The 40,539-nt window shown below is 38.5% G+C and carries 37 protein-coding genes and 4 pseudogenes; 6 read left to right on the plus strand and 35 right to left on the minus strand.

What is annotated here, in order from left to right:
* A partial coding sequence (locus BHC51_RS10275; RefSeq protein ID WP_143558834.1) for an IS3 family transposase occupies positions 1–626 on the plus strand: 626 nt, incomplete at its 5' end.
* A gap of 507 nt (positions 627–1,133) precedes the next feature.
* Here the strand turns inward: BHC51_RS10275 and BHC51_RS10285 are convergent.
* The 5 genes from BHC51_RS10285 to BHC51_RS10305 form a co-directional block, all read right to left on the minus strand.
* Positions 1,134–1,352, minus strand: coding sequence for a serine kinase (locus tag BHC51_RS10285; RefSeq protein WP_100123498.1), 219 nt, complete (start codon positions 1,350–1,352; stop codon positions 1,134–1,136).
* A gap of 32 nt (positions 1,353–1,384) precedes the next feature.
* Complete coding sequence (locus tag BHC51_RS10290) at positions 1,385–1,642, minus strand: hypothetical protein (RefSeq protein ID WP_100123499.1); 258 nt, start codon at positions 1,640–1,642, stop codon at positions 1,385–1,387.
* A 740-nt stretch (positions 1,643–2,382) separates the two neighbouring features.
* Entirely contained in the window at positions 2,383–2,907 is a 525-nt protein-coding gene (locus BHC51_RS10295) for a hypothetical protein (RefSeq protein ID WP_100123500.1), read from the minus strand.
* Between the two features lie 100 nt (positions 2,908–3,007).
* The gene (locus BHC51_RS10300) at positions 3,008–3,523 is read right to left on the minus strand and encodes a hypothetical protein (RefSeq protein ID WP_100123501.1); all 516 of its coding nucleotides are present in this window, start codon (positions 3,521–3,523) and stop codon (positions 3,008–3,010) included.
* 191 nt (positions 3,524–3,714) lie between these two features.
* Positions 3,715–4,101 carry a hypothetical protein gene (locus BHC51_RS10305; RefSeq protein ID WP_100123502.1) on the minus strand — a complete coding sequence of 129 codons (387 nt, stop codon included), beginning with the start codon at positions 4,099–4,101 and terminating at the stop codon, positions 3,715–3,717.
* A 388-nt stretch (positions 4,102–4,489) separates the two neighbouring features.
* Between BHC51_RS10305 and BHC51_RS12500 the strand changes: the two genes are divergently transcribed.
* Positions 4,490–4,597, plus strand: coding sequence for a transposase (locus BHC51_RS12500; protein ID WP_143558835.1), 108 nt, complete (start codon positions 4,490–4,492; stop codon positions 4,595–4,597).
* Between the two features lie 353 nt (positions 4,598–4,950).
* Positions 4,951–5,535, plus strand: coding sequence for an integrase core domain-containing protein (locus BHC51_RS10310; protein WP_100123503.1), 585 nt, complete (start codon positions 4,951–4,953; stop codon positions 5,533–5,535).
* Between the two features lie 164 nt (positions 5,536–5,699).
* Here the strand turns inward: BHC51_RS10310 and BHC51_RS10315 are convergent, their stop codons facing one another.
* Complete coding sequence (locus BHC51_RS10315; protein WP_100123504.1) at positions 5,700–6,035, minus strand: zinc ABC transporter substrate-binding protein; 336 nt, start codon at positions 6,033–6,035, stop codon at positions 5,700–5,702.
* Positions 6,036–6,091: 56 nt separating this feature from the next.
* Positions 6,092–6,304 carry a hypothetical protein gene (locus BHC51_RS10320; protein WP_100123505.1) on the minus strand — a complete coding sequence of 71 codons (213 nt, stop codon included), beginning with the start codon at positions 6,302–6,304 and terminating at the stop codon, positions 6,092–6,094.
* A 298-nt stretch (positions 6,305–6,602) separates the two neighbouring features.
* Here BHC51_RS10320 and BHC51_RS10325 point away from each other — a divergent pair, with 298 nt between their 5' ends.
* Positions 6,603–6,887: a hypothetical protein gene (locus BHC51_RS10325; protein ID WP_100123506.1), complete on the plus strand. Its 285-nt coding sequence runs from the start codon at positions 6,603–6,605 to the stop codon at positions 6,885–6,887.
* 471 nt (positions 6,888–7,358) lie between these two features.
* Here the strand turns inward: BHC51_RS10325 and BHC51_RS10330 are convergent, their stop codons facing one another.
* The 14 genes and pseudogenes from BHC51_RS10330 to BHC51_RS10400 all read right to left on the minus strand — a co-directional run bounded on the left by BHC51_RS10330 (position 7,359) and on the right by BHC51_RS10400 (position 16,288).
* Positions 7,359–7,991, minus strand: coding sequence for a hypothetical protein (locus BHC51_RS10330; protein WP_100123507.1), 633 nt, complete (start codon positions 7,989–7,991; stop codon positions 7,359–7,361).
* Between the two features lie 123 nt (positions 7,992–8,114).
* The gene (locus tag BHC51_RS10335; protein ID WP_100123508.1) at positions 8,115–8,336 is read right to left on the minus strand and encodes a hypothetical protein; all 222 of its coding nucleotides are present in this window, start codon (positions 8,334–8,336) and stop codon (positions 8,115–8,117) included.
* Entirely contained in the window at positions 8,302–9,141 is an 840-nt protein-coding gene (locus tag BHC51_RS10340) for an RHS repeat domain-containing protein (protein ID WP_100153967.1), read from the minus strand. The genes BHC51_RS10335 and BHC51_RS10340 overlap by 35 nt, the downstream gene beginning before the upstream one ends.
* A 368-nt stretch (positions 9,142–9,509) precedes the next feature.
* A complete protein-coding gene (locus tag BHC51_RS10345; RefSeq protein ID WP_100150721.1) occupies positions 9,510–9,929 on the minus strand; it encodes a DUF4279 domain-containing protein in 420 nt (139 codons plus the stop codon).
* Positions 9,930–9,938: 9 nt separating this feature from the next.
* On the minus strand, positions 9,939–10,256 hold the full coding sequence (locus tag BHC51_RS13390) for a polymorphic toxin type 33 domain-containing protein (protein ID WP_218966102.1): 318 nt from the start codon (positions 10,254–10,256) through the stop codon (positions 9,939–9,941).
* Positions 10,257–10,318: 62 nt separating this feature from the next.
* Positions 10,319–10,714 carry a DUF4279 domain-containing protein gene (locus BHC51_RS10355; RefSeq protein WP_100123510.1) on the minus strand — a complete coding sequence of 132 codons (396 nt, stop codon included), beginning with the start codon at positions 10,712–10,714 and terminating at the stop codon, positions 10,319–10,321.
* 12 nt (positions 10,715–10,726) lie between these two features.
* Positions 10,727–10,915: pseudogene (locus BHC51_RS10360) on the minus strand (polymorphic toxin type 33 domain-containing protein); the annotation flags it as partial.
* Between the two features lie 174 nt (positions 10,916–11,089).
* A pseudogene (locus BHC51_RS13395) lies at positions 11,090–11,487 on the minus strand (DUF4279 domain-containing protein).
* 12 nt (positions 11,488–11,499) lie between these two features.
* Positions 11,500–11,688 (minus strand): annotated as a pseudogene (locus BHC51_RS12835) (polymorphic toxin type 33 domain-containing protein); the annotation flags it as partial.
* A gap of 163 nt (positions 11,689–11,851) precedes the next feature.
* Positions 11,852–12,334: an RHS repeat-associated core domain-containing protein gene (locus BHC51_RS10380; RefSeq protein WP_306807451.1), complete on the minus strand. Its 483-nt coding sequence runs from the start codon at positions 12,332–12,334 to the stop codon at positions 11,852–11,854.
* Between the two features lie 517 nt (positions 12,335–12,851).
* A complete protein-coding gene (locus tag BHC51_RS10385) occupies positions 12,852–13,481 on the minus strand; it encodes a hypothetical protein (protein WP_037408478.1) in 630 nt (209 codons plus the stop codon).
* Between the two features lie 31 nt (positions 13,482–13,512).
* Entirely contained in the window at positions 13,513–14,121 is a 609-nt protein-coding gene (locus tag BHC51_RS10390; protein WP_100153969.1) for a hypothetical protein, read from the minus strand.
* 584 nt (positions 14,122–14,705) lie between these two features.
* Positions 14,706–15,299: a hypothetical protein gene (locus BHC51_RS10395; protein ID WP_100153970.1), complete on the minus strand. Its 594-nt coding sequence runs from the start codon at positions 15,297–15,299 to the stop codon at positions 14,706–14,708.
* Positions 15,300–15,346: 47 nt separating this feature from the next.
* On the minus strand, positions 15,347–16,288 hold the full coding sequence (locus tag BHC51_RS10400) for an RHS repeat domain-containing protein (RefSeq protein ID WP_100153971.1): 942 nt from the start codon (positions 16,286–16,288) through the stop codon (positions 15,347–15,349).
* Positions 16,289–16,711: 423 nt separating this feature from the next.
* Here BHC51_RS10400 and BHC51_RS13450 point away from each other — a divergent pair, with 423 nt between their 5' ends.
* Positions 16,712–17,035: a hypothetical protein gene (locus tag BHC51_RS13450; RefSeq protein WP_100153972.1), complete on the plus strand. Its 324-nt coding sequence runs from the start codon at positions 16,712–16,714 to the stop codon at positions 17,033–17,035.
* Positions 17,036–17,065: 30 nt separating this feature from the next.
* Here BHC51_RS13450 and BHC51_RS10410 read toward each other — a convergent pair whose 3' ends face one another.
* The 5 genes from BHC51_RS10410 to BHC51_RS10430 form a co-directional block, all read right to left on the minus strand.
* Positions 17,066–17,512: a hypothetical protein gene (locus tag BHC51_RS10410; RefSeq protein ID WP_100153973.1), complete on the minus strand. Its 447-nt coding sequence runs from the start codon at positions 17,510–17,512 to the stop codon at positions 17,066–17,068.
* On the minus strand, positions 17,512–21,660 hold the full coding sequence (locus tag BHC51_RS10415) for an RHS repeat-associated core domain-containing protein (RefSeq protein WP_100153974.1): 4,149 nt from the start codon (positions 21,658–21,660) through the stop codon (positions 17,512–17,514). The genes BHC51_RS10410 and BHC51_RS10415 overlap by 1 nt, the downstream gene beginning before the upstream one ends.
* Positions 21,661–21,698: 38 nt before the next feature.
* Positions 21,699–25,496 (minus strand): Ig-like domain-containing protein, encoded by a 3,798-nt coding sequence (locus BHC51_RS10420; protein WP_100153975.1) that lies wholly within the window; start codon positions 25,494–25,496, stop codon positions 21,699–21,701.
* 38 nt (positions 25,497–25,534) lie between these two features.
* On the minus strand, positions 25,535–26,395 hold the full coding sequence (locus BHC51_RS10425; RefSeq protein ID WP_100153976.1) for a rhodanese-like domain-containing protein: 861 nt from the start codon (positions 26,393–26,395) through the stop codon (positions 25,535–25,537).
* Between the two features lie 1,126 nt (positions 26,396–27,521).
* On the minus strand, positions 27,522–29,876 hold the full coding sequence (locus tag BHC51_RS10430; RefSeq protein ID WP_180296488.1) for an SdrD B-like domain-containing protein: 2,355 nt from the start codon (positions 29,874–29,876) through the stop codon (positions 27,522–27,524).
* A 1,746-nt stretch (positions 29,877–31,622) separates the two neighbouring features.
* Here BHC51_RS10430 and BHC51_RS13150 point away from each other — a divergent pair.
* A pseudogene (locus BHC51_RS13150) lies at positions 31,623–32,194 on the plus strand (site-specific integrase).
* Between the two features lie 445 nt (positions 32,195–32,639).
* On the opposite strand, the gene BHC51_RS10450 reads toward BHC51_RS13150, so the two are convergent.
* The 9 genes from BHC51_RS10450 to BHC51_RS12845 all read right to left on the minus strand — a co-directional run.
* Positions 32,640–32,975, minus strand: coding sequence for a hypothetical protein (locus BHC51_RS10450; protein WP_100153981.1), 336 nt, complete (start codon positions 32,973–32,975; stop codon positions 32,640–32,642).
* 2 nt (positions 32,976–32,977) lie between these two features.
* The gene (locus BHC51_RS10455; protein ID WP_100153982.1) at positions 32,978–33,409 is read right to left on the minus strand and encodes a M15 family metallopeptidase; all 432 of its coding nucleotides are present in this window, start codon (positions 33,407–33,409) and stop codon (positions 32,978–32,980) included.
* A gap of 63 nt (positions 33,410–33,472) precedes the next feature.
* Complete coding sequence (locus tag BHC51_RS12840) at positions 33,473–33,643, minus strand: hypothetical protein (RefSeq protein ID WP_180296487.1); 171 nt, start codon at positions 33,641–33,643, stop codon at positions 33,473–33,475.
* A gap of 179 nt (positions 33,644–33,822) precedes the next feature.
* On the minus strand, positions 33,823–34,158 hold the full coding sequence (locus BHC51_RS10460) for a hypothetical protein (protein ID WP_143558090.1): 336 nt from the start codon (positions 34,156–34,158) through the stop codon (positions 33,823–33,825).
* On the minus strand, positions 34,155–34,631 hold the full coding sequence (locus tag BHC51_RS10465) for a hypothetical protein (RefSeq protein WP_100100485.1): 477 nt from the start codon (positions 34,629–34,631) through the stop codon (positions 34,155–34,157). Before BHC51_RS10465 ends, BHC51_RS10460 begins: the two co-directional genes overlap by 4 nt.
* 44 nt (positions 34,632–34,675) lie before the next feature.
* Positions 34,676–38,176, minus strand: a complete 3,501-nt coding sequence (locus BHC51_RS10470) for a tape measure protein (protein ID WP_143558838.1) — start codon at positions 38,174–38,176, stop codon at positions 34,676–34,678.
* A 136-nt stretch (positions 38,177–38,312) separates the two neighbouring features.
* On the minus strand, positions 38,313–39,134 hold the full coding sequence (locus BHC51_RS10475) for a hypothetical protein (RefSeq protein ID WP_100153984.1): 822 nt from the start codon (positions 39,132–39,134) through the stop codon (positions 38,313–38,315).
* A gap of 139 nt (positions 39,135–39,273) precedes the next feature.
* A complete protein-coding gene (locus tag BHC51_RS10480; RefSeq protein WP_143558839.1) occupies positions 39,274–39,855 on the minus strand; it encodes a hypothetical protein in 582 nt (193 codons plus the stop codon).
* Positions 39,856–39,872: 17 nt separating this feature from the next.
* On the minus strand, positions 39,873–40,539 hold a 667-nt coding region (locus BHC51_RS12845), incomplete at its 5' end, for a hypothetical protein (protein ID WP_180296489.1).

Here is a 40,539-nt window from a genome sequence, read left to right on the forward strand (position 1 = left end):
TTAATCGCATCAGAAAGCTCGGCTATAAATGGAATCATAAACGTGTGTATCGGGTGTATTGTGAATTAAAGCTTAATCTCAGGGTAAAGCGTAAACAACGCATTCCTCCACGAAGCCCAGAAAGGCTATCAGCACCCAATAAACAAGGTGAATGCTGGTCAATGGATTTTATGAGTGACAGCAGTCGCAATCAACAGCGTTTTAGAACCTTCAATGTGATAGATGACTTTAATCGTGAGGCGTTAGGCATTGATATTGCGGTTAGTTTACCTGCTGGCAGGATTACCCGTTACCTAGATAAACTGGCCGAATATCATGGCTATCCACTCAAAATACGAGTGGATAATGGACCGGAATTTACCGGAAAAACATTCATCGACTGGGCAAAGTCACATGGTATAACCATAGATTATATTCAACCAGGTAGCCCATATCAAAACGGATATATTGAACGATTTAATCGCACCTATCGCACAGAGGTACTAGATTTATATCTATTTAATAATCTGGAACAAGCAAGAAAGGTAACCGAAGAATGGCTAACCATTTATAACACGGAAAGGCCTCATGAAGCATTAAATAATATGACGCCGATTGAATATAAAACCCTAAAACAAGCAGCATAATTTTCTACTTGAATCTTGTACTAAGTTTGGGGTATTTACATCTTTTTCTTTACATTCCCTTCTTTTTTTGTTTTATTGTCACTAAGCGCTCAGATTGGCCTGCCATAAAGGGCTGGTACCCCAGACGCTGTCCGGCTTCCTGCCATACGCTACGCGTATTCTGCCATTCTGATCCAGTTCGGCTAGCAGACCTGCGCTGCTGTAGATATAGTAGGTGGCCTCGCCGTTTGCAGTTTTGCTGATACGCCGGCCAAATGGGCCGTATTGGTAGCAGGCTATTAGTAGTATAGGTCAGGCTGGTCTGTTCTTGTCCTACTCCCCATTTCATCAGTTGATTCTGCTGATTATATTGCCATTTTCCTGCCTGTCAGGCACTGCCGGTTCGGTTATCAATGACATCATAGCTTTAAGATTTGGCACGCTGCTCCGAGGTTTCCTGTTCTGGTTTTACCAGAGTTAAGCAATCCGGTTGGTCAACCTGCTAAACTTTTTAACATCAGCTTTTGCCTATAGATAAATGATTTCTTGACAAAAATCTTTATCGATTATAAACACCTCTATTCTGAAACCTTTAGGATAATCTTTAAAACCTGAGACATTTTCCCGTTTCTTTTTTTCCTCAACTGCTCTTTCCAAAGAAGAAAAAGTACCAATTCCAAATTCTTGTACACCACCCTGTTTGGTTTCCTTAGCATGAATTAAGCAATATACTTTTTTTCCTATCATATTCAACACCCTTTTAACTTTCTAATATACGTTTATAAAGTGACAAATCCATCACGCCACGAATCGTCATCTAAAAAAATTTCATAAATTTCTAGTCTTTTCAAATTACTTAGATAATAACTCTTTGAAAAAATTTTTTTCCGTTCCAAAGCTTTCTCATAAGTACTATAAAACCCTAGTACTTGACCATCTTCAGCATCAAAATCTTCTGAATCAGGAGATTCTAATGCTATATCCTTATTACCATGATAAGAATAAGTTACATAACATAACTGAAATACTATTGTCATTATAAATATCCTTATTAAATTAAATTGATTTATATCTTTAATAATTCTTTTAATGTCTGAATTATATAACTCTTTTCAGGATTAAGTCTATTTGTAACCTCTCCATGCTTTTTTAATCCGACTAAACTCTGATCCTGAAACTTTTTCATCTTTTTTAATTTTTTATTACCATATCTTTTTCTAATCAATTGATAGGCATATTCTTCAGGATTTTCTCCTTTATATAGTGGTTTTTCTCTAGCCCAGTCAGGAGTATCCTTAGCAGATTCTTTACCTGACTGATCAGGAATTCTTTTTTTAAATTCTCTTTTGCAATTAGAATCATTAGGATCACAATCTCCATTAGGTCAATTAGAACTAATATTTAGATCAATCTCTTTTTCTTTACATTCCCTTCTTTTTTTGTTTTATTGTCACTAAGCGCTCAGATTGGCCTGCCATAAGGGGCTGGTACCCCAGTCGCTGTCTGGCTTCCAGCCATACGCTACGCGCATTCTGCCATTCTGATCTAGTTCGGCTAGCAGACTCTGTGCTGGCTGATGGTATAAAATCGGTGCCTCTGCTACCCCTGTACAATATTTATCGCGTGGTAAATAATTTTAAAACTATTACTCAAAAAATACTCAACACTATATAACGAATTTATCTCTTGTATCGATATCAAATTTATTAAAATTTAGTAATTCAAACTCCTATTAAATAGATTAAATAGAATAAATATGCAGGTCTTTCTTAACATTCTAATCATCTCCTTGATATAAAAGCCAAGCACGACAACATTTTTCATAATCCATTGCGCTGTCAGCATTATTAAAACAATATTCAAAAAACATTTTTTTACTTAGTTTTCTACTACAACGTACGCAACTATAAACAAAATCTGGGGTACCGGCAAATAAATGATATAAACCCCATTCATGCCTATAATAGATAAAATCCACATTCTCATTTGTTATAATTGTATAGCAATATGAACAATTTAAATCACTCAAATTTATATTGACGCCATTATTTACAAATTGCATTGATTTTTCAATTTCGTCATCATAAAATAAATATTGATAATATTTATTAGACCCTAACCGATGAATTGCATCAGAAAGCCATTCAGCTTCGATAGAGACAAGATAACCTGCACAAGGCATTGCTATCCATTCTTTATCAGTAATAAATTTCTTGGAAATTCCTGTATCTGCATTTAAAACATATTCAAAAAAATTCTTTTTATTTTCGAATAACAGCTCTCTAGATAATGATTTATGCATTTAAATCCTCTTTTATTTACATACTAGTTATTCACAGTTTTAATATATATAAATCCCTGCCATATAGCAAGGATTTAAAACTAAATACTATTAAATTAATTTATTGATATAAATTCCATATATATTCACATTTTTTATACTCTGGAGAACCTTTTACATATTGACAACGATATTCCGTATAAATTCTTTTACATAAGTTCATACTACATTGAACACAGCTGTATACAAAATCGTAAGTACCAGCAAACATATGATATAAGTTATTTATATCTTTATAATACAAAAAATCAATATTTTTATTGGTTAAAATAACACACCTATCCAAATAATCATACTCACTATTACAAATATTTTCTTGATTATTAATGATTTCTGAAAACTCTATATTATTATCGATTCCAATAATATATTGTTCATAAGTAGTGAAACCAAATCTATGAATTGCATCTGACAACCATTCAGACTCTATCATGTCAAGATTTTCAGGTACAGGCATTGCTATCCAATTTTTTTTATCAATAAAATCTTTTGAAACCACGCAATGTTTATTTAAGATACTTTGAATAAACTCAATTTTATCTTTATAAAGATAGTTATCCTTCTTACAAATACTCATATATAGCCTTTTAATACCTAATTTTTTTACTAAGTAGACCTTATTTCCATAGTGAGGCTACCGCTTGGACTACTCGGACGAATTACTACTACTTTACCATTTTTAAGCTTATCATGTAGGACAACACAGTCCCTACAAACTCTTTAACTTTTAAATTAATTTAAAATCTTTTGTTAAAATTTAATACTAATTTATTCGTCAATAATTATATCTTTAAATTTTTCCGAAATATTAAATATAATATCAAGACAAATAACTTTACATTGAATTGAGAATTCTCCAAATGTCATCATATATCCTTTAATTTTATCAGTAGGATGATTTAAAAAATATATAAATTGTTCATCCGTTAAAATGTTATCCAAATTTTGGACTATGATGATAGGTATATAACTACCTTGGAAACCATCACCTGCATCAAAATCGTCATTTTTCATTGAAATATATTTGACATTTTTGCATATAATTTCACCTATAATCTCACCATTGTTATACACACTTGTCAATTCAAATGAGATATCATTACCATATTCTAGTATTTTAATATCTCCTAAGCCTACATCTTCTATCTTTCTCATTTTTTACCCTCATAATTTATTTTAAAAAATGTCCTGTTGAATGAGATTGATCCTCTAATCTCTTACCCCAGTAATTTTTGTCTTTCATTATATTTTTCAACCCATCTTTTCTCCAGACTTTTTGAAGCCTAATCACTTCTCCACTTGGTATTATTTAAACTCTTGATTGATCAAAATTTCTAACCTATTTTTCATAACCACCCACACTATCAGGCTTCCTTGTAAATCCTTGTTTTCCTAAATCAGCTCTTAATTTTTTGTTTCAGATAATTTTCTATCAGAATTTTTATTGTCTTACTTATCATCATGTAACTACCCCTTAAAATAGTACAGCATAAAAGTAGAAAATTCTCTTTATTAACCCACAGAGGATTTAAACACGAGAAAAATGACTGAACATCAAATCGTAGCTATTTTAAAAGAAGCTGAAGCCGGTATCCCCGTCAAAGAACTTTGTCGTAAATATGGTATGGGGAATCCAACTTTCTATAAATAGCGTGATAAATACGGTGGTATGGAAACCTCAGATATCAAACGCTTAACGCAACTGGAAGCTGAAAATCATAAGCTTAAGCAGATGGTTGCTGAACTCAGTTTAAAATCCCAGCTTCAGGAGGAAATCATAAAAAAGCTATAGTGCCAACTGGAGCACGTAAATTCTGGGCTGTGCAATTGCAAGAAAATCATTCTGTTACTATGGTCATGAGCTGTGCTATTACTGGCTTAAGCCGCTGTGCTTAAGTTACCGGATGATTCGGTGATTATATCAGTGCTATGTGCTATCACGGATAGGCATTTACGCTGGGGGTTTCCTAAGTGTTTTAATCGCATCGGAAAGCTCGGCTATAAATGGATATCCGGATATATTGCCAGTTAAAGCTTAATCTAAGGGTACAGCGTAAACAACGTATTCCTCCACGAAGCCCAGACAAACTATCAGTACCGAATAAGCTAGGTGGATGTTGGTCAATGGATTTTATGAGTGACAGCAGTCGCCATCAACGCAGGTTTAGAACTTTCAATATCATCGATAACTTTAATCGTGAGATGTTAGGCATTGATATTGCTGTCAGTTTACTGGCGGGCAGGGTTACCCGTTATCTGGAGAAACTGGCCGAATATCATGGCTATCCACTCAAAATACGAGTAGATAACGGATCGGAATTTATTAGAAAAGCATTCATTGACTGGGCAAAATCACATGGTATAACCATAGATTATATTCAAGCAGGCAGCCTATATCAAAATGGATATATTGAACGATTTAATCACACCTATCACATTGAAGTGCTAGATTTATATCTATTTAATAATCAGGAGCAAGCAAGAAAGGTAACCGAAGAATGGCTAAACATTTATAACATGGAAAGACCTCATAAAGCATTAAATAATATGACACCGAGTGAATATAAAACCCTGAAACAAGCAGCATAATTTTCTACTTAAAGACTGTACTAGTTTGGATAATTACATAACCATTTTGAATCAGGTCAATCGATTCGATACAGAGCAATATTAATCAACTGATTCATTTAAAAAATCCCAGCTTTTTAACTGGGATTTGCTATTAGTTTTATTGACTACTTAAATCTTAATAATTACGGACCATTCCATCTGAGCTCTTTTCTCAACTCAGGTGGTACTAAGGCGAATAATTTCTGAATGCTTTCAACTTGTGCCACGTAAGCAACTGATAAATCAGAATTACAATTATCATAATAATACTTAGCGTTAAAATTTAAAAAATATATATCCTTCGAATCTATACAAGAGTTTGCTCCTACAATATTCCACGGTAAAGTATGTGCCAGCTCGGCTTCAAAATAACTTGATTTATCCCTAGCTTTTACAAATGGATTACGGGATTGAGCATTTCTGATAGTGTATAGTGCTGTATGTAGTATCCGAGCATAAATCATAATTTTATCTGTCATCTTTTCTTCCTTTTTGGAAATTTCTGACCATTTGCTGGTGGATATTCCGTTTTATTCTAAAGTCCATTTTTAAACAATGTTTTTACATTCGAAGTATCTCCTGTTTCTTGATAAATTTCCTTAGCTGCTGGCATCCTATGATGGCCTTCAGATACCCAGTATTTTCCATTTTTATCAACATAGCCTGCAATTATACCTTCAGGCAATTTAAACCTACAATTACCATTACGCATATCATTTTCTATATTATATGATTTTATAGAGCCCACTTGTATTCCTCCAATTTTAGGAATCTTTTCTTTTTTAGCCTTGGTTGCTTTAAATATTTTAAGAAATTGAACAGCTCTGGCAATCTTAAATACTTTACCAACGGGAATTATGTCCCAAATCCCTATACTATGTTCTTCTCAAAATGCATATGTCATCTTATATAATTTAGAGCATTCATCAGGATCACTCCAACCAAGTTTTTTCTCATCCACTTAGTTAAATTCTCATTAGCACCGTCTCCATATCCAGCAGCTAAATTGCCTACATCTTCTACAAAATTTACCCATGCATGCAACAATGGGCTGGTTCACCATACAGTATCCGGCATCCAGCCATACGCTACCTGCATTCTGCCATTCTGATCCAGTTCGGCTAGCAGGTCTGCGTGCTGTAGATATAGTAGGTGATCTTGCCGTTTACGATTTTGCTGATATGCTGGTCAAACGGGTCGTATTGGTAGCTGGCCAGTTCACTGGTGTCGTTGTTGACTTTACTCAAGCGTTCGGCTGCGTTGTAGCTGTAGCTGAGTTTTTTATTGGCGCTTTCTTCTGTGGACAGTTGACCATTGGCGGTATAGGTTAAGCTGGTCTGCTGTTTACCTTCTCCCCATTTGATTAGCTGGTTAAGGTCGTTGTACTGCCACTCTCCTGCCTGCTGGGCGCTGCCTATGCGGTTGCCGATGGCATCGTAGCTGTAGGATTCGGCGCGCTGCTCTGTGGTTTCGCTATCCGGTTTGACTTGGGTGAGTCTGTCCAGTGGGTCATACTGGTAGTTGCTGCTGCCTTTTTCGGTCTGGATATGACTGATGTTGCTTACTTTGTCGTAGCTGTAGTTACGTTCGAGTAAGGTCTGGCCTTTGCTGCTTAGTTTTATCTGTACTGGGCGCTGTAAGGCATCATAGCTGTTGGTTTGTTCTGCCTGTGGATAGGTGGTGCTGGCCAGATTGCCATCGGCATTCGTATTTGTACTGAATACTGTTCTCGATAGTTATGTATTATGATGCCAAATCATTATCCTTATTTCTAAAAATTTCTATTAAAATCATTTATACATTTATACTTTACCATAAAGTTCATCAATTTTTTGATTGTATTCCAGATAATAATCCTTAAACTTTTCTTTATCATATAAACGTTTATAAAGATATATTCTTCTATGAATTGTATATAAGGTATCTTTCCCACTATATCTATCCATTTCCCAATCTTTAATGTCTATTTCCCATTGTTTGAGTGTAAATAATTGAATTTTTTCATAATCAGGCAAAAAATTCAATTTTTTTATTAATACAGTTTCTTTCAATCGTGCAATTGTCATATAACGATGAATATATTCACTACTCAATTTATTTTTATCCAGATTGGTCTTAAATTTTTCATTTCTTAAAATCCTAAATGCATGCCGAGCCAGACAATATCGATGAGGACTTTTCCAGTCAACAGGTTTACCTAGCTGCACCAAATGTTCACCAGCTCTGATAACACATTCTTTTTTATCTGGTTTATCAATATAAAATTCAAAAAAAGAATAAGCCTCAAGAGTATCTAATCTATAAACAACGATAGTGACTTTAATACCATTATCAACATCGTCTACATCCATAGTATAAGCTTCAAAATATTCATTTATTCCTAAACGAATGAGTACTAAGTCAAAATATTTATGTTTTAAATATCTATTGCACATGTTTCATTCCATTAGTTTACAATACATAAAAAATAAGAAAACCCTTATTAAAGACAAAATACTATATTAATAATATCACCCGATAATCTGAAGCCATTACACTTAGTTAGTTTTAAATTTTACTTAATCAAGCTCTTTAGGTTTAAGACTTGGATGTTTAATGTATATATATTTTAAAGCATCCCAATATATTATACTCATTATTTGTGCAATAACTTTTCGATAAGCAATAAATTCGTTTTCAGAACATTTCTCTTGTACTTGCAATAATGATTCATCTAACTCACGCGTTATTTTTAAAAGCAAATCACTAATATTTTGAGCAATTGTTTGGTTTTCTATCATTTAAATACTCCTTAACAATCATTGTCTTCTTGGATTTTCTTTCACAAATCCAGAATTTAAACCCATTATCTCCACTTGGTAAAGCTTCTTCTGAACACTCTTTTCGACACATCTCTCTTACTTTACGGCATCGTTGTTCTTCAGACTCTTCACAAGGCTTATCCTCCTTGTCATCTAAACTATAACATGAAACAAGTCCCCCTAATCCACTGGCAATATCAGTCATCCCTCCAACTACTGCCAGTCCTACAGCGCCGCCTACAATAGCTACACCTGTTGCACCTGCTACACCACCAGCCGCTGCACCTATTACTGGTCCAACTTTAGTACCTAATTCAACTCCCTGTGTATAGCCTTGTTTAGTTTTTTTTAGTACACAATCCCAATACGATAAACCATATATATCCAGATACAATAGTGGATTCCCTCCTACATAACCATAGGTATTTATTCCTCCCTCCAACCCTATCGGATCACTCTGGATATACCGCCCTGTCTTCGCATCGTAATCACGGAAGCAGTTATATGACAGGCCGGTCTCTGCATCGTAGTACTGTCCCGGAAACCGCAGGTTCATGGTGATCTGGTTGTTTGCGTCCAGTTCACTGTTGCCAAACGCATCGCTATTGATTTTCCAGCTCTGTTCTCCAGTGCTGTTTATCGCCAGTTGCGGGGTGCCCAGATGGTCGCTTATCAGGTAGTGATAACTGGCATTTTTCAGGGTCTGACCTTCGCTCAGGTTGGCCTGCCATAAGGGGTTGGTACCCCAGTCGCTGTCTGGCTTCCAACCGTACGCTACGCGCATTCTGCCATTCTGATCCAGTTCGGCCAGCAGGCCTTCGCTGCTGTAGATGTAGTAGGTGGTCTCGCCGTTTACGGTTTTGCTGATACGCCGGCCAAACGGGTCGTATTGGTAGCTGGCTATTTCTCTTGTGTCGTTGCTGACTTTGCTCAGGCGTTCGACTGCATTTTAGTTTTTATTTAAAATAAATTAATCTTTGAAATTATCAATTATTTCCAAAGAATAATTAATTTAATAAAATATAAATATAATATATATTAATTTTAATATAATTTTTAACAAAAATCCCAACTTAAAAGCTGGGATTTCGTATTGACTAAAATTTTTTAATATCTATAGCATTTTTTAAATAACAATAAGATTATATTTAATTAATATATATCTGTATCTGTATCTGTATCTATTTCTATAGTTAATTTAGCATCTAAAAGAGATATAAAATCTAAAGTATTTCTTTTTAGGTAAATATCTGATTCAATATCATTATAGATATAAGCAACTATAATAAACATATAATATAAATTATATTCTTTCTTTAATTTGAGTAATATTTCAGTTTTATCTTTAAGTCCATTAATTATTTGACATAATTGCTGATCTAAATCATTTATTGAATTTTCATAATTACGCAGACTCCAAGTTGTTTCTATAGCTGGATGGTATTGTGCGTCTGTCATACTTCCTTTAATTCTAGTTTTTGTGGGCAAAATTCCTAGCAATTTTGTTACCTCATCAGGATTAAATTCTTCTCCGCACATAGCGAATTCTACCATTACTGTCGTTTGTTCCATTTCAAACTCCTATAAATAATAACCAGTTGGAATACCTTTTCCAGTTCCACCCTTCCTAAATATCCATAACTCTTTAGTATCTTTATTAATATAAAGATCCCACTTAGACAGACCTTTTTTACCTACATAGTCTGCCTTAAGTTTACGTGCATCATACCCGTTTTTCTTTAAATAGCTATCCTTTAATTTTTGTAAATTTCTAGGTTTATCTTTCCCATTATCTTTCCCATTATCTTGATCATTTGGATCATTTGGATTAGGTGGATCAGGCAGATTTAATGCTCCTCCTATATTTACATTATTTATTTCAACATAGCAACAATCAATTAACCCACCTTTTTAAAAAAGTGGGTTAATTGATTTACTAAATTGTGAGATATATATTTTTATCAGTAAACATTAAAATCTATATCAGCACTGATACTTGCTATGAATTTCAATACATCGGGTTTTAACCGCATTACAGGATATTCATCATTTTCCAAACGAATAACTACATCAAAAAGCATATCTATATTTAGCTCAGACCTTATTCGATTTAGAATATCTTCTTTACCTTGTATTAAACCAATTATTTTTTTTAATTGAATATTAATATCATCTGATTTTTCATAGCCAGTGTCTATACGCCATTTTGTCTCTACTGCCGGCCAATTTTTTCCTTCAGGAACAATCCCCTTTATTATTGTACTATTGGGAAGAACATTTAAAAGATCAGTTATAGCACTCGGTTGAAAATGTTCACCATAAATGTCAAAAGCAACTTTCACGGATGTCGTTTCCATATTTAAATACCTTTATAAAATATAACCTGTAAGAATGCCTCTTTCTTTACTTTCTTTATTTCCTTTTTTTCTCACAATCCACATCTTCCCAGATTTTTTATCGATATATTTATCATAGCGTTTAATCTCTGCTCTGTCTCCTAAAAATTCCTGTTTTATTTCATGAGTATTATGACCTCTTTGTTTCAAGTAATTGTCATTAACTTTTTTAAGTCTTTAGGTTTATCCTCTCCATTATCTTAATTATCCGGGTTCGGCGGATTTGGTATTTCTCCTATATTTGCATTATCTATTTTAACATAGTAGCAATCAATTGCCCCACTTTTTAAAACAGTGGGGCAATTGATTTACTAATTTGTGAGATATATATTTTTATCAGTATACATTAAAATCTATATCAGCACTGATACTTGCTATGAATTTCAATACATCGGGTTTTAACCGCATTACAGGATATTCATCATTTTCCAAATGGATAACCACATCAAAAAGCATATCAATATTTAACTCAGACCTTATTCGATTTAGAATATCTTCTTTACCTTGTATTAAACCAATTATTTTTTTAATTGAATATTAATATCGTCTGATTTTTCATAGCCAGTATCTATACACCACATTGTTTCTACTGCTGGCCGAGTTCTTCCTATTGGAATAATCCCCTTGATGCTTGTACTATTTGGAAGAATATTTAAAAGATCAGTTATAGCACTCGGTTGAAAATGTTCACCATAAATGAAAAATGCAACTTTTAAGGATGATGTCGTTTCCATATTAAAATACCTTTATAAAATATAACCTGTAGGTATGCCACTTTCTTTACTTCCTTTATTTCCTTTTTTTCTTAAAATCCACAACTTTCCAGATTTTTTATCAACATATATATCATAGCGTTTAATCTCAGCGTTGCGTCCTAAAAATTCCTGTTTTATTTCATAAACATTATGACCTCTTTGTTTCAAATAATTGTCATCAACTTTTTTAAGTCTTTAGGTTTATCCTCTCCATTATCCTGATCATCAGGATCAGGCGGATTTGGTGCCCCTCCTATTATATTATGGCTGCTTGCGTCATTTATTTCTACGTTTTCATCTCTACAGTCATCATCTGATCTATCATTAAATATTGGAGGTGTAATTAAACTTTTAGCACCCCATCTAATGCCCCATCTGATTGCTTCTTTTGCCAGATATCTGCAAGCTGGATTGGCCACACATAGTCGTATCCCTGCTGTTGCAACTCCTGCTCCTGCAACCACCGCCGGAGCAATCTCCCCAGTCGGATCACTGTATATACCAGTGGATTCCCACCTACATAACTATAGGTATTTATTCCTCCCTCCAACCCTATCGGATCACTCTGGATATATCGCCCAGTCTTCGCGTCGTAATCACGGAAGTAGTTATAGGACAGGCCGGTCTCTGCATCATAGTACTGTCCCGGAAACCGCAGGTTCATGGTGATCTGGTTGTTTGCGTCCAGTTCGCTGTTGCCAAATGCATCGCTATTGATTTTCCAGCTCTGTTCTCCATGGCTGTTTATGGCCAGTTGCGGGGTGCCCAGATGGTCACTTATCAGGTAGTGATAGCTGGCATTTTTCAGACTCTGGCCTTCGCTCAGATTGACCTGCTATAAGGGGCTGGTACCCCAGTCGCTGTCCGGCTTCCAGCCATACGCTACGCGTATTCTGCCATTCTGATCCAGTTCGGCCAGCAGGCCTTCGCTGCTGTAGATATAGTAGGTGATCTTGCCGTTTACGATTTTGCTGATACGCCGGCCAAACGGGTCGTATTGGTATCAGTTAGAAGAATATATCTTCCTATATGTTTTTTGTATTATATTGTAGTGGTTAAATTTATTATGCTCTATGATTTTAAAAAAATAAATCTCTAGCAAAAGTAAATTATATATATTAATTTACCCTGCTAAAGTTTTATAAAAATTTATAGTTATAGATAAATGTACTTTAGGCATTGATATTTATTAATAACAAATACTGATACTCGGAATCCTATGTGGTAGTTTTTGAGGCTTAGAATGTCCTCCAGTTTCATTTTTTCTTAATTGCCTTTTCCAAACATGAATTAAAAATACATCTTCTATTTTATTCAAAATTCTTTAAATCTAAATAAATTAATTAATTTTTGAACTCTTTTTTAGATTTAAAATGCTCTAGCTCTGTATTGTATTTTTCATAATAATCTTTAAATCTTTCTCTATCATAGAGTCGTTTATAAAGATATTCTCGTCCATATATGGCATTATTTATATCTTTATGAGCAAATCCCTCTTTTTCCCAGTCACGAAGTATAAATAACTGTTTCTTTTCTTCATCTGATAGCATATTGAGCTTTTTGATCAATATATTCTCTTGAGCACGAGTATCCATATTATAATGCCATATATATATACTTTTTATTTCATTATCAATTTCCTTACTATGAGTTAAATTTTCATGGAAATTATTGTCAGCCAAAACCTGTCTGGCATAGCGTGCCAGACAAAAGCGATAGGGTCTTTTCCAGTCTTCTGGTTTCTCTAACTGAGTAATAAATTTCTCGGCCTGCTCAAACCATTGCTTACGCTCTATATCGGCGTCTAAAATTTGGAAACTGAAAGATTTATAAGACTCCCATGTATCTTTCCTTTTCACGATTACATGTAGATAAAGATTGTCTCCGGCTTTATTAATATAACAAACAATGGCTGCGAAATAATTATTTTGCGCCAGACACAGTCCTGTAAACTTATTTTGCTTATTGTTCATGATATACCAACCAATCCTAAATAATATTTAATTAAAATAATTTATCATTTCTTTCAAAATTTTCCAGTTCTTTCATATATTTCTCATAATCTTTTTTTACTATTTCTTTGTCATATAAAAAATTATAAAAAATTTCACGACAATTAACAGAATAAAATACATCCTCGCAGGCGTATGCTTTTCTTTCCCAATCACGAAGTATGAATAACTGCTTTTTTTCTTCATCTGGTAACAAATTTAGTTTTTTGATTAATGCGGTTTCTTTTAACCGCGAAATGATGGTATAGCGATAGATATATTCATCACCTATACCCTTATTATAAACTAAATTTTCCCAAAAATTGTCATCTTCCAAAATCTGTCTGGCATAACGCGCCAGACAAAAACGATGCGGTCTTTGCCAATCTTCCGGTTTATCTAACTGGTTAATAAAGTTCTCGGCTTGTTCAGACCATTGTGCGCAATCCACATCCGAGATAATATCCCGCCATCTGATAAAATCCGCCCGTCTAACTAAATTTTCACAAAATCCATAAGATTCCCATGTATCTCTTCTATACACTTTTCCAGAGGTAGAAACAGCAAAATAATTATTTTTCGCCAGATACCTTGTTTGCAACTCATTTACCTTATCATTCATGGTACGTCAACCAATTTTAAATATTGTTTATTTCTACCATTTTTTTTTGAAGTCTTCAACTTTTGGTGTTTATTGTGTATGTTTCTTCATTCATTATATGCGAATTATTCCTATATTGGATTATTTATATCTTTATAGTTTATTCTTTAACCATAACTATGAGTACATTCGCTTTGCTGTATATTTATTCGTTGGTTAGTGTCATTATTATTAATATATAATGATCTATTCACATTCATCACCTATAGAAATACAATTTACTGTTTATGAACTTATTTCTTATATATTACCTATAATTTGAATTAATTTAAAATAAAAATTAATATAATAGACAATAAGAATAGCGTATAAAATATGCTATTCTTGCAAAAGAAGCGGTAAGTTCTTTTTTAGCTTTCAGACTTGTCTAGCCGCATTATATATTCGTTAGTGCTCTGATAATATTGCTTCGCTCTGTACCTGAAACCAAATCGAAGAAGCTTAAAGATTATACAATAAACATTTTTAGTCTTTCATACTCTAAACTCCATTAATATAATTCTAATTTTTAATTAATTCAATTTAAAATATTTACTAGATTAAAATTATTCATCTTCATCAAGTTTTCCAAAGACACTTTCTACTTTTTCCCAATATTTCTTATAATAAGTCTCATATTTTTCTTTATCATATAATCTTTCATATATATGTTTACGTCCATAAATAGCATAAGTAACACCTTCTCCTATACTACCTTCGATTTCCCAATCCTTTAGGATAAATAATTGAATCTTCTCATCTATAGATAGTTGATTTAATTTCTTAATTAATACAGTTTCTTTTAATCTGGAGATAAGCATATAACGGTTTATATCCTCATTGCTTAACATATTACAAGATAACTTCCAAGATAACTCCCCAAAAAAAGAATCATCATTTAAAACCTGACGAGCATAACGAGCTAGGCAATAACGATGTGGTCTTTTCCAATCAATTGGTACTTTTAATTTACTAATACACTCATGTGCTTTAGATATCCAAAATTTTTCATCTGTATTAAAAATATTAAAAGAAGTATAAAATTCAAATGTATCCAATCTATAAATAATAACAAATACACGATAATCATCTATATATGCAACATTAGCTGCAAAGTGATCATTTTTAGCCAAACATTCTGGTATTAGAATATCATTCATATTTACACCATTAATTTAATTATAAAAATATATGTAAAAATATGAAATTAATTATACTTCCTTTTTAAATGATTTGGGACCGGTTTCTCACCCCCTATATCCCTCCATGACATTTCCAATATTTCATCGGCCTCTGAATCATAATCACATTTATTATCTTGAGCTGCTTTCACTAAAGTTTTCAAAGCATTCAAAGTCGCATTATATCTTTTCTGATGCCCCCAGTCTCCTCCGTTATATTGAAGCCTCTCTCCAGCTCTTATTCTTATGCGCATTACTAAGTAATGAATATCATGTTCTAGTTGTTTACAACGTGTTTCTCTACCGTTTGGATCATGCCAATACCCTTTTTTTCCAGAACATTGCTTAATCAAGCCTGCTTCTTTTGGATGTTTTTCTGAGCTAATATATGGTAATTCATCAACAGCTCCATTACTTCCTATATCTTGTAAATTTTTTCTACACTCAGGAACTAAAAAACATAATCCTAATCCTGCTCCTACTAATCCAACATTTCCAGCTTCTTTTCTAGTTTCCCCAATTGCACCTACCACTCCTATAGGAAATACATCAGCCTCCCCAGTCGGATCACTGTATACCATCGGATTCCCACCTACATAACCATAGGTATTTATTCCTCCCTCCAACCCTATCGGATCACTCTGGATATACCGCCCTGTCTTCGCATCGTAATCACGGAAGTAGTTATAGGACAGGCCGGTCTCTGCATCGTAGTACTGTCCCGGAAACCGCAGGTTCATGGTGATCTGGTTGTTTGCGTCCAGTTCACTGTTGCCAAACGCATCGCTATTGATTTTCCAGCTCTGTTCTCCAGTGCTGTTTATCGCCAGTTGCGGGGTGCCCAGATGGTCGCTTATCAGGTAGTGATAGCTGGCATTTTTCAGGTTCTGCCCTTCGCTCAGGTTGGCCTGCCATAAGGGGTTGGTACCCCAGTCGCTGTCTGGCTTCCAGCCATACGCTATGCGCATTCTCCCATTCTGATCCAGTTCGGCCAGCAGGCCTTCGCTGCTGTAGATATAGTAGGTGATCTTGCCGTTTACGATTTTGCTGATACGCCGGCCAAACGGGTCATATTGGTAGCTAGCCAGTTCGCTGGTGTCGTTGCTGACTTTGCTCAGGCGTTCGGCTGCGTTGTAGCTGTAGCTGAGTTTTTTATTGGCACTTTCTTCTGTGGACAGTTGACCATTGGCGGTATAGGTTAAGCTGGTCTGCTGTTTACCTTCTCCCCATTTGATTAGCTGGTTAAGGTCGTTGTACTGCCACTCGCCTGCCTGCTGGGCGCTGCCTATGCGGTTGCCGATGGCATCGTAGCTGTAGGATTCGGCGCGCTGCTCTGTGGTTTCACTATCCGGTTTGACTTGGGTTAGTCTGTCCAGTGGATCATACTGGTAGTGGCTGCTGCCTTTTTCGGTCTGGATATGGCTGATGTTGCCGGCGGCATCGTATTAATACTGTATGCGATTGCCATTGGTCTGTTTCTGTTCTATCAGCTGGTTAGCCCGGTTGTAGCTGTATTCAACATTATTGCCCAATGTTTTGGTTTCTTTGATCAGGTTGCTTCCTTAGTTGTAAATAAAAAGAATTTAACAAAAAAAATCTTTAATAATCAATCGATCATTAAAGATTTTAATAGAATATTTATACAAATGATTCTAAATTTAATTTATTATCATATGAAATTTATTACATATTTTGTAATTTTATCAATTGTATAAATGCTTAATTTAATTAACTTTTATGCTATTTTATTTTTTACATAAATTAGGATCTATATTATGTTCATATATAAGTATATATCTGTTTTTTTCAGATAATTCACCTATAACATACCAATTTTGGCGTGGCTCTTTCCAAATGTTATATTCTGAATACATACACCATCCTCTCTCTATTTTTTTATCAATTTTCTTTAATTGTGTCATTTGAGCGCTATTTAGATATAATTGTTCTTTGTTTTCTATTTTATTATTCAAGGTAAAATAAACTTTGAGTTCATTTGTTTCAACATTAGTTTTAACATAAATATTTCTAGATTCCTTTGGAAAATTTTCTGGTAGCCAACTGTTCACACCAGCATCAGGTAAAATATCTGTATATTTTTCATAATATGTTACATTTGTTGAATCCAAAAGACCACATCCATAAAGAATAAATCCATATAAAAATAACAGTTTTGTATAAGATTTTACCATTATAAATATCCCTCATCTTCTAGTACCTTCATTGTTTTCTTATGATTTGGATTAAGGAATTTTCTACATCTATCTTGACAACTGATATCAACAGGACAACTTAATCCATAATCATTTACTTTTAGATCTTCTTCATTATCTTTTATCATTTCCTGATGAGAAAACATTTTACCTTTTCCATAAAGTCCAACACGTCCCAGAATATAATCACGGTTTTCTTTCCTTCTACCAAACCATCTAGCCATCCTATTACTTGCGTTCTTATCTTTTGAGACTCGACAGAATGCTATACAATGAAAAAATTGATCTGATGAACCCAATTGAAGTCTTTCCATATCATTTAAAACTGAATTAAGTACGTTGAACGTATGTCCAGCCCTAGCTCCTAACTTACCTAATAGATCATATTCATCTATCTTGTAATGACTTTTTACTACTTCATAATAATAATCTTTTAATCCAAATGGATCAATAAACTTCAGCGTATTATCATTTGCATATTTATATGTATTTATTCCACCCACCAACCCTATCGGATCACTCTGGATATATCGCCCAGTCTTCGCATCGTAATCTCGGAAGTAGTTATATGACAGACCGGTCTCTGCATCGTAGTACTGTCCCGGAAACCGCAGGTTTATGGTGATCTGGTTGTTTGCATCCAGTTCACTGTTGCCAAACGCATCGCTATTGATTTTCCAGCTCTGTTCTCCAGTGCTGTTTATGGCCAGTTGCGGAGTGCCCAGATGATCATTTATCAGATAGTGATAACTAGCATTTCTCAGGCTCTGGCCTTCGCTCAGGTTGGCCTGCCATAAGGGGCTGGTACCCCAGTCGCTGTTTGGCTTCCAGCCATACGCTACCCGCATTCTGCCATTCTGATCCAGTTCGGCCAGCAGGCCTGCGCTGCTGTAGATATAGTAGGTGGTCTCACCGTTTACAGTTTTGCTGATACGCCGGCCAAACGGGTCGTATTGGTAGCTGGCCAGTTCGCTGGTGTCGTTGCTGACTCTGCTCAGGCGTTCGGCTGCGTTGTAGCTGTAGCTGAGTTTTTTATTGGCACTTTCTTCTGTGGACAGTTGACCATTGGCGGTATAGGTTAAGCTGGTCTGTTGTTTGCCTTCTCCCCATTTGATTAGCTGGTTAAGGTCGTTGTACTGCCACTCTCCTGCCTGCTGGGCGCTGCCTATGCGGTTGCCGATGGCATCGTAGCTGTAGGATTCGGCGCGCTGCTCTGTGGTTTCGCTATCCGGTTTTACTTGGGTTAGTCTGTCCAGTGGATCATACTGGTAGCTGCTGCTGCCTTTTTCGGTCTGGATGCGGCTGATGTTGCTTACTTTGTCGTAGCTGTAGTTCCGTTCGAGTAAGGTCTGACCTTTGCTGCTTAGTTTTATCTGTACCGGGCGCTGTAAGGCATCATAGCTGTTGGTTTGTTCTGCCTGTGGATAGGTGATGCTGCGGGCTTGGTTCCACTGGTAGTTACGCCAGTTGATTTCTTCTCCGTTGGGTAGTACGGTTTTTTGTAATTGGTCGTTGGCATAGCTATAGGTTACGGTGCTGTTATCTGGATAGGTGATGCTGGCCAGATTGCCATCGGCATCGTAGCTGTATTTCAGGATTTGTTTGAGGTTGCCATAGCTGATGGTTTCCTGTACTACTCTGCCTAATGCATCGCGCTGATAGGTGAAGTGGCTGTTGGTGTGGCCACTCTGCTTTACGTCTATCAGCTGGTTGTTGGCATTATATTGGTAGCTGACTGTCTGTTCGGCTGTGTCTTCTCCGGCGGCGATGTAGTTTTGCTGGCTGATGTTGCCGGCGGCATCGTATTGATACTGTATGCGATTGCCATTGGTCTGTTTCTGTTCTATCAGCTGGTTGACTTTGTTGTAGCTGTATTCAACATTATTGCCCAGTGTTTTGGTTTCTTTGATCAGGTTGTTGTTCTGATCATAGGTGAAGTGATACTGGTTGCCATTTGCGTCGGTAAGGCCGGTGAGGTTGTTGAACTGGTCGTACTGGTACTGGTTTTTTCCAGATAGTGCATCTATGTTTGCATTAAGCTGACCTAAGGCGTTGTATTCGCTCTGGCTGGTACGGTTGGCGGCATCAGTCTGGCTGATGAGCTGGCCCAGTTGGTCATAGCTGCTATGGCTGCTCAGTTCTGTATTGTTGTCTAGCTGCTGGGTTACGCTGATGGTGTTACCCATGTTGTCGTAAGTATAGCTTTCGCTATAGGTCGGGTAGTTGATTTTGGTCAAAAGACCGGCAACGCGCGAACCTGATGTACCATATTCGTATACGCGTTGATTACCACTGTAATCTATCTGCCGAATTAATCTACCCATACCATCATAGCTTTGTTCATTCACTAATCCAGAAGCTGTAGTTGTTCTAATTATACTATTTTTAATATTTAATTGCTTAATTTTAATATGATTAAGTGCATTAATCTCTTTAATTTCCCAAATATTATTATTAAATGAATAATTGTATCGGGTTTGATTCCCTTGTGGATCAATTATTTTAGTAATTTTCCCCATCGAATCTACTGTAAAACTAGTTGTATGATTTAATGGATCTGAAATTGCTGACAGATATCCGGCCGGGTTATAGTTCAGTTGCCATTTCTGTTGTAATGGGTTCTGTATTTCGGTTGGCTGTCCTTGTATGTTATAGCTGTAGTGGTACTGCTGCCCTTTGCCGTCGGTATAGCTGGCTATGTTGCCGTAACGGTCGAAGCTCTGCTGCAGGCTGATGCTTTGTTTGCCGCTGGCTATGGTGGCTTTGATCTGCTGCCCCAGACTGTCGTACTCGAAGTTGACTACGCGCTGTTCGGGTTTGCCGGCGGCATAGGTGATTCTGGTGGGCTGGTTGGCCGCGTTGTATTCAAAGGTGATGCTGTCGCCTTTGGCATTGGTCTGTCTGACCGGTTTGTTGGCCTGGTTGTACTGATATTCTTCGATGGCACCATTTGGATAGGTGATTTTAACCGGATAGTCGGCTTGGTTATACTGGGTGGTGGTAACCAGTCCGCGTTCGTCGGTGTATTTGACGATGTTGTTGGCACTATCACGCTGATAGCTGGCGGTGAGGCTGCCATTGATGCTTTCGCTCAGTACGCGCCCGTTGCTGTCAAATACGGTGACGGTTTTTTGGCCTGCCGGATCGTTTACGGTGATGGTGTATTGTTTGTTAACACGGTTGTATTCGGTGTTGTAAACGGTTACTGCTCCGGTTTTGCTGGTGATTTTGCCTACCCGCGCCAGTTTGTTTTCATGATCGGCTGCTCCGGTGCTGACTACGGCACTTTGCGAGACAACGCCTCCGGCTTTGCCGCTGCCCATGGCTATTCTGCGGGTGGGTACGGACAGGACGTAATCAATTTTGGTGACGCCGCCATCGGGATCGGTACGGCTGGTGAGCTGGCCGTTGTTGTCGTAACCATACTTCCACACGTTACCCATAACATCGGTAACCTGAGTCAGACGGTCACCAGACCAGTTATAGCTCACGCTGCGTCCGCTGCGGTCGGTAGCTTTGATCAGGTGTTCCTGGTTATCGTAATCCAGGCTGTATACCAGTTCGCCGTTGTGGTCTTTGATGGCAGTACGGCGGCCATCTTTGTCCAGTTCAAAGCTGACTTGGATGTTGCTGGCATTGCCATAGGCTAATGGCCGCCCTTTGCTGTCGTAGTTTATCCAGTTACCTTGCGGATCGGTCCAGCGCCAGCCGCTGTCGGTTTTTTTGATTGTGACTTGTTTGTAGCTATATAGGTCGGCGTCGCCGCTACGCTGGTACAGGGTACCGGCACGGTCGATGGTTTTGACGCTGCTATCGAGTGGATCAAGTACGAAGCGTAGATCTGCCCACGCCGGATTAAGGTACCAGCGTCCGTTTTCCCAGGTACGGTTGAGTTTAACTTCGCCACCTAATACCTTCACTCGCATGTCTATGGTGTTTTCGGTGTACTCGGTATTCGGTAATCTGACACTTGCATTACTTACGCCTGATATTTTTTGGCTATTATCTGTTATGCGGGCATAAGCCATTTGTGGCAGTGCCATGATCAGCATAAGGATATAGCTGATTACCCGGAACAGCCGGTCTTTTAAGCTGTTCCCGGGTCGTATGGTGTTTTTTGTTTTCATGTTATGACCCTTGTATTTGGTTAGTTTTTAGTTGTTAGTTATTTGGCTCCGCTGCCTGTACCACCTGTGCTACAGGATGCATCTGGTGTACAGCCCGGGGTGATGGGCATGGCTGCTGGCGAACCAGCTCCGGCTCCGCTTCCGAAACTGCCGCCGCCACCGCCTAGCGAACCACCGCCAGCCCAGCCCCAGCTGGCGCCTTTGGTAGAACATTTTTTGCCGGAGTACTGATAGAAGCGCCCGCTGCTGCTGCCTTTGGAAATGTCTCCACTGGGGCATTCACTTTGGTGTGTCTCTTGGTAGCTGGCTTCGTAAGAAGTGCAGTCTTCCTCATCCTCTGCAGGTGCTGCGCGTAACAGACTTGCAAATGTACTGGTTCCGGTTTGTGCCGATGCCGGCTGTTTTGGATCAAGAGCGGTAACCTTATATGAAATAACTACTTTTTCTTTTGGTTTTAGTACACTGGGTACTTCGCCAAAGAATTCATACTTAAATCTGGAATCTGTTTTAGGTAGGTTTAACGACACATTATCGGCTTGTACCAGTCCATAATTACTTACTGTAATCTGGCCGGTTTTTTCTTCCCCAACCTGCATACCGCCAAGGTTAATGGATAGTGGTTCCAGCAGAATTACTGGTGCTGGTACCTGCGTATTAAAGGAAGCATTTACATTAATGTCATAGACATCTTTTATGGTGGTTTCAGTTACACCAAACTCTACATTTATGGTTTGATACTCTAGAAAAATATGCTGATTGGTAGTAGTATCAGGCTGAATGACAATACGGCCGCTGGCATCCATATGATTGGGTGCGCTAACCCGGTAGCGGTAAATACCTGCTGGCAGTTTACTTAATGAAGCAATACCATCTTTATCGGTGTTGAGGGTATATTGTTCAGTGAGTACTTCATCATTCTGCAACTTGATAGTTGCCCCTTTAACACCTTTAATCGGCTGACCTTGTGCATCCAGTGTAGCGGTATAAATATCAGCCACATCAAACTGGGCAATGCCTTGTCCACTCTGGGTAACAGAAATGCTTACCGGAATGGTGCCGGAAAGTTTGCCACCTGTAGACACTCTGATGATAAAGTTGTAGATACCATCTGCAATGCTGTTGTCTGGTTGTGCCACGATTTGTACTGGTACTTTTTCATCTACCGCAATGGCATCAATATTTTTGTCACTGGCAATAAATACCCAGCTCGGTGCAGGATTACCCTGTTTATCTACCAGCTCTATCTGAACATTTTCAGCTTTCGCCAAACCTTTATTGCCTACGCTGACATTGGCTGTGGTGCTTGTATTCTGCTGTAAGCCGGTCTGGATATAGCCTGGAGATGCATACAGATCAGGCATGGGCTGACCAAGCTGATAATTAATCTGTAATTTACCCCGTACCAGATCACCGGAATCTTCGGCAAAGGCCACCAGATACAAGCTGCCTTTTTCTGCTGCATTATTATCTGCTGTAAATTTAATTGTTGTGGTGCGGCTTTGGCCGGGTGCAATATCTACTGCTTCAGTCTGGATATTGATGCCTTGTGGTAATACGCCATCTGGCTGATTTTCAGGTGCAAGCACCCAGCGCAATTTTTTGGCACCGGTACTGGCAGTGGCATTAATTTGTATCGGTGTTGTGATGGTGCGCGGAGCCTTGAGCTGATAGCCCTGAAGATTAAAGGCAATCCGGTTAATGGCAAAACTGCCCTGATGGCTAACGGTTTTTTCGTCAGGATGAATAATGCCTACCTGATAAGTTCCCGAATCAGACTCTTGAGGAGTAAAGGTATAGGAAAAATGGCCGGTTTCATCTGTGGCAACGGCAATTTTTCGTTCAAAGCCTTTTACATTCAATACCAGCTTCAGCGGAACACTGGCTGCGGCCGTATTATCAGCACGATATAGTGCCTGACCAGTAATGGTAACTGGCTGCGGACCATAGCTAACAGCCGGACTGATTGCCGTAATTTTACCGGTATAAGGTGTAGGTGGCGGTGCCGGCGGTTCTATTTTGACCTTGACTGTACGTGTACTGGTGATTGTCTTGCCACTGGTATTGGTGACTTTTGCCGTTAGTTTATGGCTACCGTTATCCTGTATGGTAAGTGGCCAGTGTGCCTGATAGGGGCGTTCTGTCAGTGTGGCAAAACGTTTGTCATCAACCAGCAGCTCAACTTTTTCGATGCCCAGTTCGTCTGCTGCATCTACCTGAATATCTACCGGAGCAGCAAGAGTCTGATTATCGGCGGGTGTGGTAATTATGCCTGTGGGTATTGGCAAGGCAAAATCAAATGTTACCGGTGCACTGGGTTCACTGCGACCATAATTATTTTGCCCGATAGCATGCAAGCGGTAACTACCTTCTTTGCTTAACTGGATATCCTGATTAAAATAGCCTTGAGTATTCACGACTACAGGCTGGCCAACCGGTTGGTTATTCAGATACAACTGCACTTTACTACCCGATTCAGCTGTACCCTGAACCTTTAATTGGGCGGTTTTAACCTTTGTCTGGGTAACCGGGCTGATCAGTACTGGCGGTGTAAGTACAATAGCCGCAGCCTGAGTGTAGCCAGAGCTGTTACCTGCTTTATCAACTGCATTCAGGCGAGCATATAACGCACCTGTAGATGGCATATTGTCAATCTGCACACTATTGGCTTGAACATTAATATCCTTATCCACCAATGGCTGTTTAAAATCAGGATTATTTGCTATCTGTAGGTGTACTGAAGCAATACCACTCAGGTTATCGCTGCTGGTGTAACCGATTCGGACTGCGTTTTCATTGACGCGATTAAATTTACTCAGTTCAATAACTGGCTTGGTAGTATCAATCGTTGTGGCACCGGATCGTGCAGACCATGGCTCCCATGTACCGCCATTATTAATACTTCCCCTTACTCGGGCACGATAAGATTTGCCATTCTGTAAACCATCATTGAAAGTAAACTGATTGATATTATTCAGTACTTCTTTATGAACAGAATTACCGGAAGCATCCTGAATTTCGATTTCCCAAGTATTAAGTGTATTAATGTTCTGCCATGACCAGGCTGGCGGCTGATTACTATATCGGGCAGCAGGTTTTGGCGCAGGTGGCGTTAAACCCGAAATATCAATAAATTCATATTCGGCATTTTCATCTTTACTGTAATCCGTTAAATCACCATTAGGCGTAAATAGAATTGCCTGTTCTGGTTTAATCGTATCTGCCTTATTGCAACCTATCTGCACATTGCTTGGCCGCATCCCCTGTATCCCAATGGTGGCTTCTTTGCCTTTGCTGCGATTATCATTTAATGAGCGATATTGATATTTAATCTGGTTTGAGCCTTCATACAGAATAGCCTGAAATGTGCCCATAGGCAGATTGGAGCCATAAAAGTACTGATTTGTCCATTGAACAATTAGTTTTCTCTCGGGTGCCTCTCCCTGAGTTTCGTATTTAATGGTGCCTGTAGTTTTCCCGGCAACATTCGTTCTTAAATCATCCCAGAATACATACAATGTATTATTCAGTGCTGGCAGACAATAATTACTATAACTGGATGTTGGATTTTCAAATTGCAATAATCCATTAGTACTGACATAAAATTGATTATAATTTTTGCCATAATAATTAAAATCAAAGCCTATCGGTAATGCGCCACTGACTATATCGTCACCATTCAAACGCGTGTCGGTACCTGCATAGCTGGATGCATAGGCAATGGTGCATAACGCACAGAAAATCATTACATATGGTTTTTTCTGCTTATTTTTATGCTTTTGCTGTTTTTTTGGGTTTAAACCGGGAAACCGGTTTTTCCAGTATTGATAAATATTCATTGTGTGCCCCTCATTGGTCTGAAAGCTCCTTAAATAAGTTATATGGTTAACCGGCAAGGTCTGGATAAGCTCTGTCCGGCATGTTTAATTAATTTTGTTTGTTGTTGTACATAGTGCTGATAAGCAGTTATTCCCCCTCGCAACCAGATAATATTGGCCGAATCGGCAAAACTGATTTGCTGTTGCAACCTTTTTACAGTCTGCTTATCCGGGCTAACCAGTACATAATGGATAAAATCATTACTACTTTTAGAATTATTATGAATAAACTGTTTGAGCACTGATGCTGTTGTTTGTGACAGTGCAAACTGTTTAACCGGCTGTTCTGGTAATGTAGCCAGCTGTTCAGCATTCAAGCCTATCGCAATAATCTGCCAGCGAATAGTTTTACCTCCAGATAAAAACTCTTCTGCAGAAATTTCCTGCTGGCGTAAATGTACAGGCTGGTGTAATTTTTGCCATGCGTAAATCCCTCCGTTCAAAGCAAAAATATGCTTAAAGCCTTTTTTTCTTAAATGCTTAATAGTCTGATTAATTGGTAGCTGATCAAACCCGCTGCCAACCAGAATAACGGGTTTATCAAATAGGAATTGGGCACCAGACAACTGATGAAGCGGAATAGCCAGCATATCCAGTCCGGATTCTTTGTCCTTAATGCCAGACCTTACATCCACCCAGACAGCATGCTGCAACTGTTGCTGACTCAACTGCTGTATGGTTAGCCAGTTTTTTTTATCCAACGGCTGTTTATTGCGGTTATCAGGCCAGCTTATGGCTACAGGCAATATTGTCGGATCAGGCTCATTATTCTGGCAGGCAGTAAAATCCTGTGCGAATATCCGGGCACTAATAAAAAATAATAATCCTAAAAATACAATAACTTGCTTTAATTTCAGCATAACTATATCTTTTTATTATTGATTAATAATTACTAATTAACATCCGGCAAGTACACAGAGACTGTATATACATAAAGACATGAAAATATATGTATTGTATTTTGGTGTCTTATATATTCTTTATACATACCAGATATTAATTACATTGCAATCATCCTGATTAACTGCATGCCAATATCTTGCTTAAAATGGAATTGTTACCACCTTGGGCATAGTAAACAGTTTGATTATTCTTCATTTTTGCAGGCACAGGTGCAATTGTTTTGTTAAAACTATGCACAATCATTACTTTTTTACCAGCATTCAATCATTCTGGAACAGAAACCAATCTGATATTTCTAAAAATCTTAAGCCAGATAATTATTTCTCAAACATATTTTCTTAGTTTAAATGTTATTAAAAATTCGTCAGTATAAAAACTCATACAAACAATAATGCCAAACAAATATTTTTTGACATTATTGAAGTAAATAAAACAATAATTTTTCGGTTTTCCAAATACTGATTAATTGGTGGGTTAATTTTATTTCACTGTATTCAAGATTAAAATATTAATCAAATGTTCAGAATTTTCATTCTATAACCTTAATAAACAATAGTGCCGACGTAGCTTGTATGGGCAGATATGCGAATTCAGCTGTATTTCATAATCCACATCAAGCCATCTTGCTTACAACCGCAATGTGATGAGTGTGTATTTTGAATAATGGAAACTAAACGATTCTGCCAGCTATCAGTACAACCAACACTTATCTAACAAAATATTTTACTAAAAAATTAAATTTAATGGAATTGAGCATAAGAATATCTCAGAGCTTTGTATTCTGCGCTCAATTTTCTTTTATGCCTGAATCCAAATTGGACAAAACTTAAACTAAATAATTAATTAATTATTACAGCCTAGTTTCATTTATACCTAACATAGTAATAATCTAATCTAAATTGTTTGCAAATATTATCATACCTTATTCTTTATAAGCAAATTATTTGACAAACCGATTTCAAAAATTTAAATTTCTGCCGCCATTCAGATTACTTATTATATAAAAAAAATCGTACTTTACAGTACGATTTTTATTTGAGGCTTAATTAATAAAATAATTAATAGCGTGTCCAGATAATAGGTTTATTGGCCATTTTTTCCCTCTCGTGCTACAGATATAGGAAGTGTAACCGAATTATTACTTTTATCTGGATCTGCCAACTGGCTCTGTACCCGAGCAATGAATTCACCCTTACCATTTTCTGTATTTACCTTTACAGTCAGCAATACAATAGCTGCATCGCCCGATGATAATTTATCAACCCGTTTTTCTGCTTTATTATAATTGCCCATTAGTACTTTCTGACTGGTTATTTTCAAATCAGAACTTAAGACAGATTGCAGATAAATATTGCGTGCCTCCATTGGTCCATTATTACTGATGGTTAATAATAGTTGTACACAATCATCAGGCAGTGTAGGTACTCGTCTCAGTTTCTCAACCTCCAGCACAATATCAGCTACACCAGGCTGAACAGCAAGGCTAACCTGATTATTGCTTAAATCAGCATCTTCAGTCTCACTATTTACGCGTGCAGTGAACTGACCTACTTTTTCAGCACCCGTTATTTTTACTGTCAGCAACAACGCCGTGCTTTCACCAGCGGCAAGTTGATCAATCCGTTCATCCTGAGTATTGTAATTTCCTGCTACAATTTTCTGACCGGTAATTTCAAGATTATCAGGTAAATCAGCCTGCATATAAATATTGCGTGCGATTCCTGATCCTTGATTTGAAATAGTCAGCAATAACTGCACTGTATCCTGTGGTAATACAGTATCCGGTTGTACGAGCTCAATATTTAATGAAACATCTGCTTTCCCTAGTAAAGAAGGCTGGTTAGCTTTTTGCTTCGCAAACAGATTATTTTCTGCATGCATATTTTCTGTTAGCACAATATGCTCAATTTTGCCCGCAACAGCATTACCTCCGGCACTACCCGCAACAGCAGGTCCATCAATCATACCCTCAATATCGGTAACCCAGATATTATAGTCGCCCACAGGTAATTTATCGAAAATAAACTTACCTGAATCATCAGTATAGTTAACCTGCTCAATTCTGTTGCCAGCGTTATCCCGTCCGGATAAGACAACTTTGATGTGGCTCAGTCCGGGTTCACCACTATCCAGCAGACCATTTGCATCCAGATCATTGTATACCTTACCAGCAATTATGCCCTTAGCCTGAACAACACCATGTTTAAATAATTTATATTGTCCGGTTGAATCATGATCAAATACATTCACATAATAAGACCAAGACAAATCTTTATTACGTGATTTAGATAACCAGACATTATCATTTAATAAGCGTTTTCCATCCGAACGCACAACATCATGTGGCTGCTTGCTACCTTTAAAAGGATCAGCTACTTTGGTATAGACAAACCCACTGGTGGCCGGAAAAGTTAGCTGATAGCCATCACTGGCTGCTTTTAAAGCAGCCTGATTACTTTGCTCAGTTACTTCTGAATCCGCACCATTTGATTGGTACAGGCGTACCACATCACCATCAAGTGCCAGAAAATCGGTAACATTATCACTATCAGGCAAATCAACTTTCACATCATGGATTAAAGTGTGTGTATTCGTAGCTTTTAGCAGGCTGGTAACTGCACCACCCAAAGTATCTGCATGAGTGAATGTCGCATTGAAATCAGTAAACGTACCCGACAGACTGGCACTCATATTCCAGCGGCCGACAGTAGTAGCACCCGCATCTATATCGCCAAAATTCAACAACAAACTCTTGCTGGTGGATTGATTACCGATATAACTACCTAAAATATTGAAATCTACCAGTAAATTCTTTTTATTTTCCACAATTTTAGGCTGAGCTGAATCAATCATGGTTTTATAGGAAACACCTTTACCTTCATTTTTTACGCGTACACCGAAAGAAAACGGGATAGGTGGTTCTTCCTCCGCGGTAAAAGGATCATCTCCGTAAACTTCACCCGGCAAAAAATAATCCAGTGTCAGCAATGGCTGTGGTTTCACCACCACATAATCAGGCACAACATCAACTGTAGTTTTCTGTCCGTTGAGTTCATACGTCAGTCTTGCGCCAATATTGTAAAGCGTATCCTTATCCTTGGCAGCTCCGTAGGCTGGTATAATCAGCCAGTGAATATCCGCGTTGGATTTTGCTGCTATCTGCCCTGTTCCGCTGATATCATTAACCCCAGAAAGGGAATTAATGCGATAAAAGAATTTGGCCTTATTATCATCAGTTTTCTGAGTTACCTCAACCGGCTGATTATCCCTGTCAGTAAAAATCAGCTCAACTTGGATATTTTTTAAACTGGTATCCAGACCATTTTTAATTAACATCCGTGCGTCAAAAGCCTGTCGCTCAAAAGACAGTTTCTGCTCAATCACAATTTTAACTTCTGCACACTCTACATCCTGCGCAAATACTAATCCTGCTGGCATTATGCTACAGAAAAAAAACGCCAGAAGAGTCAGTATATGGCAAAATCCTTTGCAATACTTCAATAGCATACCCTTCATTATTTAACCTTTATGTATCATTATTCATCTTATTGAATTTACAAATAATGCAGCCAATACCTTAGTACATTCGTACATTTATTTGTTTACTCTCCCTTTAATGGATTATTCGAAACTAATTTCAATTTATATTTAAATTTCTTTTATTCTCCATCTGCCATACCTATATATTGTATTGTTTAAATAAATTTATTTATTATTTGTACTTTATTTTTCAGATAAATAATGTCATATAAATTCATAATGAATATTAGCATAGTAAATTTTGAGATCAGCCATACCATCATTCAAACAGCGGCAGATTTATTTCCAATATGAAAAAGGATATTACTGTTATTACAAACAGTCTAATTATAGCAGCCAGTTCGTTCAAAATCGTTTACAGACCATAATAGCCAGCGCAATTACAATGCTACTGGCAAAAAAAACTTACCTGAAAATTTGTATACAAGATAACAACCAAAGCTTGATTAAGGCGCGTTAGCTGTTTAAATTAAGTGCATTAATGCAGTCTATAAAAATAATGCTGCCTGCTTGTTTATAGTGCTATCAGCATAATTATTAGCCACCCACTAGAGTAAAATGCTGTTTATTTATCCAGAGTTTGAGTCAGACTATATAGCAAGCTTTATATTGATATAGAAAGTAATAAATTACTCGCTTGAACTTCAATAATATTCAAGTAGCTGATAAAATTCTTTGCCGATCATTGGTCGTCTAGCTATTGTAAACAACAGCCAAACCTACAAATCAAACAGCATATTTATTCAAAATATGAAATATCACAAGTTAAACTATCAACGTTGATTTGAGCAGTCAATCTTTATCATATTTCTGCACGAAAATATATTTATCAATTAATTATATTAGGCTCCATTTCTCATTATTTCCTTTTTCATACAGTAAAAAATAATTGTTTAAACGTATATTTTCAAAAAATATATACGCAATTTAATATTAAATTATCAAATTTTAAAATATTTTTTTAACTATACTCTCTTTTAAGCATAATTTGCAAGTGTTAGTCAGGATAAACTGCTTCAAGCTAGTGTTCTGATTTCGTAATATTTACTTTGCATTTATCAGCTAAGTTACTGCTTATTCTATTAAATAATTTTTTATAATATTACTCCATCAGAATAACAACACATATTTAAACAACAAAATTAAGAGGTAGTTGTTTATTCAATTTTACTCGTGGCAAATAACCTAGGGATAAATATCACCGTTATAATTGTACCAATCAGCTTAAGCAACAAAGAATTGTTGCAATTCTTTGGTTCTCACGAATTCTTTTTCTTTAACAAATTCTGTTTCTATAGTTTTATGATTTTAAAAATCACTTTCGCCACTGCGATATCCTACAGACAGCCTTTTAACTTAGAGTGCGTTGAATATTGAATGTGTTAAAACCCTTATTTGGCAACTGATTATTAAACTTCTTCCCTCGAGTAACTAGCAATTTTCCAGTTTGATAAATTAAATAACGCACATAAATCATGCCAGCATTAATTAACATGTATATAGATTGAGCCTGCGATTATAATCTGCCGTTTAATACCTACACCAAACTGACGCTGTAATTAATTAGCTATTGCTTGCCATCTGATATATTCGGGACGGTTATGAGGACGGTAAGCATGGATAATCACCTTGCCAAAGTTCAAGATGCTGGAGAAGCCTAAGCGCAGGGAACGCTGGCTGACAGCTGATGAGAAAAACAGGCTGTTTAAAGAATTGCCAGAACACCTGATATCTATTGCGGCTTTTGCGCTGGCTACTGGTTTGAGAAAAGCTAATGTAGCCGGTCTGCAATGGTTGCAGGTGGATATAGGGAGGCGTACTGCATGGATTTATGTGGATCAAACAAAATCATCAAGAGCGATAGGAGTGCCTTTAAATGAAGATGCAATGAGTATAATTCTAAGCCAGCGCGGGAAACATAAAACCAACGTGTTTACTTACAAGGACAACTCAACCAAAAACCCCGCAGGCACAGCATGGAAAAAGCATTAAAGCGTGCTCGAATTGCTAATTTTCGATTCCATGATTGCCGACATACATGGGCAACTAACCATATGATTCAGGAGATACCAACGCGGCCGCTTCAAGAATTAGGAGGCTGGTCAAGTGAAAAGATGGTGCAAATGTGTGCCCATTTAAACACTGAGCACTTGCGTCAGTATGCTGGAAACTCTTCTCAATTTGACACCAATTTGACACCAGCGCAAATTCAATAAAAAAAGCCACAGGGCGATGTGACTTAAATCATTGAATCTATAATGTATATTGGTGGAGGTAAGCGGGATCGAACCGCTGACCTCTTGCATGCCATGCAAGCATCCAAACATTTAGTTATTTATTATCAGTAATTTATATATTGCCGCTTGCCACACAATCAGCAATATTAATCAATACTAATCATTAACAGGTCGCACAAAACCCGCACAGCGGATTTATGCCCTTTGGGGTGACAGATAACACATTTCAACCGTTGCAGAGATTACAACGGTTGATTTTTTTGCTTACACGCTTTACTGAATAGCGTTTACCAGCGCACTATGCCGCCTTGCACAGTCGTTATACTTCCCTACTACCCCAACTGACCACGGCAGAATATCTGCGCCAGTAGCACCGTTTAAAGGGCTTAATGCAGGGCATGGCTCTGTAAGGTTGGCTGGAATGCTAGCGACTGCTGATGGCTTCGTTGATGATGCGCACCCCTGAAGCATCCAGACACACGTTAGTATAGACAGGAACTTTAACAATCTTTGTAACTTGTGTTTGTCGTTCATCTTGCTTTACCTCATTTTCTGCTTTCTGTTTCTCATAGTCTTGGCTGGCTTTATTGATAGCCGCCTGCTGCTTGGCCAAAGCCTCCTGATACTGCCGTTGGACTTCTTCCGTGCCCTTGCTATAGCCTTTCTGGTACTGCTTGCTGCTATAGCTAAGTACAGCAAATAGCACCATCAAGGCAAGCAAAGCCCAAGCGCCTAAGGCTAGATAATTAATGTTTTTCATGGCTACACCTCAAAATGCGGGTAATCTTTAGTCTTTACCCAATCTCCACCCCAGTTTATTTTTACACCAAGCTCATTGGCAGCATGTTTCATAGCCTCGGCAATTACCCGGAATTTCTTTAAATCATTCCAATCTACCGGATACGGCACTAAATCTATGGCTTTGCCTGTGGTGTGTTTGCTGGCGAATGGGTTATTTAGCCATGTAACTTTGCTTAAACTTGGCTGGGCGTATTTAGCCGGCACCCCCTTTATGGAACATTGTTGCGCTGTTCGTCCCTTGCCATAATTAATGCAGCACTGCTCACGGCTGCGCAAGCCCTCAGTTACCATAAAATCCTGCTTAGTAATTTCAATGGCTCGCTTAACCACCTTAACCAGATTAGCATCTACTCCTTGCAGGTTGTTTAAAGAACGCTGGCTTAGTTTGTACATATTAAAAACCTTTCATGCATAAAAAAGCAGCCGTAATGGCTGCATCGTCGTTGTTTTAAAAAATCACCACCATTTAATCGCGCTGATTATTTCAGGCAGTTTCCATGCGAAAATAAGCACCAGTAGAATCATTGCTACTGTCCACATTGTTTTACGCAACTCTTTTGGTGTAAAATTAATAGCCTCCATAAAAATTCCTAGAAACTTAAATGTAAATCGTTTGTCATTAGGCATGTTGTTCAAACCTTGTTGTTAGTCACATGCCTACAGGGAGTGAGAGCCTCCTAGGACGATTCTTATATAAAAAACCAGCCGACGGGCCATCAGCCGGCATGGTATAAATTCATATAATTCAATCCATTACAATCAAAAAAACCGCAAAAACAGGGTGCAGCCGGCACCCTATGGGCCACCTATTTCTGCCGGTCATCCGTATCTCCAATCATCTTCTCTGCCCTGTTACAAACGGCATTAATCAGCTTTTGCGCCATCTTCGGTGCGGTGGCCTTGAATGCGTCTAGTAAAGACGTGGAAGCCATGCCGGCAAATACACCAGCACCTGCAAATAGCCACGGGTGTTCTTGTGTGAAGAAATATTCCGTTAATGCTGCCGCAAAAACCATGCCTATAACGATGAACGTAATTGTTAGTACTATCCCATAGCGTTTGTAATCAGATACCACCAGCGCGCCCAGAAAGCCACCAGCGAGGGCAAAGCAATTGGCTAGTGTGAAAGCTTCGTTCATCATTCACCGCCTTTTTTATCTTCTACCCGTTTGGTGTGTTTGATTAGATTCCTGCCGGCAAGGGCGCAGATAATGGCAATGATTGGGTATGTTGTCATGCCTGTGGATAAAGGCGGGTATGCAGCAATAAAAGTACCGGATACAACAACCCAGATTAGAGCCGACCAGAGCAGGAAACACCCAGATATGATATTGCTACGGCTGGAATGAAAAAAGGCAGCAAATAGCTGCCCAATCGCGACAAATATCAAAATCGCCACGAATATTTTAGGGTGAAGATGTAAGAATTTTTCATATAAATCCTCTTTAATCATTTCTTCGCCGTGTAGTGCAAATACTGTGGCAAACCCCAGCATAGCAAGGCCACTTAGTACCTCAATTATTCTGGTACCAGTGCCAAATAACCAAATCTGTAATTTGTCTGGTAAAAAGCGCAAGTCAATTACCCAGTGCAACCATTTAAATGCTTTAAGCATGATGTATTTACTCCATAAAAAATACCCCGTAAACGGGGCGTATGTTAGGCTAAGTTTTTTGCCATATCAGCAACAATACCTTCAAAAAATTTCATAAATGCTTTCTTAAAAACAGGACTTGTCAAAATATCGCCGGATATATTTTTACCATTGTAAGAAAAGTCGATTTTTAGTGTTTCAGTCGCCCCAGCGTGGTCGCTGGCTGCTGCCGGCTGTGTGTTAGCGTCATTTGCCAATTTATTTCCGACAAGTAGGGTTTGAGCCTCAATTTTGGACGCATGCACAAGATCCAGCTTTTGTTCCTTCGCGCCCGTTAATCCATCACCCTTTAACCCAGCCGCCACTGCACTAGCTGGGTTGGCTTGGTTAGCCGGTAGGTTCAACTTATCAACATTTAAATCTTCGACCTTTCTCTTTCCCGAGATAAAAAATACACCACTGTCCTCCTTTTTTTCTTCCTCTCGTTTCTTCTTCCAGTAATCCTCTTCTTTAAGTCGCGCCTCCTTGCTAAACATGCTTATTTTGCCAACACTTTTGGCTGTATCTGTTAAAGAAGTAGCCGCAGTATCTAGCTTTTCAGCAGCTTTTTTGGTTTTGTCCTGTAACGTTTTCCAGCGTTCGAGTTGGTCGAGATAAACCTTTGCTTGATTTAGTTGTTCAGCTGAGGCTCCCTGTTTCTGCAAATCATAAAGCTGCTTCTGCGTCTCAGTCATGCCTAGTTTGGCAACCTGATCTTTTAAGCTAGCCAAAGTCTGTGTTACTTGTAGCTGCGCCTGTAATTGCTCAACCAATTTATTAGTAACCTGCGCCTCGCGGATTTTTTCTGCTGACGCATTCTTTGATGCAAGCTGAAAGGCAATCAGCCCATCTTTACCGCCAGCCAATTCCGCTGCTAGCTCGGCGGCTTTGGTTTTCATGTCTTTCAGGTATTTGTTATTTTCTTCACGGTTTTTCTTTTCGTCTTCCAGTGCTTTCTGGTGGGCGTATAGTTTTTGCGTATCTTCAACTTTTGCTTTTGCTGCCGCCACCTGCGCTGCTGTAGCTCCTTTCCGCGCCATAGTTTCCAGCGCTATTTGCTGCTTGGATATTTCAATCTCTTCAGATGTTTTACCAAAATTCTTGACTGCTTCTGCGATCTTGTCGTGTGCTTGGGTTATTGATTCGGAAAGTTCGCCAACCTCAACTTTGGCGGTTGCAGCCCTAACCTTTTTTACCAACTCTTCAGCGGCTTTTATTGCCGCTTCATTTTGTGTTTTGGTTTTTAATTGAGCCAGCAACTCTTCTGCATTCTTTGTTGCTAGCTGTTGCTTGGACTTCCCTAACTCCTCGGCCGCCTTTTCAGTTTTGTCAGATAGCTTTTGCAATTTTTCTTTTGCATCAATCGCCTCTTTACTCAAATCGGCAGTTTTAGGGTCTTTTTGTCTGGCTTCATGCTCCTTTTTCAGTTGCTCCTGCTTTTTAGCATCCTTTTCTTCCTGCTCTGTTTGGAATGTAATCAAACCTTTAAGGCGAAATTCGCCTTTAGAATTGTGCGTTAAATCATATAAACGTGTCCCTAATGTTTCTACATCATTTTTTAGGAATCCAACTTTTCTTAAAATGGTGTCAAACACATCACTAATTGTGTTATGTGGGTCTTGTCCATTAAATAGTGCATGTATAGATTTGCCTACTTGATAGACTGAATACGCTGCTGCTGCAGTAACGGCTATGAGTGCCCCAACTCCACCTACCGCCGTCGCGATTCCGCCCACTGCCGTTGCACGGAATGCAGTGACCGCCATACCCAATTTTTTAAAGCTATCCTTAAGAGATAGGATATTCTGAACGGCTGCACTGCCCTTTACTGTCGTCAGAGAGGCGGCATATACGGCGTTAGCTTGCGCTGCTTTCGTAGCCGCAGCTGCTTGTAGCGCGAGAGATGCAGTAAATGCAACTACTTCCGCAGTTGTTGCCAGCAAAAAGGAGGCAAGCTTTACTCCAAGAAAGCCCAGCACAGCAGCGGCAACCAGATCAATGTTATTAGCCACCGCCTGCAAAGTAGCAGTTAATACTTTAGCCGCTCCGGATGCTTCATTAGCTCCACCGATAAACATAGTAAGCTGTGTTTTGATGTTCTGTAGTGCCTGATCTATCGTGCGGCTTGTTTTGGAAAAATCTGTTTCAATCTGCTTGGATTGCTTCATAATTGCATCAATAAGCTGTTGAGACGTGATTTTCCCGCTAGCGCCTAAAGTTTTTAACGCACCAACTGTTACGCCCATGCCTTTAGCAATAGCCATTGATAAGCCGGGCGCCTGTTCCATTACTGAATTAAGCTCCTCGCCACGTAATACACCAGACGCCAGAGCCTGTCCTAGCTGGATAAGCGCAGCCTCCTGTGACTTTGCGCTACCGCCGCCAATTACCATAGCCTTGCTTATCAGTTCGGTAACTGTAAGCAGTTTTTGGCCAGATAATCCCGCCTGATCTGATGCTTGCGCCAGTCGCTGGTAAATTGCCGCGGTAGCGTCCAGATTTTGTCCTGTGCTGCTTGATATCCGTGCCAAACCTGCGCGTACTTCTTGTAACTGCTTTTCCGAATCTGTTACCAGCTTGATGCGGTTAGTTAAAGTTGTATAAGTATCCAGCATGCCTTTAACTTCGTTAATACTAAAGGCACCAATTGCATATTTAGCAATACTGGCAAATGCGCTTTTTAACGCAGGAGCAGTAGCGCTCACTCCATCTAATTCAGTTTTTAACTTTTCTACCTCGCCGCGTACTTTCTTGACCTCTTCGGCGCTTCCCGGAACAAACCCCTCGCTTGCCATTGCTTTTGATGATGCTATTATCTGGGTAACTTCTTTATGCAGCGCCTCTAGTTGTTGCGTCCATTTAGTGGAAACGCTAAGATTATGCCGCGCAGCAGTAGTCATTTTTTCAATGCCGGCGCTGGCCTTTCCCTGCGATTGCGTCCAGTTTTTAGTTCTGGTGACTAAAGTTTTAAATTGCTTGTTGTATTCAGTAAATGCCTTAGTAACTTTATCCACTTTGACTGCTATCAGTTCAAGCGTCTCTAATACCTTTTTTTGTTCGCTGATAAAGCTGGCGGAATCGGCCATTTTAATGTTAACGGCTAGTTCTGTTTTGATTCTCAGATCATCTTTCAGTCTTTTAATTTCACCGCGGAATTGCTCAACCGATCCCAATGAGGCTGTACCGACATCAACGCCAGTAAATGCTTCTAATGCGGATTTTGCCTGTAAAACCTCTTTGCGAAGATGTTTATACTGTGCTGATGCATTACTTACGTTGGCGCTGTTTTTTTGTAGAGAAACGGACGCTACATCCACGGCAGAAACAAGGCCGTTCTGCGCTTGAGACAGTTTTTTTGCATCTACCGAAATACTGTTTATTTTTTTTGCATAGCCGCTGGCAGCCTGTTTCACCCTATCAAATTTTACAGTCAACTGCTCAGATAAACTTATTACGCGCTGTTGTTCACTAATGAACTGCGTATCATCCATACGAACTTTGGCGACCAATTCAGCAATACCAGACATGGTAGGCTCCAATAAAAAAGCCAGCACGAGGCTGGCTTGAATTTGTTACAGAATTATATGTTATTTATAATTTTCATTAGTCATACAAAATTTCTTTTCCCGATGGTGGTAATCTTTATACAACCAAGCGTGTTTATTAATAAATCGAAACCTTCTTTCTTGCGTTGTCTACTTTATCTACTAATTCTTGATATAGAGACTCCGCTTCAGTGTATGCTTCAGAACCTGAGTATTTATATTTATCCAAACTATCCATAGCTTCCTTGCCCTCTTTCCGTATCGATTCAAGCTTTTCCCACTGCTTAACATCACCCATCACTTCATCATAGTTTAATTTTTCGCAACGTATTTTCCATAAAGCACTTACATACACCTCTTCAGTTTCATCAAGCGGTTTACTTGACGGAACCAGCGTGGTATTTTTTTCCTCAACTTCATAAACAAAACGCTGCTTACCACCATATCCACCAGTAGCCACCTTTGCATTGACTTCTCCACAATAACTGGTAAGCTTGCCGTTAACAACTTTTCTAATATTATAAAATTTAGCTGAATCAGGGTCTTTTAATATGTCCCGTACGGCGTCTTTAACCTCCCATAAAGGCTTGTAATGCTTAAAGTAAACAACAGCCCCTGCAACAACCCCTACTGCGACCACGCTTGCTAGAATCACATACAGATTTTTCTTGCTCCGTGTTGTTTTCTTAGGTGGTGGTAGCTTTGCCTCCTCTGTCTCTTTAGATTTGGTTAACTCTTCCAAGACTTCTGGACATTCTGCAAATAGCTGTGCATTGTATTTCTTACGCTCCTCAGGGTTTAGCAGTGTAGCTTTGCAAAGCTTTAGATCATCCAGCTCCACCAATTGAAGCTGCGCCATTTGGCGCATGGCTTTTACTATTTCTGTATCAGAAGCTGTAGGCGCAACTCCCAAAAGTGCATACAAATTCTTGAACGACATTAACGCTTTTCCTTTGCATAAAAGGCGAGAATAACATAATTAACATAAGTTAAGTTTAACCACGTTATTATGATTTAAACATATGTTGTCTACTGAATTTTCTGCTTATTGATAAAATCAATAACTTAGCCTTATACAGCTAGTCAGCATAAATATCTGTTGTTGTGGTAATCGTGCTATTAGTCGCAAGTCCGCGACAAGCATCTGTAAAATCATTGCGTAAGCTATAGGACTTGTTAACCACCCTCATATAAATAGGTATAGCTCTGCCGCCTTGTAACTGGTCGCCCAGCTCTATACCCTCTCCACCCACGGCACTGTCTAGCCCAGCTTGCGTTAGTGATATCTTTATATCAGTGTGCCTGAATGCTTCGCCTAAGACTTTAAACCACGCGCTGCCGGAAACACCTGAAATATAATCTACCCACCATCTTGGTTCTTCGCTACCAGTTCTGCCCGGAGTAATGCACTGGTAGATATAACCGTTAGGATTGCTTGGCTCAATTATATTGCCATAATCATAATATTTGTTAGGCTGCCACTTTTTTATCAGGTTAACCGGCTTAAGTATGATTTGTGCATCTGTTTCTGGGCTCAGTACTTCGTCACTTTGGCTGCTACCAAAATATAAAACCACATCCAGATTACCCACACCATTAAATATAAGGCGGGTGTTGGCCGGATTTCGCATTTTTTTATCTGTATATAACATGAATGCCATTTTTAACCTCTGCTGTTTCATGGTTTGGTTGGTTTTTGGGTGCCATTGCCGCCAATATCATTACCGTTATTATCGCCACCACCATTGCCTCCCCCAGTTATACCTCCTGTTCCGTTACCGCCATTACTGTCTCCTGCTTTTTTCGTTTCGGTATAAATTTTGGTGATTACTCCGCCGCTTGGCTTGTCTATGTAAATTACCCCCTGATCGTCGTTATCGTTATACTTATCCAATAAGGCATAAAATTCAGGATATGTTAAAGCGTTACTGTAGACTTCAGCCTGTGCTACGCCACCATTGAAAGGGCTTATACTGTCTTCATTACCGTTTTCATCTTCATAATCAACCCATGTATCGGTGTTAAAATCAAACAGCCAGAAATAATTAAGCTCGTTCAATGGCAAAATATTTAGTTCGTGGTAGCTAAATCTATGATAGACACCAGCCAGTCCCAAGCCGTTGCTGCTGCTAAAATTTAGCCCTATGCTGCTCCAGCGGTCGTTATCGTTCAGGTAGATGCCGGTTTGGGTTTTTGTTACGGCATTTTCTTCTGTGTTGCGCTTACGATAGTATGTGACAATCTGTAAATCCTGTACGGCCACAATCAGCAATTCATCGTTACCATTGTCTCCTTTCTCACCGTACAGCACGCATAAAATCAATGGGAAGCCGGCAAATTGCCCC

This window comes from Snodgrassella alvi (genome assembly GCF_002777745.1).
GTDB classification, from domain to species: domain Bacteria; phylum Pseudomonadota; class Gammaproteobacteria; order Burkholderiales; family Neisseriaceae; genus Snodgrassella; species Snodgrassella alvi_D.

What these genes read in the sequence shown, in the direction of transcription:
- BHC51_RS10285 (WP_100123498.1), bottom strand. Translation starts at nt 1,352, where the DNA reads ATGATAGGAAAAAAAGTATATTGCTTAATTCATGCTAAGGAAACCAAA.
- BHC51_RS10290 (WP_100123499.1), bottom strand. Translation starts at nt 1,642, where the DNA reads ATGACAATAGTATTTCAGTTATGTTATGTAACTTATTCTTATCATGGT.
- BHC51_RS10295 (WP_100123500.1), bottom strand. Translation starts at nt 2,907, where the DNA reads ATGCATAAATCATTATCTAGAGAGCTGTTATTCGAAAATAAAAAGAAT.
- BHC51_RS10300 (WP_100123501.1), bottom strand. Translation starts at nt 3,523, where the DNA reads ATGAGTATTTGTAAGAAGGATAACTATCTTTATAAAGATAAAATTGAG.
- BHC51_RS10305 (WP_100123502.1), bottom strand. Translation starts at nt 4,101, where the DNA reads ATGAGAAAGATAGAAGATGTAGGCTTAGGAGATATTAAAATACTAGAA.
- BHC51_RS12500 (WP_143558835.1), top strand. Translation starts at nt 4,490, where the DNA reads ATGACTGAACATCAAATCGTAGCTATTTTAAAAGAAGCTGAAGCCGGT.
- BHC51_RS10310 (WP_100123503.1), top strand. Translation starts at nt 4,951, where the DNA reads ATGGATATCCGGATATATTGCCAGTTAAAGCTTAATCTAAGGGTACAG.
- BHC51_RS10315 (WP_100123504.1), bottom strand. Translation starts at nt 6,035, where the DNA reads ATGACAGATAAAATTATGATTTATGCTCGGATACTACATACAGCACTA.
- BHC51_RS10325 (WP_100123506.1), top strand. Translation starts at nt 6,603, where the DNA reads ATGGGCTGGTTCACCATACAGTATCCGGCATCCAGCCATACGCTACCT.
- BHC51_RS10330 (WP_100123507.1), bottom strand. Translation starts at nt 7,991, where the DNA reads ATGTGCAATAGATATTTAAAACATAAATATTTTGACTTAGTACTCATT.
- BHC51_RS10335 (WP_100123508.1), bottom strand. Translation starts at nt 8,336, where the DNA reads ATGATAGAAAACCAAACAATTGCTCAAAATATTAGTGATTTGCTTTTA.
- BHC51_RS10340 (WP_100153967.1), bottom strand. Translation starts at nt 9,141, where the DNA reads ATGCGCGTAGCGTACGGTTGGAAGCCAGACAGCGACTGGGGTACCAAC.
- BHC51_RS10345 (WP_100150721.1), bottom strand. Translation starts at nt 9,929, where the DNA reads ATGGAACAAACGACAGTAATGGTAGAATTCGCTATGTGCGGAGAAGAA.
- BHC51_RS10355 (WP_100123510.1), bottom strand. Translation starts at nt 10,714, where the DNA reads ATGGAAACGACATCCGTGAAAGTTGCTTTTGACATTTATGGTGAACAT.
- BHC51_RS10385 (WP_037408478.1), bottom strand. Translation starts at nt 13,481, where the DNA reads ATGAACAATAAGCAAAATAAGTTTACAGGACTGTGTCTGGCGCAAAAT.
- BHC51_RS10390 (WP_100153969.1), bottom strand. Translation starts at nt 14,121, where the DNA reads ATGAATGATAAGGTAAATGAGTTGCAAACAAGGTATCTGGCGAAAAAT.
- BHC51_RS10395 (WP_100153970.1), bottom strand. Translation starts at nt 15,299, where the DNA reads ATGAATGATATTCTAATACCAGAATGTTTGGCTAAAAATGATCACTTT.
- BHC51_RS10400 (WP_100153971.1), bottom strand. Translation starts at nt 16,288, where the DNA reads ATGCGCATAGCGTATGGCTGGAAGCCAGACAGCGACTGGGGTACCAAC.
- BHC51_RS10410 (WP_100153973.1), bottom strand. Translation starts at nt 17,512, where the DNA reads ATGGTAAAATCTTATACAAAACTGTTATTTTTATATGGATTTATTCTT.
- BHC51_RS10415 (WP_100153974.1), bottom strand. Translation starts at nt 21,660, where the DNA reads ATGAAAACAAAAAACACCATACGACCCGGGAACAGCTTAAAAGACCGG.
- BHC51_RS10420 (WP_100153975.1), bottom strand. Translation starts at nt 25,496, where the DNA reads ATGAATATTTATCAATACTGGAAAAACCGGTTTCCCGGTTTAAACCCA.
- BHC51_RS10425 (WP_100153976.1), bottom strand. Translation starts at nt 26,395, where the DNA reads ATGCTGAAATTAAAGCAAGTTATTGTATTTTTAGGATTATTATTTTTT.
- BHC51_RS10430 (WP_180296488.1), bottom strand. Translation starts at nt 29,876, where the DNA reads ATGCCAGCAGGATTAGTATTTGCGCAGGATGTAGAGTGTGCAGAAGTT.
- BHC51_RS10450 (WP_100153981.1), bottom strand. Translation starts at nt 32,975, where the DNA reads ATGAAAAACATTAATTATCTAGCCTTAGGCGCTTGGGCTTTGCTTGCC.
- BHC51_RS10455 (WP_100153982.1), bottom strand. Translation starts at nt 33,409, where the DNA reads ATGTACAAACTAAGCCAGCGTTCTTTAAACAACCTGCAAGGAGTAGAT.
- BHC51_RS12840 (WP_180296487.1), bottom strand. Translation starts at nt 33,643, where the DNA reads ATGCCTAATGACAAACGATTTACATTTAAGTTTCTAGGAATTTTTATG.
- BHC51_RS10460 (WP_143558090.1), bottom strand. Translation starts at nt 34,158, where the DNA reads ATGATGAACGAAGCTTTCACACTAGCCAATTGCTTTGCCCTCGCTGGT.
- BHC51_RS10465 (WP_100100485.1), bottom strand. Translation starts at nt 34,631, where the DNA reads ATGCTTAAAGCATTTAAATGGTTGCACTGGGTAATTGACTTGCGCTTT.
- BHC51_RS10470 (WP_143558838.1), bottom strand. Translation starts at nt 38,176, where the DNA reads ATGTCTGGTATTGCTGAATTGGTCGCCAAAGTTCGTATGGATGATACG.
- BHC51_RS10475 (WP_100153984.1), bottom strand. Translation starts at nt 39,134, where the DNA reads ATGTCGTTCAAGAATTTGTATGCACTTTTGGGAGTTGCGCCTACAGCT.
- BHC51_RS10480 (WP_143558839.1), bottom strand. Translation starts at nt 39,855, where the DNA reads ATGGCATTCATGTTATATACAGATAAAAAAATGCGAAATCCGGCCAAC.